The sequence below is a fragment of the uncultured Microbacterium sp. genome (genome assembly GCF_963524805.1).
In the GTDB taxonomy this organism is placed as follows: domain Bacteria; phylum Actinomycetota; class Actinomycetes; order Actinomycetales; family Microbacteriaceae; genus Microbacterium.
In genome coordinates this window covers 170,520-226,202 of record NZ_CAURGG010000003.1, presented here as the reverse complement: position 1 = coordinate 226,202, position 55,683 = coordinate 170,520, and the positions used below count along the sequence as shown (strand labels likewise).

Sequence of the window (55,683 nt, the reverse complement as noted above, 5' to 3'; positions counted from 1 at the left end):
GCCGATGCCCTTGTCGGAGGTGTGCACCTGCACCCAGGGGCATGCGGCATCCCAGGTGATCTCCACGCCGGCGTCGCCGTCCGTCACCCGCACGACGGCGCGGCCGTCCGCACCCCGCGAGAGCGCGGTGTACGCGTGATCGAGTTCGACCGCGCCGATCTGCCGCGCCTCGCGGAAGTCGAAGCGCTCCGGGTCGTCGCCGTCCACCGGAGCCAGCCCGATCGGAATCAGCCGGTCCGGGGTCACCTGGAGCACCTCGGCCGCCGGCAGGTCCAGCGTCCAGTCGTCGACATGCCCGGGCCCGGCCACCAGATACGGGTGCGGGCCGGTGCCCCAGGGCGCGGCATCCGGACTCTCGTTCGTCGCCGTGACGGTCTGCGTGAGCCCGTCGGCACCGAGCGCGAAGGTCGTCTCGACGCGGATGCGCCACGGATACCCGGTCTGCGGCTGGATCGTCGCGGTCAGCGTGACGTGGCTGGACTCCTTGTCGATGGGCTCGTAGTCGAGCCACGCCGCCAGCCCGTGGAGGGCGTGATGACGCGCCGGCTCCGTCAGCGGCACCTGCCGCTCGACGCCCGCGAAGACGTACGTGCCGTCGACGACGCGGTTCGGCCAGGGAGCAAGGGTCGCGCCCCGGTAGGACGGGCGCACCTCGTCGGCATCGAACGGCACGGTGAGATCGCGCCCGCCGTGGGTGAACGAGCGCAGGGAAGCCCCGACGCTCGAGATGACGGCTTCGTAGTCGCCCGCGCGCAGCGCGTGCTGAGTGCCGGAAAGGAGGGTGCGCATAAGAGAGGTGTGCTTTCGAGGGGTCAGAGGCCCTGGGCCAGTCGATAGTATGCCTGGTTCCAGCGCAGCTCGCTCTGGAATCCGCGCACCGTCGTGGCGTCGTCGATCACGACGAGCTCGGTGCGGGCGATCTCGGCGAAGTCGCGGAACACCTCGATGCCGACGGCTGTCGTCATCACCGTGTGGTGTGCCGCGCCGGCGGCCAGCCAGCAGGAGGCGCTCGTGGCGAAGTCGGGCTGGGGCTTCCAGATCGCGCGGCCGACCGGCAGCTTGGGCAGGTCCGGCGCCTCGACGTTCTCGACCACGTTGGCGACCAGGCGGAACCTGTCGCGCATGTCGCTCATCGCCACCACGAGCGCGGGGCCCGGGTCGGCGGTGAAGACCAGCCGCACGGGGTCTTCCTTGCCGCCGATGCCGAGTGGGTGCACTTCCAGGCGCGGCTTGGCGGTCGTGAGCGACGGCGACACCTCGAGCATGTGCGCACCGAGGATCCGTTCGCTTCCGGGCACCAGGTCGTAGGTGTAGTCCTCCATGAGGCTGGCGCCGCCGGGAAGGCCCGAGCCCATGACGTTCGCGACCCGCACGAGGATCGCGGTCTTCCAGTCCCCCTCGGCTCCGAAGCCGTACCCCTCGGCCATCAGGCGCTGGACGGCGAGCCCGGGCAGCTGCTTCAGCGCACCCAGGTCCTCGAAGCTCGTCGTGAAGGCGCCGAAGCCGCCCTCCTCGAGGAAGGAGCGCAGGCCCAGCTCGATCGCCGCGCCATCCCGCAGCGACTGGTGCCGGTCGCCCCCGATGCGCAATTCAGGCTGGACGTCGTACAGATCCTCGTATTCCGCGACGAGCGCGTCGATGTGGGCGCTCTCAGCCTGAGTTACGGCATCCGTGAGCTCGTTGACGCCCCACGTGTTCACCTGCACGCCGAAGCGCAGCTCGGCTTCGGTCTTGTCCCCCTCGGTCACGGCGACGTAGCGCATGTTGTCACCGAAGCGGGCGAGCTTGAGGGTGCGGGATGCCGCCCATCCGGCGGCAGCCCGCTGCCAGTCCTCGACCTGCTGGCGCACCACCGGGTTCGAGACGTGACCGACGACGGTCTTGCGGGCCACGCCGAGGCGGGTCTGGATGTACCCGAACTCGCGGTCGCCGTGCGCGGCCTGGTTGAGGTTCATGAAGTCGAAGTCGATGTCCGCCCAGGGCAGCTCGACGTTGGCCTGCGTGTGCAGGTGCAGCAACGGCTTCTGCAGCGCGTCGAGGCCGGCGATCCACATCTTGGCCGGACTGAAGGTGTGCATCCACGCGATCACGCCGATCACGTCGTCACGGGCGTTCACCTCGAGTGCGAGGCGCCGGATCGAGTCGGAGTCCTTGAGCACGGGCTTCCACACGATCGTGACCGGCAGCCCGTCCAGGCCGGCTGCGACCGCCTGGGACTGGTCGGCGACCTGACGCAGGGTCTCCTCCCCGTAGAGGTTCTGACTGCCGGTGACGAACCAGACCTCGTAGCGGTCGAGCGTGGTGGACAGCGGGGTGCGGGTCATGGAGTCTCCAAAGGTCGGTGACGGGTTTCCATGTCCCGAATCTCGCCGCTGTCAGCAGGGGAAAGCGGTGAATTCCGGGACACGAAGCGGAAAGAGTGGGACACGAGAGTCAGGGATCAGAGGGCTTCGACGGCCGCGCGCTCGACGGCGAGGCCGGCACGGTAGCGGTCGAGGTAGGCGGCGAAGCCGGCGACGTCGCCCGCCTCGGGGTCGACGACGTGGATGCCGGCATCCACGAAGACGCGATCACCGAGGTAGCCGGCCAGATCGGTGTCGGAGGCGTGCGCGAGGTAGGACGCGAGCACGGCGATGCCCCACGCTCCGCCCTCGGACGCGGTGTCACCGACTGCGACGGGGGCGTTCAGCGCGCCGGCGAGGAAGCGCTGTGCGACGCCGGCGGTGCGGAACATCCCTCCGTGGGCGAACATGCGCTCGAGCTGCACACCCTCGTCGTCCAGGACCCGCATGCCGAGCGCCAGCGTCGCGAAGACCCCGTACAGCTGCGCGCGCGCGAAGTTGCCGAGCGTGAGTCGGCTGTCGGGGGTGCGCACGAAGAGGGGCCGCCCCTCGTCCAGACCGGCGATGGGCTCGCCCGCGAGGTGGTTGTAGGCGAGCAGGCCGCCGGCATCCGCCTCGCCCTGCAGCGCCTCGCGGAAGAGCACGTCGAAGGCGGCATCGGCATCGAGCGGACTTCCGGCCGCGGCGGAGAACCGCCCGAAAAGCCCCGCCCACGCCGCCAGCTCGCTCGCGCCGTTGTTGCAGTGCACCATCGCCACCGGGTCTCCGGCAGGAGTCGTGACCAGGTCCAGTTCGTGGTGCACCTGGGCGAGCGGGCGCTCGAGCACGACCATCGCGAAGATGCTGGTGCCGGCGCTCACGTTGCCGGTGCGCGGCGCGACGGCGTTGGTCGCGACCATGCCGGTGCCGGCATCGCCCTCGGGGGGACAGAACGGGATGCCGGGCCGCAGCGCTCCGGTCGGATCCAGCAGTGCGGCGCCCTCGGGGGTCAGCTCCCCTGCCGGCCGGCCCGCGACCAGCACCTCGGGGAGCAGCTCCCGCACACCGCCCGGCACACGGGCGCCGACCAGGCCGTCGTAGCGGGCCACCAGTTCGGCGTCGTAGTCGCTGGTCGCCGGGTCGATCGGGAACATCCCCGAAGCGTCGCCGACGCCCAGCACCGAGCGGCCCGTGAGCTGCCGGTGCACGTAGCCCGCGAGCGTGGTGAGCGACCGGATCTCGGGCACGTGCGGTTCGCCGTCGATCACGGCCTGATGCAGGTGCGCGATCGACCAGCGCAACGGGATGTTGACGCCGAACAGCTCGCTGAGCTCGGCCGACGCCGCCCCCGTCGTCGTGTTGCGCCACGTGCGGAAGGGCGCGAGCAGCTGGTCGTCGGCGTCGAAGGCGAGGTAGCCGTGCATCATCGCCGAGATGCCGATCGCGCCGGTGGTCTCCAGTCCGACCCCGTGTCGCCGCTGGATATCCGCCGCCAGGTCCGCGTACGCCGCGCGGACGCCCAGCCAGACATCGTCGAGCGAATACGTCCACACCCGGTCCTCGAAGCGGTTCTCCCACTCGTGCGCGCCGACCGCGATCACCGTGGCGACATCATCGATCAGGCACGCTTTGATGCGCGTGGAGCCGAGCTCGATCCCGAGCGAGGTGCCCCCGCCGAGGATCGCCTCACGGGCGGCATCAGCGGTCGGACTGTTCACGGTGGTCTCCTCGTCGAGTGACGTGTTCGATGCATGTTACCGGTAACATCCGTGTCGGCCAACCCTCGCTTTCGCGAGCGCGCCAGATCAGCGCAAGGGGAGCCCCCGCCGGGCGCGGGAAGCCGATGCCCCGGCGAGCCTGCAGCGGCTATCGCGCCGGCGCGGACGAGGCCCGCCGAAGGAGCGCCGGGGCGGCGGGCGCGGCGGGCGGGTCCAGCCCGAGCACCGCGGCGATGCATCGGGCGGCCTCGCCGGCGATGTCGAGCCGGACCGTGGTCAGGGCGGGCCGATAGAACGCGGCATCCGGGTTGTCGTCCACTCCCACGACGCTCATCCGTGCAGGCACCGCGATTCCCTGATCGGCGAGTCCGGCGATCAGCCCGAGTGCCATCTGGTCGTTGGCGGCGAAGACCGCCGTGGGGCCGCCCTCACGTGCGGCCCGGGCGACCGCGGCCGCTGCCGCGAAGCCCGATGCCGCGCTCCAGTCTCCGCGCCACACGCCCGCCGGCCGCAGGCCCCGAGCGGCGAGTGCCGCATCGAAACCCTCGGCACGCGCGAGCGCCTCGAACCAGTCGTCGGGCCCCGCGAGGTGGCCGATCCGCTCGTGTCCGAGCTCGGCGAGGTGCGCGACCGCGAGAGACGCCGCGTCCCGCTGCAGGGCGTCATCGTCCGCGCCATGCAGGCCGATGACCGGAAGATTCGGGGCGGCACCGGTTAGCGCCGTCATCGTGCGGGCATGCGGGGCGAGCACTACGACGCCGTCGACTCCCTGAGCCTGCAGGTGCTGCACGGCCTCGACGACCGCCGACTCGTCCGCCGCGTCCGCGTACGCCGCCGTCACCCATCGTCCCGCCGCGCGGGCTGCCGCCTCGAGCGCGATCACGCCGGTGGCCGGGCCGTACATCGCGGCATCGGAGACCAGGATGCCGATGGTGCGCGTCCGGCGGGTGCCGAGGGCGCGGGCGGCGTTGTTGACGCGGTAGTCCAGCGCCTGCATGGCGTCGAGCACGCGCTGTCGCGTGTCATCCCGGATGCCGGGGTGGTCATTGAGGACCCGCGAGACCGTCTGCGTGGAGACCCCGGCGGCGCGGGCGACCTCCCGCACGCCGATGCGGCCGGCGGGGCGCGCGCGCAAGTCGTCGTGCATGACCGTCAGGCTACTGCGCAACCTGCGTTCGAGAACGCACACCAGGGTCCGGACAGCTGAATGTGATCGCTCACTGCGGCCACACCCCGCGGTGCCGAGCGAGAGTGGTCGCGAGCCTACGCCGCCTGCGTTACCGAAATGTTACCGCTCACATCTTGTGGAGATGTGGAATGTGAAGGCTAACATTCAGTCACGACACGGGCATCCGTGAAGAAGACCGGCAGCGGTGCCGGAACCCGAACGAGGAGGTTTGGCGGATATGAACAAGAAGATCCTCGCCGGCGGTGCCCTGCTGGCAGCGTTGGCACTGGTGGCGACCGGCTGTGCCGGAACGAGTGGCGACGGCGACTCCGGCGATGCGGGTGGTGACGGCCCCATCACGGTCGGCTTCGCCCAGACCGGGTCGGAGTCGGGATGGCGCAGCGCCAATACCGAGTCGATGAAGACGGCCTTCTCGACCGAGAACGGATTCGAGCTCACGTTCAACGCGGCCGACAACGACACCGCAGCGCAGATCGCCGCGGTTCGCGACTTCATCAACCAGGGCGTCGACGCGATCGTCATCGCTCCGATCGTCGAAGACGGCTGGGACGACGTGCTGCAGGAAGCGGCGGATGCCGGCATCCCGGTGGTGCTCGAGGACCGCACGGTCTCGGCATCCGACGACCTCTTCGCCAGCTGGGTGGGCCTGGACTTCAAGAAGGAGGGCGTCACGGCGGGCACGTGGGCGGCCGAGACGTTCGGTGACACGGCCACGAAGATGGTGGTGCTCGAGGGCACCACCGGATCCGCGCCGGCGAACGACCGCGCCGCGGGCTTCGACGAGGCGATCGCCGACACGGCCATCGAGAAGATCGACTCCCAGACGGGTGACTTCACCCGCGACGGCGGCAAGACCGTCATGGAGGGCTTCCTCCAGAAGTACGGCGTCGACGGCATCGACCTGGTCTACGCGCACAACGACGACATGGCACTCGGCGCGATCGAGGCCATCGAGGCAGCCGGCGCGGTGCCGGGCGTGGACATCCAGATCGTGTCGATCGACGCGGTCAAGGACGGCATGCAGGCCCTCGTGGACGGCAAGATCAACTACATCGTCGAGTGCAACCCGCTTCTGGGCGAACTCGCCGCCGGGCTGGTCAAGGACGTCCTGGCCGGCAGCGACGTCGAGAAGAAGGTCTACGTCGAGGACCAGTCCTTTACGCAGGAAGAGGCCGCCAAGGTCATCGACTCGCGGCTGTACTGAGCACATCACACCTCACCCCGACCGATCCTGTAACAAGGTAGGTCAGAGCACTCGCCGGGGGGCCGCCCAGGTCCCCCGGCGATGTGCCCACGATGAAGCTCGGGAAGGCAGCTGAATCACCATGTCCGCGGACACCGCAGTCCTGCCGGTCGTCGAAATGACCGGGATCACCATCCGCTTCCCCGGCGTCCTGGCGCTGGATGCCGTCGACTTCTCGCTTCGCCCCGGCGAGGTGCACGCTCTCATGGGCGAGAACGGCGCCGGCAAATCGACCCTCATCAAGGCCCTCACCGGCGTCTACCCGGTGGATGCCGGAACCATCCTGGTGAGCGGGCAGGAGCGCAGCTTCGGCAGCACCGCCGACGCCCAGAGCGCCGGCATCTCGACCGTCTACCAAGAGGTCAACCTCTGCGCGAACCTCTCCGTCGGCGAGAACGTGATGCTGGGGCACGAGCCCCGGCGTGCGGGCCGCATCGACTGGAAGAGCGCGCACGCGCAGGCCGCTCGGCACCTGCAGAGCCTCGGTCTGTCGATCGACACGCGCTCGATGCTCTCGAGCCACTCGATCGCGATCCAGCAGCTCGTGGCCATCGGCCGGGCGATGGTGCTCGACGCCAAGGTGCTCATCCTCGACGAGCCGACCTCGAGCCTGGACCGCGGCGAGGTGGAACAGCTCTTCACCGTCATCCGCGACCTGCGCGACCGCGGCGTCGCGATCCTCTTCGTCAGTCACTTCCTCGATCAGATCTACGAGATCTCCGACCGCATCACGGTGCTGCGCAACGGCCAGCTCGTCGGGGAGTACCTCGTCGGCGACCTGCCCCGCGGCGAGCTGGTGACCAAGATGATCGGGCGCGAGCTCGATGAGCTCGCCGCCCTCGCATCCGTCGCCGACCGGGTGATCGACCGCAGCGGCGCACCCGTCCTGCGCGCCACCGGCATCGGACGACGAGGAGTGCTCGAGCCCGCCGACATCGACGTCTTCGAGGGCGAGGTCGTCGGCATCGCCGGCCTGCTCGGCTCGGGGCGCACCGAACTGGTCAGGCTGCTGTACGGCGCCGACCGGGCCGAGAGCGGACAGATCGAGGTGAACGGCAAGCCCGCCAAGCACGCGTCTCCGCGCCAGGCGATCGAGAACCGCATCGCCTTCTCGTCGGAGGACCGCCGGGCTGAGGGCATCATCGCCGACCTCACCGTCGCCGAGAACATCGTGCTCGGCATCCAGGCACGAAGAGGCGCCCTGCGCAAGATCGGCAAAACCGAAGCGGATGCCGTCGTGAAGGAGTACATGGCCGCTCTCGGAGTGCGGCCCGGCGACCCCGGCATGCTCGCCGGCAACCTGTCGGGCGGCAACCAGCAGAAGGTGCTGCTCGCCCGGTGGCTGGCCACAGCGCCCGAACTCATCGTGCTCGACGAGCCGACCCGCGGGATCGATGTCGGCGCGAAGGCCGACATCCAGCGCAAGGTCGCGGAGCTGAGCGCGAACGGCCTGTCCGTCGTATTCATCTCCTCCGAGCTGGAAGAGGTGCTCCGGCTCGCGCAGCGCGTGATCGTCATGCGCGACCGCCGCAAGATCGGCGAGCTCGACTCGAGCGGTGCGACCATCGAGGGTCTCATCGACTACATCGCCAACGAGGGACAGGAGAGCGCAGCATGAGAACGATCGTCCGCCACCGGCTGTTCTGGCCGGCCGTCGCGCTGCTCACCCTGATCGCGATCAACACGATCGCCCGCCCGCAGTTCATCCTCATCACGATCCGCAACGGCGAGCTCTACGGCGCGCTGATCGACATCCTCCGCAACAGCGCGCCGCTCATGCTCGTCGCGCTCGGCATGACGATCGTGATCGCCACGCGGGGCATCGACCTCTCGGTCGGCGCGATCATGGCCGTCTCGGGCGCGGTCGCCCTGACGATCATCGACGGATCGCCCGAACCCGGGAGCCTCGGCACCGTCCTGGTGGCGCTCGTGGTCGCGCTCGTGGTCGCGCTCGTGCTCGGGGTGTGGAACGGCTTCCTGGTCGCCGTCGTCGGCATCCAGCCCATCATCGCCACTCTGGTGCTGATGCTCGCCGGGCGCGGTGTCGCACTGCTGATCACGGAGGGCTTCATCACGACGGTCAACAGCGGCCCGTACGAGTTCATCGCCACGGGCTACCTCGTGGGACTGCCCTTCGCGCTGCTGATCTCGATCGCCGCGATCGCCGTGATCTCGCTCGTCGAGCGACGCACGGCGCTCGGCGTGCTCACCGAAGCGGTCGGCATCAACCCTGAGGCCAGTCGTCTGGCCGGCGTCCGCGCGCGGGGCATCGTGTTCAGCGCCTACGTCGCGAGCGGCCTGCTGGCCGGCATCGCGGGCATCATCTACAGCTCCAACATCCGGGCGGCGGATGCGAACGCCGCCGGCCTGTTCATAGAGCTCTATGCGATCCTCGCCGTCGTGCTGGGCGGAACCTCGCTCATGGGCGGCAAGTTCACGATCGCCGGCACGGTGATCGGAGTGCTCACGATTCAGACACTGGAGGCCACCATCCTGTTCCTCGGGGTTCCCTCGGCCCAGAGCCCGGTCTTCTTCGCCCTCGTCGTGATCGTCGTGGTGCTCGTGCAGTCCCCGCGCCTGCACGGCTGGGCCCGGTCTGCGATCCGCAGCGCGCGGTCGCGCTCGGCATCCGATACCGGCAACCGAGCGGAGGTCGCGTCATGACCAAGAGCATCGACGTGGCGCCCCGCCGCCCCACGCAGACGCCGTCGCGCTACGCGACCTTCATGAGCCGGCGGGCGTCGCTCATGCCGACCTTCGCCGCCGTGGCGATCCTGATCGTGCTGCTGATCAGCGCGCAGGCGCGGTTCCCGAAGTTCCTCAGCCCCGGCAACATGTCGGCGCTCCTGCTCGACAACGCCTACCTGGTGGTGCTCGCGGTGGGCCTGACGTTCGTGATCCTGACGGGCGGCATCGACCTGTCGGTCGGGTCCGTCATGGCCTTCACCGGCATCCTCGGGGCGAGCCTGCTCGCCCAGGGCACCCCGGCGATCATCGCGGTGCCGGTCATGCTCATCGCGGGCGCACTGATCGGCCTGCTCATCGGGGTGCTGGTGCACTACTTCAACGTGCAGCCGTTCATCGCCTCGCTGGCGGGACTGTTCCTGGCCCGGGGACTCGCGTTCGTCGTGAGCCTGTCCTCGATCCGCGTCGAGGACCCGGCTGTGCTGTGGCTGCAGCGCACTCGGTTCCACCTCGGCGGCTGGTACATCACCCCGACCGGGATCATCGCGCTGCTGGCCGTGGCGATCGCGTTCGCCGTGCTGATGTGGACGCGATTCGGCCGGACGGTGTACGCGATCGGCGGCGGCGAGCAGTCTGCGCGTCTGATGGGCCTGAACGTCGCGCGCACCAAGATCGCGGTCTACGTCATCAGCGGCGTCTGCGGCGGCCTTGCCGGTCTGCTCCTCACCGCGTATTCGGGGGCGGGCTACCCCCGCAACGGCATCGGCACCGAGCTGGATGCGATCGCGGCCGTTGTGATCGGCGGCACCCTGCTGACCGGTGGCACCGGGTACGTCCTCGGGTCGCTGATCGGCGTGCTCGTCTACGGCACGATCAAGAAGGTCATCTCGTTCATGGGCGCCGAGCAGGCGTGGACGCAGATCATCATCGGCGCGCTGCTGCTGCTGTTCATCGTCGTGCAGCGCGTGATCGTCACCCGCTCGCAGGGACGAAGATAGCCGCCCGCGGGCGAAGGCAGGAGAGATCACGCCCGAGCTGAGCGGCCGCGCGCGCTTCCGACAGGATAATGGCCTGATGGAGGAGCCGCGGCCGCTGCTGCAACTGACCGGAGCCACGGTGCGGTTCGGCGCGGAAGCCGCGATCGACGGCGTCGCGTTCCGCATGTTCCCCGGCGAGGTGCACTCGCTGATGGGAGAGAACGGCGCCGGCAAGTCGACGCTGATCAAGGCGATCACCGGCGCGATCCCGCTGGATGCGGGCGTTCTGCGGATCGGCGACGACGTCGTCCGGTTCCGGACTCCCCACGATGCCCAGGCGGCCGGCATCAGCACGGTCTACCAGGAGATCGATCTGCTGCCGAACCTCACCGTGGCGGAGAACATCTGCCTCGGCCGCGAGCCCCGCCGGTTCGGTGCGATCGATTGGGGCGCGATGCGCGAGCGCGCCCGAGCGGTGCTGACCGACCTCGGGCTCGACATCGATCCCGCCTCGGTCCTGGGCACGCACTCGCTCGCCGTGCAGCAGCTCATCGCGATCGCGCGGGCGATCTCGACCGACGTGCGGGTGCTCGTGCTCGACGAGCCGACCTCGAGCCTCGACGTCGACGAGGTGGCCGAGCTGTTCCGCGTCATGCGCGACCTCACCCAGCGCGGCGTCGCCATCCTGTTCGTCTCACACTTCCTCGAGCAGGTCTACGAGATCTGCGATCGCATCACCGTTCTGCGCGGCGGCCGCCTCGTGGGCGAGTACGTGCCCTCCGAGCTGCTGCGCATCGACCTCGTGCAGAAGATGCTCGGACGCAGCGCCGCCGAGCTGGGCACCCGGGCCCGCTCCGAACCGGCGCCGCCCGAGGCGACGCCCGTGATCCAGGGCACGGACATCACCCGAGCCCCCGGCATCCACGGCGCCACGGTGGGACTGGCGGAGGGCGAAGTGCTGGGCCTCGCGGGGCTGCTGGGCTCGGGCCGCACCGAGCTGGCGCGGGCGATGTCGGGGATCGACAGATTGGATGCCGGGATCATCACGATCAGCGGACAGCCGGTCGATCTGACCAGCCCTCGCCGGGCCATCTCGCTCGGGGTCGTCTACTCCTCGGAGAACCGGCGCACCGAGGGCATCATCAGCGAGCTCAGCGTGCAGGAGAACATCACGCTCGCCCTGCAGGCCGAGCGCGGCATCTTCCGGCGGATGCGGCCGCAGCGGCGCAGGGAACTGGCGATGAGCTGGATCGAAGCCCTCGACATCCGCCCGGCCGATCCCGACCGCCGCGCGGGAACGCTGTCGGGCGGCAACCAGCAGAAAGTGCTGCTCGCCCGGCTGCTCGCGCTCTCGCCGCGCATCATCGTGCTCGACGAGCCGACCCGCGGAATCGATGTCGGCGCCAAGGTCGAGATCCAGAATCTGGTGGGCGAGCTGGCGGACAACGGACTGTCGGTCGTGTTCATCTCCGCCGAGCTGGAGGAGGTGCTCCGCGTCGCGAACCGGGTCGCCGTCCTGCGCTCCGGCCGCGTCGTGGAGACGCTCCCCTCCGAGTCCCTCACGGTCGATTCCCTCATGGCCCTGGTCGCCCAGCCGGACGAATACAGCGAAGTCGCTTCGCTCGCGGCATCCGATCCGTCGGACGGACGCACCGAGTGAGTGAGGACAAGTCCGCGCGCGCGGCGAACATCTTCGACGTGGCGCGCCTGGCGGGCGTATCGCACCAGACCGTGTCGCGCGTTCTCAACGATCTTCCGAACGTGCGCCCGGCGACGCGAGAGCGGGTCGAGCACGCGATCGCGCAGCTGCGCTACAGCCCCTCCCCCGCCGCGCGCGCGCTCGTCACCCGCCGCACACGCACGATCGGACTCGTGGCACCGGGGGTCTCGGACTTCGGTCCGACCTCGATCGCGATGCACTTCAACTTCGCCGCCCGATCGGAGCGGTACAACGTCGAGACCGTCAGCGCGCTCGACCCCGACCCGGAGGGCGTGCGCGCCCTGATCGAGGGGCTGCTGCGCCAGCGGGTCGACGCGATCGTGCTGATCGTCGTCGACGTCGGAGTGCTCGAGGTCGTCCGGGGACTGGATCTGAGCATCCCGGTCGTCGCCGCGGCCTCGACGGGCAGGCGGAGCCCGCTGATCGTGTCGATCGACCAGTATCGCGGGGCCCGCGCGGCGGTGCGACACCTCGCGGAGCTCGGGCACACGCGCATCCTGCATCTGGCCGGCTCCTCGCGCGCCCCCGATGCGCTCGAGCGCGTCCGCGGCTGGCGGGACGAACTCGCGGCCCGTCAGCTCGAGACGATCGAGCCGGTCTTCGGGGACTGGTCGGCTGCGAGCGGACACCGCCTCGGGGCCGACCTGGACATCCCGCCGGGCACGGGGATCTTCGCGGCGAACGACCTCATGGCGATCGGCCTGCTCTCGGCGCTTCGCGAGCGGGGGCTGCGCGTGCCCGAAGACGTGAGCGTCGTCGGTTTCGACGACGTGCCCGAGGCTGCGTACATGTTCCCGCCGCTGACGACGATCCGCCAGGACTTCGCGGCGCTCGGCGAACTCATCATGCAGAAGGTGCTGGTCGCGGTCGAAGAGCCCGACAGTGTGACGGAGGACACTCCCCTGCCCACGCACCTGATCGTGCGTCAGTCGACGGGCGCTCCGGGAAGTTACCGGTAACATCGGCGTATGATCCGCCTCCCGTTCAACGACGACTGGACCGTGGGGCCGAAACTGGGCGCCTTCGAAACGCCCGATGCCGGCACGGCTGCGCGAGCGGTGACCCTTCCGCACGACGCGCAGCGCGACCTGCCGCGCACCGCCGACAGCGACCAGGGCGTGCACGCGGGGTACCACCCGGGCGGCGTCTTCGAGTACGCGAAGTCCTTCGACGTGCCCGCCGACTGGCGTGCGAAGACCGTGGTGGTCGAGTTCGAGGGCGTCTATCGCGACGCCGTGGTCTTCGTGAACGGCGAGTTCGCCGCCCACCAGGCCAACGGCTACGCGGCCTTCGCCGTCACCCTCGACCCGTACCTGCGCTTCGGCGAGCTCAACCGCATCACCGTCGAAGCCCGCGTCCACAAGGACAGCCGATGGTACACGGGCGCCGGCATCTACCGCCCCGTGCACCTGATCATCGCCGACCCCACCCACATCGCACTCGACGGCACCGCGATCACCACGCCCGACATCGACCCCGAGCGCGCCGTGATCTCGATCGCGACGGTCGTCGAGAATGCGGCCCGCCACACCTCGCTCACGCGCCTGAGCTGGAGCGTCCTCGGCCCGGACGGCACCGAGGTCGCCTCCGCCTCTGCGCCGGTCACCGTGCTGCCGGGCGCGTCGGCGACAGCCCGGATGCGAGTGAGCGTGCCCGACCCCCGGCCCTGGCACCCCGACTCGCCGGCCCTGTACTCCGTGCACGCGACCCTCGCCCAGCTCGACGGAACGGTGATCGACGAGGAGACGACGACCTTCGGCATCCGTCGCCTGCAGCTGGATCCGCTGCACGGTCTGCGCATCAACGGTGAGACTGTGAAGCTGCGCGGCGCGTGCGTGCACCACGACAACGGCCCGCTGGGTGCGGCGACGATCGGCGCCGCCGAAGACCGCCGGGTGCGGCTGCTGAAGGCCGCCGGCTTCAACGCCCTGCGCAGCGCCCACAATCCGATGAGCCGCGCGATGCTCGACGCCTGCGACCGGCACGGCGTGCTCGTGATGGACGAGCTGACCGACGTCTGGACTCGGTCCAAGACCGCCTTCGACTCCTCGCTCACCTTCGCCGAGCGCTGGCGGGACGACGTCGCCGCGCTGGTCGTGAAGGACCGCAATCACCCGAGCGTCATCATGTACTCGATCGGCAACGAGATCCTCGAGCTCGCGACCCCGATCGGCGCCGGCTGGGGCCGCGCGCTCGCGGAGGAGTTCCGCGCCCGGGATGACACGCGCTATGTGACCAACGGCATCAACGGCATCATCGCAAACCTCGAGCACATGAAGGACGCCATGGACGAGGCGATGGCCTCGGACCCGAACACCATGATGGCGGAGATGGGCGAGCAGATGTCGCTCATGAATGCCTCGAGCCTGGTCACCGAGTCGACCGAGGAATCGGCATCCGTCCTGGACGTCGTCGGATTCAACTACGCCGACTCGCGCTACGCCCTCGACGCCGAGCTGTTCCCGCATCGGGTCATCGTGGGGTCCGAGACCTTCCCCGCGCGCATCGACACCATGTGGGACCTCGTGACGCGGATGCCGCACGTGATCGGCGATTTCACCTGGACCGGCTGGGATTACATCGGAGAGGCCGGCATCGGCCGGGTCGATTACACCGATGTCGAGGGGTACGCGCCGACCGGCACGTCCGGTCCCTACCCCTACGTGCTCGCCGAAACCGGTGACATCGATATCACCGGCTACCGGCGCACGATCTCGTACTACCGCGAGATCGTGTTCGGTCTGCGCTCGGCGCCGTACATCGCGGTGCACAGACCGCAGCACCACGGGCGGCCGACCGCGCTGACCCCCTGGTCGTGGGACGACGCGGTCGCGAGCTGGACCTGGGCGGTCGAGCCGGGGTCGCCGGTGCGGGTGGACGTGTACAGCGATGCGGACGAGGTCGAGCTGCAGCGCGACGGCGCGAGGGTGGCGGTGGCGCCCGTGGGAACCCACAAGCCCTTCATCGCCCGTTTCGAGACGGAGTACCGCCCCGGCGAGCTCGTCGCGATCGCCCGCCGCGACGGCATCGAGACCGGTCGTCACACGCTGCGGACCGCGGGGACCCCGCAGCTGGCGCTGTCGGCAGAACGCACCGCGATCGCGGCCGACCCCGATGACCTCGCCTTCGTCGAGATCGTGCTGGCGGATGCCGCCGGCACGACGGTCGTGGATGCCGACCGTGTCGTGAGCGTCGAGATCGATGGCCCGGCAATCCTGGCCGGCCTGGGCACCGGGCGTGCGCGGACGGAGGAGTCCTTCGGGGCGACCCGGGTCACCACGTACGACGGTCGGGCTCTGGCCGTGGTCCGCCCGACGGGCGCCGGGTCGATCACCGTCACGGTGAGCGGGGACGGCGTCGAGGCAGCACGCCTGACGATCACCGCCGGCTGATCGGGCGACCACGCCGGAGGAGATACGCAGACCGGAGGACCGTTCTCGCCGGTTCGATCCTCCCCTTTGCGCATCTCCTCCGCTCCACGTGCCGCGCGCCCGTGACAGGCTGGAACCATGCGCATCGCACTCACCGGCTCGACCGGCAAACTCGGCTCCGTCGTCCTTCGCGAACTGAGGGATGCCGGACACGAGGTCACGGGCCTGGACATCGTCGGCCGCCGCGAGCCGGGATTCCTGCAGGTCGATCTCGCCGATTACGGCCAAGTGACCGACGCCCTGGGCGGGGTCGATCGCAGCGACGTGTTCGACGCGGTCGTGCACCTGGGCGCGGTGCCGGCACCGGGCATCCGCACCGACGTCGCCACCTTCCACAACAACATGACCAGCACGTTCAATGTGTTCTGGGCGGCCGTCCGCCTCGGCATCCGTCGCATCGTGTACGCGTCGAGCGAGACCGTTCTGGGTCTGCCGTTCGACGTGCCGCCGCCCTACATCCCGGTCGACGAGGAGTACGCGGCGCGTCCCGAGAGCGTCTATTCGATCGTCAAGGTGCTCGAGGAGCAGCTCGCGACCGAACTCGTGCGCTGGCATCCCGACCTGTCGATCACCGCGCTGCGGTTCTCGAACGTCATGGTGCCCGAGGACTACGCCGAATTCCCGTCCTTCGACGCCGACGCGCGGGCGCGCAAGTGGAACCTGTGGGGCTACATCGATGCCCGCGACGGCGCGCAGGCGATCGAGCGCGCGCTCCAGGTGGCGCCGCCCGGGTTCGACCGGTTCATCATCGCCGCGGCCGACACCGTGATGTCACGACCGAATGCGGAACTGGTCGCCGAAGTGTTCCCGGACGTACCGCTCTCGGCCGAGTTCGGCCCGAACGACACGCTGCTCTCGATCGCCAAGGCGCGTCGGCTGCTCGGGTACGAGCCGCAGCACTCCTGGCGCGACCACCTCTAGCGGTCCCGGCTAGCGCGACAGCTGCGCCCCGAGCCACCCCTGCGCGCTGGTGAACAGCTGCTCGGCCATCGGGGTGTCCGTCGCCCAGGCCTCGAAGCCGTGCGGAGCGGCGCGGATGATCTCGAGGGTGACCTCTACGCCGGCCGCCTGGAGGCGCCGTGCGTACTCCACGTCTTCGTCGTGGAACAGCTCGATGTCGGAGGCGTAGATCCAGGTCGAGGGAAGGCCCGTGAGGTCCTCGCGTCGGGAGGCGGCCGCGTAGGGCGGGAGCGTCGCACCGCCCAGTGCGTCGCCGAGGTAGGACCTCCAGCCCACGAGGTTCGACCTGTTGTTCCACACCCAGTGGTCGGTGGCATCGTGCGTGCGATCGGCCGCGGTGCGGTCATCCAGCATGGGACAGAACAGCCACTGCGCCGCCACGTGAGCACCTTCGTCGTGCAACCGTTGTACGAGGCAGGCCGCGAGTCCGCCGCCGGCGCTCTGCCCGCCGACGGCGACGCGCTCGAGATCGATGCCGAGATCCTCCGCATGCGCGACGAGCCACGTCCAGCCGGCGTGCACGTCATCGATCGCCGCCGGGAACCGATGCTTCGGCGCGAGCCGGTAGTCGACTGAGACCACGGTGACGCCGAGGCGTGCCGCGGTTTCACCGCACAGCGCGTCGTCCATCGTGGCAGTGCCCATGACCATGCCCCCGCCGTGAATCCAGAGCAGAGCCGCCCCGGTGGATCGGTCGGGCGTGTGGATGCGCAGGCTCACCCCGTCGTCGCGAACGACCCGGCGGGTGACGCCGTCGGTGCGCCTGCCCGGCAGAAGACGCCACATCGGGCCGTTGAGCAGACGGAGGACGAAGGCGTTCTCCAGGTTCAGTTTCGGGCTGCGCTGCAGAGGACGGCGCAGAGTGGGGTCGACCAGCTCGATGTCCAACGACTCTCCTTCGGATCGCGGCAGACCTCCTGCCGCCGGAGCGGCTACAGGGCGCTGATGCGCTTCTTCAGTTCCGCGGCCTTCTCGGCGGGGAACTGACTCGCGGCCATCGCCAGGACCGTGTTGGCCGGCATCCCCTTCACCATTCCGAGCATCGGGTGACCGGGCAGCTCCGGTACGACCTCCACGATGATCGCCCGTGCCTGCGGATCATCCAGCAGCTGGCCGAGAGTGGTGACGTCGAGATCGAATCTGCCGGGCATGGCGCGCTCCTTCGTGGGACGGGAGGGGTCAGATCAGGATGTCACGTCTCGCGCGAGCGGCGGGCGGCGAGCTCGGCCACATCGCGCCAGCATGCCACGACCGTGTCGGCGATCTGGTCGGGCGTCTGTGCGACGTCGACGGCGAAGCCGGCCTCGTCGGGCTGCAGGCGCTCGAGCGCGACCAGCTGCGAGCCCAGCAGCGTCGCCGGCATGAAGTGGGCCGCACGGGCGCCGATCCGCTCGGCGAGCAGCTCGGGCGATCCGTCCAGCAGCGCGAAGCACACGTCTCCTCCGCGCTCGCGGAGCACGTCGCGGTAGGCGCGCTTGAGGGCCGAGCAGGCGACGACGACGGTCTGACCCGACGCCGTGCGCCGCCCGATCTCGTCGCCCACCGCGGCCAGCCACGGACGGCGGTCCTCGTCGGTGAGCGGAGCCCCGGCGGCCATCTTGGCCACGTTGGATGCCGGGTGGAAGTCATCGGCGTCGAGGAAGAGCGCGCCCGCACGCGCGGCCACCGCCGCCGCGACCGTGGACTTGCCGGAACCTGATACGCCCATCACCACCAGAGCCGACGTCTGCTCTTCTGTCACGGCTGCCCCCTCTTGCGGTGTCCCTCGAGCGTATCCGTCGCTGCGTCGCAGGCTGTCAAGCCCTCCCCCGGCGCGTGCTCGCGAACGTAGCCTCGCAGGACGTTCAAGGGAGGAACCTCATGGTCCGCGCACTCGCGCTCAACTGCACGCTCAAGCCCTCGCCCGCCGCATCCAGCACCGAGCTGCTCGCCGATCAGGTGCTCGCCGAGATGGCCGAGCGCGGCGTCGATGCCGAGCAGATCCGCGTCGTGGACTTCGACGTGAGGCCCGGCGTGGAGGCCGACATGGGCGACGGCGACCAGTGGCCGCAGATCCGCGCGAAGATCCTGGACGCCGACATCCTGGTGCTCGCCACGCCGACGTGGATGGGACACCTCTCCAGCGTCGCGGCCCGCGTGCTCGAGCGCCTGGATGCCGAGCTGTCCGAGACCGACGAGGCAGGGAATCCTGTCGTGCAGGGCAAAGTGGCCGTCGCCGTGGTCGTCGGCAACGAGGACGGGGCTCACAAGATCACCGCCGACCTCTACCAGGCGCTCAACGACGTGGGTTTCAGCATCCCGTCCCAGGGCGGGACGTACTGGAACGGCGAGGCGATGCACACCGTGGACTATCAGGACCTCGATGAGACTCCCGAAGAAGTCGCCGGCGCGACGGCCGGGGCCGCCCGCAACGCGGTGCACCTCGCCACGCTGCTGAAGGCGAACCCGTACCCGGGCGAGTGACCGCTTCGCTCAGGTGCGGGCGGCGGAAGGTGTGCGGTTCTCGGCGCTGACCATCCAGGCGAACTGCTCGAGCTTCTCGATGATCGCGTGCAGGATGTCGGCGCTCGTCGGGTCCTCCTCGTCGACGTCGTCGTGCACGCCGCGGATCGTGGCGACGGTGCCGTCGAGGCGGACCGTGATGAGATCGACGGTCTCGGACGTGTCGATCTCGCCCTGCGGGTATTCCGGCAGAGTCGTGGTCTCGGCCACGATGTCGCTGCGGCCGTCGGGCACGGCGTGGAGCGCGCGCATGCGCTCGGCGACGGTGTCGCTGAACTCGCGAGCGGCCTCGATGATCTCGTCGAGGATGCGGTGGGTGTCGCGGAAGTTGCGGCCCACGACGTTCCAGTGAGCCTGCTTGCCCTGCATCTGGAGCTCGAGCAGGTCGACGAGCACGGACTGCATGTTCTGGCCGAGCTCCTTCGAGGCGACGAACCCCTTCTCGGCGTTCTGGCGGCGGGTGGTCTTCGCGCCGGTGCCGCCCGGGGCGGAGCGCTGGGACGAACGGGTGGCGGGCTTGTCGGTTGTGGCCATGATCCGACGGTAGTTCTGACGCGGCGCCGCCGGCAGGCCCTTGACAAGGGCTTCGGGTGCCGAAAGCCCGGCCGGTGATCGGACACGCCGTGAACCGGCATCCGTCATCGGGGTGTCGACATGACGGACCGGGCTTTCCGCAGACCCGCTCAGGGATGCAGGGCGTCGGCGACCGAATCCCACCACGCGGCCGCCGCCGAGCGGTGAGCGGGCAACCGCGTCCGCGCCTCGCGGGCGACGCGCTCTCGGTCCTGCAGCAGGGCGAGCAGACGTGGGATGCCGGCGGTATCGGCCTCCGAGATGGGAACTGTCGCCTCCTGTCCCCACTGCGCGAGGGCACCGCGCTGCTTCACGGCGGTGTAGTCGTCGGTCACCAGGCCCAGCACCGGCACGCCGGCCGGCGCGGCGAAGACGGCGGGGTGATACCGACCGGTGATCAGCAGGTCGGCGGAACGGGCGAGGGATGCCGCCGCCGCGACGTCTCCGGTCGGCACCACGGCCGTCGCGGTGCGCATCCGCCCCCGCACCTCGTCGTGGAGCACCGCATCACCGCGCGGCGCGGCTCCGGTCATCGGCCCGAAGTGGGCGTGGAAGCGCACCGGGCCGCCGGTGGCGTCGGCCGCGGCATCCACGAGTGCGGCGACGCGCTCCACCGTCTCCGCACGCGGAGCACGTCCGAGCGACAGCGAGAGACTCACGAGCACCCCGCCGGGCTCGCCCGCGGCATCCCGAGGTGCGATCTCACCCGCAGGCAAGCCGACGAACGATGCGTCGTCGACGCCGAGGCGAGCCGCGACGCCCAGTTCGGTCGCCAGCCGGTGGGTGGTCGCCTCCCGGACGCTCACACGTCGGGCCGACTGCAGCAGCCGCGTGACGAGCTCGCGATCGCGCCCCCGCAGATCGGGACCGAGCGTCTGCCCCGACACGGCCAGGGACCGGCCGAGCCGCGCCGCCACACCGGCGAGCGCCGCCCGTTCGTAGACGTGCAGAGGCCAGGTCGAGGCGAGGTTCCCGCCGCCGGCGATCAGCACCCCGTCGGCCTCCGCCACCGCGGCCACAACGGCACGGGCGCTGTCATCGCTCGAGAGGGTGTCGGCGCCGTCGGCGAACGCGAGCACGGCCGCCAGACGCCGCTCCGAAGCCGGGCGGTCCAGTCCGTCGAAGCGGATCCGTGGCACCGCGTCGATGCCGTAGCGGCTCGCGGTCTCGTCGGGAGCGGAGGAGACGGCGACCAGCGATGCTCCCCGCGCGGCGAGTTCGTCGCGCGCGGCCTGGAACATCGCCTCGTCGCCGATGTGCATCATGTCATCGATCACGCCCACATCGCCCAGGGCCACCACGCGCATGGAAAAATCTCCTCAGACTAGGGTCGATGACCCGTTCACGCTAGCCCACCGCGACGGCCGTCTCGGAGGACTACGATCGAGGGCCCGCCGAACCTCGCCGGCGGCGGATGACAGGACCAGACATGGGCGTGCAGACAGCGCTGGATGCGGTGCGCGATGCGCCCGGAATCGTGGAGGCCATCCGCCTCGCCGACGACCTCGCGTTCGAGGCCGGCAGGGATCCGGGAGTGCGCACGCTCCGTGTGCTCGCGACCGCGCTGAACGGCGACGACGACGTCGCGGCGATCGCGGGGGTGCACGCGCTGGCGCAGGTCTTCGACGAGCAGGCGGCGCGGATGCTGACCGCTCTGCTGTCGGACCGTCGGCCGTCCATCCGCGAGCATGCCGCGTGGGCGCTGAGCTCCGTGCTCCCGCGCGCCGATGCGATGGGACGGCTGATCGGGCAGGTCGCCGCCGGCGGCTTCACGGGCATGCTCGCCCAGCGCACACTCGAGACGTGGTCCTCCGCCACCGCCGAGATGCTCGCGGTCAGTGTCGAGAGCGCGCTCCTGGGCACCCGGGATCCGGCAGCACGGGCGCGCCTGACCGAGACCCTCGGGCTCGTGCGCGCCGAGATCGCGACCCGACCGCTTCTGGAGCTCGCCGCCGACGCGCGTGAGCACGAGGAGGTCCGCGTCGCGGCCGTCTCTGCGCTCGGCCAGCGCCGCTCCGCGGCGGGCGCCGCGGAACTGCTCGAAGAGCTCGTATCGGGTGAGGGCCGATTGGCCGAAGTCGCCCGCCTCGCCCTGATCGACCTCGACGCCGTCGACCACCTGCACGTGCCGCGGGCGAACGGGCTGACGATCGCACAGCTGTTCCTGCACGCCGACATCGACCCGTCGCTCGCGTCCGTCGGCGCGGGCGACAACGGAGGAATCGCGACGCTGCTCGTGCGGCTGGGCGATGCGCTGGTGGCCGACCCGACCACCGGCGTCGAGCGCGTCATCACGCTCTCGCGCGGCCCCGTCGCGCAGGCCGCCGAAGATCTGCTCGAGATCGGCGCGGCGACCTCCGGCCACGTGTACGGCCGCGTGCCGCTCCTGGCCGACCCGGTCCCGTCGGCCGCGGCCTGGCCGCTGCGCGTCACCGCGCGTCGCGGCATCCGTCGCATCCTGCGCGCCGCGGGACCCGTCGATCTGCTGCACCTGAGGATGGCCGACGTGGGCAGCGTCGCCGCCGCCGATGTCGCCCGTGAGCTCGGCATCCCGACCGTCTTCACCGTCGCACCCGACCCGCATGCCGTCATCCGTTCGCTCGATCGCTCCGGGGCGCTCACCCGCGAGCGCTTCGGCCAGGTCGACCTCGCGGAGCACTTCTGGTACCGGGCGCGACTGGTCACCCGGCTCGCCTCGAACGCCGCGCACACCGTGCTGTTCCCTCGTCCCGACCTCCAGCGCGACATGTCCCAGCTCGTCGGCATCGACATCACGTCGCATCCCGAGCGCCACACGATCGTCGCGGAGGGCGTCGACCTCGCCGTCGTCGACCGTGCCGTCCACGCGGCGCGCGAGCACGCCGAAGGTGCCGCCGCCTCTCCGGCGATCGCGGACCTGCGCGACCTGATCTCTCAGCTGCCGCCCGAGCGGCGCGGTCTGCCGCTCGTGGTGAGCCTCGGTCGCCTGCACCGCGTCAAGGGCATGGCGACCCTCGTGGAGGCATGGGCCTCCGGCGCGCTGCGCGAGCGGGCGAATCTGCTCATCATCGGCGGAGACCTGGAGCATCCTTCCCTCGACGAGCGCGAGCAGCTCGATCGCATCGATGCGGCGGTGCCCGCCGAGCGGCGCGCGGACGAGGGTCTTCTGCTCGCCGGCCATCGGCCGAACGACGTGGCCGCGTTCTGGCTGGCGGCTGCGCGCTTCGGCCTGCCCGGGCTGACCGCCGCCGGGGGCGTGTACGTGTGCGCGAGCGTCAAGGAGGAGTTCGGCATCGCACTGCTGGAGGCGATGGCCACCGGGCTCATGGTGGTCGCACCCGACGGCGGAGGACCGGCGACCTATGTGGAGGACGGCGTCACCGGGGTGCTCACGCAGACGTGGGATGCCGCGCGGCTGGAATCCGGCGTCGTCGCGGCTCTGGGCGTCGCGGCGACCCCCGACGCTGCTCGCGCCGAGGCGGCGCACGACATGGTGCGCACGAGCTTCACGATCCAGGCGATGGCCACGGCCCTCGGCCCGGTGTATCGGGGCGTCGCCGCCGAAGAGCAGGAGCTCCTGCGCGCGACGAGCACGATGAGCACCGCGGTCGACGGCGCCGCGCGCGCGTGAGAGCGACGCCATGACGCTGCTGGTCATCAGTCCCGACTACGCGTCGCACCTGCTGCCGCTCGCCACGCTGGCCACGGCGTGGCGCGACGCCGGCGAGCGGGTCGTCGTCGCCACAGGACCTGCGACCGATCCGATCGTGCGCGAGTTCGGCCTCGAGCGCTATGACCTGCCCCTGGGGCGCGGCAGCAACGCCCGTGTGATCCGCGCCGAGGAGCAGCCCGAGGACGAGTCCGACTCGCTGCGCGGCTTCTTCGACGCCACGCGGCGGGGCATGGTCGCCACCCTGCGCTATCAGGCGGCCGAGCGTCTCACCGACCTGATGTGGGATCCGGTGGATGCCGGACGCCGCACGCTCGCCGCCGTCGCAGCCGTCCGGCCGGACGCGATCATCGTCGATCACCTGGCCTTCAGCGCGCGGCTGGCACTGCAGGCAGCCGGCATCCGGTATGCCGATGTGGTTCTCGGGCACCCGAGCGCCCTGCCGGTGGTCGGCGAGGTCTACGGCTACCCGCCTTTCTGGCCTGCCGCCTTCGCTCCGGACATCGCCGAGCTCGCAGACCTCCGTGCCCTCTGCGACGAGGTGTCGGCACGCTTCACCGCCGAGTGGAACCGCACCGCCCTCGCGGTGAATCCCGCGGCGGCGCCGACGGAGGACGCATTCGGCGAGCACGGTGACCTGGTGCTCTACAACTACCCCTCCGCCCTCGCCGAGGGCGATGGCCGATCGCTGCCACCGCACGCCTTCCTCGGGTCCACCCGACGCGTCGAACCGGCCGACGAGCAGGTCGAGGCATGGATGGCCGGGGCGGGCGAGTTCGCGTATGTCAGCTTCGGCAGCTTCCTGTCCGTGCGCGCGGACGTGCTGCGTCGCGTCGCCGAGGCCCTCGTGCGGATCGGCCTGCCGGCCGCGATCGCCACCGGCTCGACCGCGCCCGAGGAGCTCGGGCCCATCCCCGAGGAGTGGCTCGTACGTGACTACCTCCCGCAGGTGCGGCTGCTCTCGAGCGCACGCCTGGGCGTGACGCACGGCGGCAACAACTCCGTCACCGAATCGGTCGGGCAGGGCGTGCCCCTGCTGGTCCTGCCGTTCTCGACGGATCAGTTCGCCGGCGCCGCCGCGATCGAGCGGCTCGGCATCGGCCGCGCGCTCGATCCGAACAGCGCGACGGTCGACGAGCTCGCCGCCGCACTGGCCGAGGTGCGCGATCTCGCGGGGTCGCCGACCCTGCGGGCGATCGCACACGAGCAGGCCGAGCGCCCCGGCCCCGCGATCGCCTACGAGCTGCTGAGCACCCGCGACCCGGCGACGAGCTGAGTCATCGCCACGACGTCGCCCTCGGCGTCGCGGTAGCGCTGCATCAGCGCGGCGTTCGCCTCGTAGCGGGCTCCGGCGCGCTCTTCGGCGGCGTGGTGCAGGGCGTACACCCGGCCTTCGTGACGCACGGGCGGCTGCCCGAGCAGCTCGCCGTGGGCGAGGTACCACGCCGCGTCCTCGAAACCCCAACCGCGGAACCGCTCGTCCTGGCCGCCGTGACCGGCCCACGTGCGCGGCGTGGTCACGTAGACCCCGGAGCAGGCGCCCAGCACCAGGTCGTGCGCGCACTCATCGGCCGGCATCCCGCCGCGCAACTGTGCGTCACCCGTGCGGCCGAGCCACCGGTACTCGGTGTACGGCAGGTGCACCAGGCCGCCCGTGCGCGCAGCCTCCACGGCCGCCCGCAGAGGCGCCGGCTCGGGCAGTGTATCGGCATCGCACACCACGACGACCTCGTCCGGATCGGCCATCGCGACGCCGAGGTTGCGGCACGCCGCGAGCACGAAGACATCGTCCTCGGTGTCGACCGTCCGCACCTGGAACTCGGGCAGATATCGGGCGTACCACTCGAGCACGAAATCGAACGCGGGCACCCGCGAGGGGGCCGGGCGCCAGGGCACGATGACGGTCACGGGACCGGGCGAGGGGGGCATGCGTCCAGCGTACGTGTGAAAGGATTTGCGGATGCCGATCACGACTCCCGCCCTCCTCGTCCACACCGCCGGACAAGCGTTCGAACGCGGCACGGTGCAGCGCCGCGACGTCGGAGCGAACGACGTGCTGATCGACATCGCGTACGCCGGCATCTGCCACTCGGACATCCACCAGGCCCGTGAGGAGTGGGGACGCGCGATCTTCCCGATGGTGCCGGGCCACGAGATCGCCGGGATCGTCACTGAGGTCGGCGTGGACGTCACGAAGCATTCCGTCGGAGATCGCGTCGGCATCGGCTGCTTCGTGGACTCATGCCGCGAGTGCGAGAACTGCCTGGCCGGCGAGGAGCAGTTCTGCCTCACGGGCAACGTCGCCACCTACAACGGGCGCCAGTACGACGGCAGCGAGACCTACGGCGGATACTCGACCCGGATCGTCGCGGACGAGAATTACGTCCTGCACATCCCCGACGGCATCCCGCTCGACACTGCGGCTCCCCTGCTGTGCGCCGGCATCACGACCTATTCGCCTCTGCGGCACTGGGGCGCCGGACCCGGCAAGCGCGTCGCCGTGATCGGAATGGGCGGGCTCGGGCACATGGCCGTGCAGATCGCGCACGCCATGGGCGCGCACGTGACGGTGCTCTCGCGCACGCTCGCGAAGAAGGACGAGGGTCTCGCCCTCGGCGCCGACGAGTACTTCGCCACCGAGGATCCCGACGCCCTCAGGTCGCTGCGCGGACGCTTCGACCTGATCATCAACACCGTCTCCGCCGACATCCCGGTCGACCGGTACCTGGCGACGCTGCGCCTGGACGGCGCACTCGTGTTCGTTGGGCTGCCCGAGAACCCCCAGCAGTTCCGGGTGTTCTCGCTGACCGGCGCGCGCCGTTCCCTTGCCGGATCGAACATCGGCGGCATCCGCGAGACGCAGGAGATGCTCGATTTCTGCGCCGAGCACGGCATCGCCTCGGTGATCGAGACGATCGGCGCCGACGAGGTCACCGACGCGTACGACCGCGTGGTGCGCGGCGACGTGCGCTACCGCTTCGTGATCGACACGGCGACGATTCCGCAGGCCTGAGCGTCGGCCGCCGCTAGGCGCGCAGCGCGAGCGTGAACGGCAGCACGGCCGTCGCTCCCGCACGGCGCAGCTCGCGCGCGGCGACCGTCAGCGTCCACCTGCTGTCGGCCAGGTCATCGACCAGCAGCACCGGACCCTCGGGGATCTGGAGGCCGGACGCGTCGAACCGGTCCCAGAGCCCCGCCAGCCGGAAGACGCTGTTGCCGCCGGGCTCCCCGCTCGGGCCGCCGCCTCGTGTGGGCAGCGTGCCGAGGAAGGGGAGCCGCCCGGCGTCGGCCAGCCCGCTCGCGAGCGAACCGATCAGCTGCGGACGACGGCGCGAGGGGATCGCCAGGACGGATGCCGGGCGCTCGGCCCACGGCCAGTCGGCGAGCACCCGGATGGCGGCATCCCGCAATGCGTCCGAGAGGGGCGCGTCCGGGGCGCCGCCCTCGAACAGCGTGCGCAGCGCCCCGCCCCAGCCGAGGTCGGTCAGTCGGGCGAGCGCGCGTCCCTCGTCCGCGCGTTCGCTGAGGGGGATGTTGCCTTTGAGCGGGATGCCGAGCCGGTCGGCTCCGGTCGGCCACTGCGCCCGCGGCTCGATCGGCACGCCGACCCGCGCGAGCGACACGTCGGCGGATTCTGCTGCGCGGTCCGCGACGTCGGTGGGATACCACGCGCCCGCGCAGTTGTCGCAGCGTCCGCAGGGCGCGGCCGTGTCGTCGTCGAGCGTGCGCTGCAGGAACTCCATGCGGCAGCCGCTGGTGCTCTCGTAGTCGAGCATGTGCTGCTGCTCGACCCGGCGTGCGGTCGCGATCCGCTCGTAGCGCTCGGCGTCGTAGGTCCACGGCCGCCCGGTGGAGACCCAGCCGCCGCGGACGCGGTGGACGGCCCCGTCGACGTCGAGCACCTTCAGCAGCAGCTCCAGCGGCGTCCGGCGGATGTCGACCAGGGCCTCGAGAGCGGGCGTCGAGAGCGGCCGGTCGCCAAGCTCGGCGATCACGCGCTCGGCGCGGTCCTGCGTGGGCATGGACGCGGTCGCGAAGTACCGCCAGATGTCGGGGTCCTCGGTCCCCGGCAGCAGCAGGACATCGGCGTTGTCGGTCGCTCGCCCGGCGCGCCCCACCTGCTGGTAGTAGGCCACGGGCGAGGACGGTGCGCCGATGTGCACGACGAACCCGAGGTCGGGCTTGTCGAAGCCCATGCCCAGCGCGCTCGTCGCGACGAGCGCCTTGACGCGGTTGCCCTTGAGCAGGGCTTCGGACTCCTCGCGCTCGGCGGCATCGGTCTGACCGGTGTACGCGCGGACGTCGTGACCCGCGTCGCGAAGCAGCCGCGCGACGTCCTGAGCGCCGCTCACCGTGAGGCTGTAGATGATGCCCGAGCCCGGCAGGTCGCCGAGGTGCGTCAGCAGCCACGCCAGGCGTGCGCGAGCGTCGGGGAGCCGCAGTACGCCGAGGCGCAGCGACGCCCGGGCGAGCGGCCCGCGGATCGTCACGACCTCCACGCCTCCGCCGGCGAGCTGTTCGGCGACGTCGGTGACCACGCGGCTGTTCGCGGTGGCCGTGGTGGCGAGAATGGGCACGCCGGCGGGCATGCCGCCGATCAGCTCGCCCAGGCGACGGTAGTCGGGGCGGAAGTCGTGGCCCCAGTCGCTGATGCAGTGCGCCTCGTCGACCACCAGCATCCCCATCCGCTCGACCAGCGCGGGCAGCTGCTCGTCGCGGAAGGCGGGATTGTTGAGGCGCTCGGGCGAGAGGAGCAGCACGTCGACATCGTCGTCGCGCAGGCGATCGAGCACCTCCGTCCACTCGTGCGCATTCGTGGAGTTGATGGCGACCGCCCGCACTCCGGCCCGTTCGGCGGCCGCGATCTGGTCGCGCATGAGCGCCAGCAGCGGCGAGACCAGCACCGTCGGCCCCGATCCGCGACGACGCAGCAGGAGGGTCGCCACGAAGTACACGGCCGACTTGCCCCACCCGGTGCGCTGCACCACGAGGGCGCGGCTGCGGTCGTCCACGAGCGCCTGGATCGCCTCGAACTGGCCCTCATGGAAATCAACACCGTGGGAATCGGCGTCGCCGCGGCCGACGAGCCTCCGGAGGATCTCGAGGGCTGCCGCGCGGGTGTCGTCGCTCATCCGCTCGAGTCTGTCAGCACCCACCGACGGTGACCACGCAGGGGCGATATCACCCGTTGTGCATGACGACCTTCGGATGCCGCCTGCCTAGCGTGAGGACCGAGCCGCAGACGGCTCATCCACAGAGGAAGGTGTTCCATGGCCGAGAACGAACTGGACGGATACGGGCCCGTCGACTTTCTGGTCGTCGAGTTTCCGGCGGGCGCGTCGAGTTTCACGGGTGAGATCGCCGAGGAGATCGTCCGGCTGGTCGATGCCGGCACGATCCAGGTGATCGACATGATCGTCATCGCGAAGGATGCCGACGGCAACCTCGACGCGGTCGAGATCTCCGACACCGAAGACCTCGGACCTCTCACATCCATCGAGGCGGGGCTCGCAGGTCTTCTCGCCGAGGACGACGTCGCCTACCTCGCCGCCGAGATGTCTCCGGGCAGCGTGGCCGGTGTGCTGGTCTACAAGAACCTCTGGGCGGCGCCGTTCGCCGCGGCTGCCCGCCGGGCCGGCGGTGTGGTCATCGCCGACGGACGCGTCGCACCCGAAGACGTGGTCGCAGCCTTCGCTGCGGCTGCGGAACTCGAGGCAGAGCTCGACGAAGCGATCGACGAAGCCATCGAAGAGGAGATCGATGCGGAGATCGCGGCAGAGGAATCGGCCGAGAACAAGGGCTGATCAAGACCTCGCACTGAGCCGTGCCCGCAGCCCGGGGGGACTGCGCGGCACGGCTCAGTCGTGCGAGCTGCGGCTGAGCGCGACGTACACCGTGTTGGATGATGTTCCCCCGGTGAGCGGGTTCGCGAAATCGACGACGTGCGCGGCCGGGTCGTCGAAGACGCCTCGGAGCGTCTGCAGGAACTCGTCGTCCGGCGGGTCGTCCGACCACAGCGCGAACACCCCGTCGCGGCGCAGATGGCGGTCCAGCGCTCTCAGGCCGTCCGCCGCGTACAGATCGGCGTGCGTCGGATCCAGCTGGTGCCGGGGCGAGTGGTCGACGTCGAGCAGGATCGCGTCGTAGTCGCCGCCACCGGATGCCGGCGGTCGGCGCATCAGCGCGAAGAAGTCATCGTGCACCAGCGTGGTGCGCGCGTCCCCGACGAGCGCTGCCGAGACGGGCAGCAGCTCCCGCTCGTGCCAGTCGATGACCGCCGGCAGCGCATCGACGACCGTGAGCGTCCGCACCCGGCCCTCCCGCAGCGCGGCGACGGCCGTGTAGCCGAGCCCGAGGCCGCCGACGAGGACGTCGAGCTGCTCTCCCGCCGCGGCGGCGAGACCGCGCACGGCCAGCTCCTCCTCGGCGACGGTGAACAGACTCGACATGAGGTACTCCTCGCCGAGCTTCACCTCGTAGATCAGCTCGCCGGTGGCGGGCTCGGTGCGCCGTCGCAGGGTGAGGTCGCCCATCCGGGTCGGCTGCCAGTCGAGTTCTTCGAACCGCGCGATCACGTGGCCGCCTCTCCGTCGGTGCTCACCCTACCCACTGCCGCCGTGCACCAGACTCTCTGGAGGAGTCCGGAGGAGGACAGCATGGCGGAGTCGATCACCACGGACTCGACGTCCACGCAGCGTACGCACCGCTACCTCCGGCTCGCGATCGGCGGCACGGTCGTGGTCATCTTCGTCGCCGTTCTGGCGGCCGTTCCGGCCGTCGGCTGGCTCGCGTCGGTCAGCGACTACTTCTACTCCCCCGCGCGCAACGCCTTCGTCGGAGCCCTGCTCGCGGCATCCGCGGCCCTGCTGGCCCTCTCTGGTCGAGGTGCCGAGCGGACGATCCTCGATGCCGCGGCCCTGTTCGCGCCGCTGATAGCGCTGGTGCCGACGGTCGTCGGCCTGGGTTCGCCCACTCACCCCGGCCTGGCCTGTGCACCGTGCGTCCCGCCGGAGTTCGAGGCCGACGTCGCCAACGGCGTGACGACGTATCTCGTGGTCCTCGCCGGCGTGATCGGCCTGGGGTACGTGCTGTCGCGCGCCGGTCAGGTGCGCCGCGCGCGGTTCTCGCTGGTGCTCGGCGCCGCGGTCTTCGTCCTCGTCCTGGTCCTCGCGCTCGCCCTTCCGGACCTGCTGCTGGATGGGGGACACTTCGTCGCGACCATTCTCTTCTTCGGGCTCATCGCGGCCGACGCTGTCCTCAACGCGTTCTGGCGCACCAGCAGCCAGGCGCCGCCCACCTGGCTGCGGATCGTGTACATCGGGATCGCGGTGGTGCTCGTGCTGGATCTCGCGCTGCTGATCTTCACGACCGTCGTGCTGTGGGATGCCGAGACGAAGGTCTTCCCGTGGATCCTCGTCGGCGAGGCCGTCGCACTCCTCATGTTCCTGGCCTTCTGGTGGCTGCAGACCTGGCAGCGGTGGAACGAGGGCGATCCCGCCTCGCTTCTGCCGATGGGCGGCCGGCTGCCCCCGCTGCGACGTCAGGCGTCGGTCGAACGATAGATCCGCGCTTCCCACGGCTCGAGGACGCCGGTGGATGCCGCGGCTTCGGGAAGATTGGTCAGCACCAGTTCATCGCCGCCGAGGCCGCACGGCGCGGCGTCATCCGACAGGTTCGCCACGACCAGCAGGCGCGTGCCCGTGAGCACGCGCTCGTAGGCGAAGAGGGCAGGGTCCTCGGGCAGCAGCATCCGGAAATCCCCGTGCACGACCACAGGATCCTCGTGGCGCAGTGCGATCACGCGGCGGTAGTACGCGAACACCGAGCCCGGGTCGTGCGTCTGGGTCGCCGCGTTCACGCGGTCGTGATTCGGATTCACGCCGATCCACGGTGTTGCGGACGTGAAGCCCGCACCCGGCTCGGCGCTCCACTGCATGGGCGTGCGCGCATTGTCGCGACCCATCGCCCGCAGGGCATCGAGCACGGCCCCGGGCTCTTGACCCTGCAGCTGCACGGCGGCGGCGTAGTGGTTGATCGACTCGATGTCGCGCAGGGCGCTGATGTCGTCGAAAGGGAGGTTCGTCATTCCGAGCTCTTCGCCCTGGTAGACGTAGGGCGTTCCGCGCTGCAGATGCAGCACGGTCGCCAGGGCTGTGGCCGAGGCGTACCAGTGCTCGCGGTCGTTGCCCCAGCGCGAGACGATGCGCGGCTGATCGTGGTTGTTCCAGTACAGGCTGTTCCAGCCGTTCTCGGCCAGGGCGTCCTGCCAGCGCGCGAACGATCGCTTGAGGTCGCGCAGGTCGAGCTTCCCGACGTTCCACTTGCCGCCGCGGTGGTCGAGTCCGACGTGTTCGAACTGGAAGATCATGCTCAGCTGACCGCTGCGGTCATCGGTCAGGCGGGCAGCGAGCTCGGGGGTCGCGTCGGGCATCTCGCCGACCGTCAGGTAGTCGGCGGGGCGGGGATCGAAGACCTGCATCTTCATCTCGGCGAGGTACTCCTGGAGCCGGGGACCGCTGACGAAGAACGGCATGCCGTCGCCGAAGCCGGTGGTCAGCACCGCCCCGTCGGGAAGGGCGGGGTCCTTCGAGATGAAGTTGATGACGTCCATGCGGAAGCCGTCGACGCCCCGGTCGAGCCAGCGGTTCATCATGTCGAAGACCGCGCGACGCACGATCGGGTTCTCCCAGTTCAGATCGGGCTGCTTCCGCGAGAAGAGGTGCAGGTAGTACTGGCCGCGAGCCGGCTCCCACTCCCACGCCGAGCCGGAGAAGAACGAGCCCCAGTTGTTCGGCTCGGCCCCCGGCTCCCCGCCGACGGTGCCGGGTCGCGGGTCGCGCCAGATGTACCAGTCGGCGTGCTCGGCATCGCGGGCGGTGCGCGAATCGACAAACCACGCGTGCTCGTCCGAGGTGTGGTTGACCACCAGATCCATCACGAGCCGCATCCCGCGCTCGTGCAGCTGCGCGATCAGCTCGTCGACATCGGCGAGCGTGCCGAACGTCGGATCGATGTCCTCGTAGTCGCTGATGTCGTACCCGTTGTCATCCTGCGGTGACCGGTAGACCGGCGAGAGCCACACCACGTCGACCCCGAGGTCGTGCAGATAGTCCAGCCGCGAGATGACGCCCGGGATGTCGCCGATGCCGTCACCGTCGGAATCCTGGAAGCTGCGGGGGTAGACCTGGTACACGACAGCGGAGCGCCACCACTCCTGGCCCGGTCGACTGTGAGACATGGCGACCAGCCTGGCACGCGCGGCAGCCGGGTCGCCAGGCGACCACACGTGCTGACCCGATCATCGATGTGCCGATACGATCGAGAGGACGATTGGATCGAGGTCGCGATGTACGTACTGTTCGTTCTGTACCTGGTGCTGTTCCTCGCGGGGTTCTTCCTGTTCGGCGCGGCCTTCACCGCCACGGCGTTCCAGGGACTGATCTTCACCGCCGGCATCCTGGCCATCTCGCTCGCCGTCGCGCTCCTGTTCCACACGACGCGACGCACCTGATCGGCGCGACACGGGCATGAGCACGCGGGGATGAATACCGCCGCCCGCCCGTGGGTGCTGCACGTCGATCTCGACCAGTTCATCGCGGCGGTCGAGGTTCTGCGTCGGCCCGAGCTCGCCGGCAAGCCGGTGATCGTGGGCGGCCGGGGTGACCCGACCGAACGGGCCGTCGTGTCCACGGCATCGTACGAAGCGCGCGAATTCGGCGTGGGGTCGGGCATGCCCCTGCGGATCGCCGCTCGCAAGGTGCCCGATGCCGTCATCCTGCCCGTGGATCACGAGGCCTACAACGCCGCGTCCGCAGAGGTGATGGCGACGCTGCGTGCGCAGCCGGATGCCGTCGTGCAGGTACTCGGCTGGGATGAGGCCTTCGTCGGGATCGACACCAATGACCCGGAGGCGTACGCCCGGGCGACTCAGCGGGCGGTGCTGGAGCGCACGCGGCTGCACTGCAGCGTCGGCATCGGCGACACCCTCGTGCGCGCGAAGGTCGCGACGGGGTTCGGCAAGCCGCGCGGGGTCTTCCGGCTCACTGCCGAGAACTGGCTCGAGGTGATGGGCGCGCACCCGACGATCGACCTCTGGGGCGTCGGCACCAAGATCTCCCGACGGCTCGCCGGCCTCGGCATCCACACCATCGCCGAGCTCGCAGGCGCGCCGGAGGAGGGCCTGGTCGCCGAGTTCGGGCCGCGGATGGGCCTGTGGTACCGGCAGCTGGGGCGGGGAGAGGGCGCGAGCGTCGTGGATGACACCCCGTGGGTCGCGCGCGGCCACGGGCGGGAGACGACCTTCCAGGAGAACATCGTCGACCCCGCCGCGATCGCACAGGCCGCCCGGGATCTGCTCGATCAGGTGCTCGAGGACGTCGCGGCCGAAGGGAGGCCCGTGGTCGGGCTGGGGCTGAAGGTGCGGTATGCGCCCTTCTTCACCAAGACCTTCACGAAGAAGATCGCTTCGACATCTGATCGGGAGGTCGTGGTCGCCAAGGCGATGGAGCTGGTCGCGAAGATCGAGCCGGACCGGCCGCTGCGGCTGCTCGGGATGCGCGCCGAGATGGCGATGCCCGACGATGCGCGAGAAGGACACTCGCCGACTCGCAGCGGCTGGTGAGCCCGCAACGGCGGGTTGTCAAGCCCTTGTCGTAGCGGCCGTACCGACGTGTGATGGAGGAACGAGTCGCGCAGACCACGAGTGGCGCGACCATGAACGAAGGAGACGATCATGGGTATGGACGACAAGATCAAGAACGCTGCTCAGGACCTCACCGGCAAGGGCAAGGAAGCCGTCGGCAAGGCCACTGACAACGAGCGACTCGAAGCCGAGGGCGACCGCGACCAGGCGGCGGCCGACATGAAGAAGGCCGGCGAGAACGTCAAGGACGCCTTCCGCTGAAGATTCGCCAGCGTCAACGCGCGGAGCGGTCGGAACCTGCGGGTTCCGGCCGCTTCGCCGTGTTGCGGCGCGGATCAGAGCAGGTAGGCGTCGACGAGCAGGGGTCCGCGGATCTCGCGGAGCGCATCGATCAGCCGCTCCATTCCCCGGCGTCCGAACGATGAGAGCTGCAGATCGTGCGGGCCGAGCTTCTCGAGCTTGCCCGTGCGGATGCGCACCACCTCCCATCGCGCGGAGCGCAGCATCCGGTCCTTCCGTCGATCCGCGTCCTCGCGCTTTCCGACGTGCTCCAGCCCGAAGCGCCCGGTGCTGTCGTACTCGATCGCGATCCGCAGCTCCGGCAGCAGGATGTCCGGCCACACCTCGACGTGGTCGAAGAACGGCCGGCTCACCCGCACGGCGTTGTACCCGGGGCTGACCCCGAGCCGGGCGAACACGTCGGCACGCAGCTGGGCTTCGACCGCGGATGCCGGACGAGGCGCGCATTCGCTGACGAACGGCTCGCCCACGGGCAGCGACGGCGTCTTCGGGCACAGGTCTCGAGCGGCCTTCGGGCGCGTGCGGGCCTGGCCGGCGGGCGCGATGCGCGGCGGCTTGGCCATGACGGCGCAGTCCGGGCACCACGCCGAGCGGCGCCTCTCCCGCCCGGGGCGCGCACGCTGCTCGGCCGGCGTCGCGACGAACGTGTGGCCGAGCTCGCACTGCCAAAGCAGCAGCACGTCGGCAGCCGGAGGCACCTGGGTGAGGGTAATGCCGGCATTGAGGTCGGGATGGTACTGCCGGATGAGCATCGGAAACGGCGCCCACGCCTCCCGGTAGGTGCCGACCGGATACGGCACCTCGACTCCCCGCGAGAACTGCCGACGTGCCCACCACGCCTCGACCCGCTCCGCCATGACAGGCACGGTACCGGCGGGCACCCCCACCGGTTCGCGGCGATCTATTACAACGTCGTAAAGATTTTCTTTACAACGTCGTAAATGATCGCTAGGTTGACCTCGTCGAGAGCCGTCCGGCGCTCGCCGCCGTTCAAGGAGGAACAGTGAGAAGAGTTTCGAGATTGGGTGAGCAGCCCAGTGCGCTGGAGGATTCGAAAGGTGCCGCCGTTCATCGACGGTTTCTCAAACCACTGAGCGTGATGGTGCTTGCACTCGCCATGGTGGTCGGCACGTCGGCGGTCGCTGCGCAAGCCGACGAGGTGGATCTCACCCCGGGACCGACGGTGGTCGCGGACCCGAACTCGCCGACGGGCTACACGGGGCACTTCGTGTATTACAACCCGACGGCGACAAGTGTGCGATTCGTCGCCGACATCCTGCTGAGGGACTGGGACAACCCCACCAGCACCACGATCTACCAGCCTTCGCAGTACCGACCCGGTCTCATGCGCGGCGGCGGAGCCTACGACGTCCAGATGACCAACGTCGGCAACGGCTACTGGGTGCACGACGTGCCGCTGGCCGCCGGCGTCAACCAGTACTGGTTCTACGTGAACAACAACACCAATCAGTGGATCGCCGACCCGGCCAACGCACCCATCTACCCCCCGGACGGTCTGACCGGGAATGCCCGGCGCGCCTTCAACGCGGTCTACGTGCCCTACGACGCCGAGAAGCAGAACTACGCTCCTCTGGCCGAGCGGGTGATCGCGAACCCGCGTGAAGACTCCGCGAAAGGCACGTGGAGCTACGTTCCCATCCAGATCGGCGCGGCCACGCGCACGCTGGGTGTCTACCTTCCTCCGGGATACGACCCGAACAGGGCTGAGCCGTACAAGACGATCTACCTTCAGCACGGCAGCGGCCAGGACCAATCCGACTGGCTGAACATCGGCTCCGTGCCCATCATCATGGACAACCTCCTGCAGGACGGCCTCACCGAACCGGCGGTCATCGTCACGACGAACTCCGCCTACCTCGGCCCGGCCAACCAGGGCTACCCGAACATCACCAATGTGATCGTGCCGTTCGTCGAGAGCAACTACAACGTCTCCACGAACCGCCTGGACCGCGCGTGGGCGGGACTGTCGATGGGAGCGTCGATCACCTCCGGCATCATCAACAACAATCCGCTCCGATTCGGCTACTACGGGGTATGGAGCTTCAACGCCGGAATCAACCGGACGACACCGAATCTCAACCAGGCCTACATCCACATCGGGTGCGGTGTGTGGGACAACCTCAACCTGTGCGCGACACCGACCGCCCTGAGCAATCTGGACGGCTACGCCAACTACAAGAACACCCGCATCGCGGGCGGGCATGACTTCAATGCCTGGCCGCAGCTGTTCGCGATCTTCGCGAAGGACTACGTGTGGCAGCGCGGAGCGTTCGTCAACAGTGCTCCGGTGTGGAACGCGGGCGGCGAGACGCAGTCGGTTGATGAGAATCGCCCGCTGGCATTCAGCGTCGCAGCAACCGACCCGGAGGGTGACGCGGTGACCTACAGCGTCGGCGCGCTTCCGGTCGGAGCGAGCTTCGATGCCGCCACCGCGACGCTCTCGTGGACTCCGGGCTACCGGCAGTCCGGTCAGTACACGATCACCTTCACTGCCAGTGACGGCGATCGCTCGTACAGCTTGTCGTCCACAAAGGATGTCGTCATCACCGTGCGTGATGTGACTGTCACTGAGCAGCTCACCGCGCTCAAGTCAGCGATCACCGGCCTGAGTGTCCCCGGAGGCGTCAAGAACGCGTTGACCGTGAAGCTGGACCAGTCGGCCAAGCTGCTGGCGAAGGCGCAGACGGCCCAAGCCGTCGGCATCCTTTCGACGGACTTCGTCGGTCAGGTCAATAGCTTGGTGGCCGAGGGGAAGCTGAGTGCGGCCGACGCGGCGGCCCTGATCCTGGCAGCCCAGGAGACGATCGCGAACATCACCGCGCAGTAGTCCCCACCGCGAGCGGGGCTGTCGACAGGCGTCATCTGCCGACAGCCCCGCTCTGACGTGCCGGCGCCGGAATCATATCCTCGCGGGCGGCTCGGCCTTACGCGCGGCCGGCTCCCAGCGCAGCAGGTCGCCCGGCTGGCACTCGAGCGCCGCGCACAGCGCGTCGAGCGTGCTGAACCGCACGGCCTTCGCGCGGCCGTTCTTGAGCACGGCGAGATTGGCCGGCGAGATGCCGATGAGATCCGCCAGTGTTCCCACTGCCATCTTCCGCCTGGCGAGCATCACATCGATGTCGACGACGATCGCCATCAGATGACCTCGCGCAACTCGGATCGCAGCCGCTCCGCTTCGCGCTCGCGGGCGACAGCCTGCGAGAGGAGCAGCCGCAGGACGAGGACGATCAGCGCCACACCGCCGATGATCAGCGCGGCACCGCAGATCAGTCCGACGATTCCCGGAGCGACATCGCCGGGTGCCAGCAGCACCGCGAGCGCGAACGTCAGAACGGCAGCGCTCGCGATCGCGACGATGATCACGTCGACGTAGCGGAACGCGGCATCGGAGAAGACGGACCCGCGCCGCACCATCGCCAGCAGCGGCCAGACGCAGACCGCGCTGACCTGCAGTGTGAGCACGCCGAGCACGAGGATGACGACGAAGATCGTGCGCAGCACCGGAGGCGCACCATCGAGGTCTCGCCAGATCACCGGCATCATCCAGAGCTGGACGAACAGCGTTCCCGCCAGCGTCAGCACGATCACGACGCGCAGGGCGTTGATCAGCAGGGCATTCATCACGACTCCTTGTTGTCAATCGTGAGAAATCTATCGAATATCGATAGTTATGACAAGTGCGCGCACGAAAGTGGCCCGGAGTGTCGCTTCACGCGCGCTCAGGCGCCCGGTGCTGCCACCTTCGTCTCGAGCCTCAGCGCTTCGGCCGGCGGGGCTGGTCCAAGCCGAGGCGGATGCGGGTGTGTTTGCGTTCGATCACGATGAACAGGGCGCCCACGACCCAGAGTGGCACCTGGGTGAGGAAGGCGATCCGGAACGCATCGAGGGTGAACGTCGCCGGCGTTCCGGCGCCCTGGACGTCGAGGGCGAGACCGATCAGGAAGATCGCGATCAGCCCGGCCAGGAACCCGCCTGAGTTGGTGATGCCGGTTGCGGTGCTCAGACGGTGGCTCGGATTGTGCGTGCGCGCGTGGTCGAACGCGATCATGGATGCCGGTCCCCCGGTCGCGAGCGCTATCACGAGCGCGAACAGCAGCCACAGGGGGGCAGGTGCCGGCCACGCGATCACGACGAGCCAGGCGATCATCTGCACCGCGACGGTGGGCAGCACCAGCGCGTGCGAGCGGCGGTGCGGCATCCGGCTCGACAGCATCCCCATGACCGGGCCGATGGCGATGCTCGAGAGCACCAGCACCGTGGTGATCGCCGCAGCCTCGGCCTGGGTGCGACCCTCGCCCGAGGTGAGGAACGGGATCCCCCAGAGCATGATGAACGCGGTGCCGGCGAACGGCGTGGTGAAGTGCGACCAGAAGGCCAGCCGCGTGCCCGGATGCGACCACGCCGCGCGGATGCCCACCCGCGTGTCGACGGCGGAGGTCACGACGCGGATCGCCCCCGTATCGGTATCGACAGAGACGTCCGACTCGCGGTCGGGCGGGTGGTTTCGCACCACGGCGAACACCAGGACCGCAAACAGCACTCCGAGCCCCGCGACGCTGCCGAATGCGATCGACCACGATGTGGCGTGCAGCAGCGCGGCCAGGGGGATGATGGCCACGAGCTGGCCCAGCTGGCCCAGGATGCCGGTGGTCTGGACCATCACCGGTGCGCGCTGCGCCGGAAACCAGGTCGCGATGAGCCGGAGCACGCTGGGGAACACGGCGGCATCCCCGGCGCCGAGCAGCATGCGCGCGGCGATCGCGATGCCCACGTTGGGCGAGATCGCCATGACCAGCTGAGCGACAGCCATCAGGATCATGCCGATCGTGATGATGGGGCGTGCCCCATAGCGGTCGAGCCACACTCCCACCGGGATCTGCATGAACCCGTAGACCCCCAGCTGCAGCACCGCGAACATCGACAGCGTCGACGCGTCGGCGCTGAACCGGTCGGCGGCCTCCACTCCGACCGCCGCGAGCGAGGTGCGATTGGTGATCGCCAGCACGTAGCCGGCGGCCGCGACGCCCCAGATCAGCCACGCGCGCCACGACGGGGCTTGCCTCGTCACGTCGCGCACGCTTCCAGGCTACGTGGGCGGCGGGAATACTGATGTCGTGATCGAACTCACGGCAGTGCACGGCGACATCACTGGACAGCACGTCGATGCGATCGTCAACGCCGCGAACAACCGCATGCGCGGCGGCGGCGGTGTCGACGGAGCGATCCACCGCGCCGCCGGCCCGCGCCTGCTGCAGGAATGCATCGAGCGGTTTCCCGAGGGCTTGGCCACCGGTGACGCCGGCTGGACGACCGGCGCCGACCTTCCCGCGCGGTGGGTGATCCACACGGTCGGCCCCAACTACAACGCGGGCGAACGCGACCGGAACCTGCTGGTGTCGTGCTATCGCCGCGCGCTCGAGGTCGCCGACGAGCTGGGGGTGCGCCGGATGGGCTTCCCCCTCATCAGCGCAGGCATCTACGGCTGGCCGCTGCCGGACGCGATCGAGGTGGCGGTGGACACGATCGCCCGCACACCGACGCGGGTCGACGAGGTCCGCATCGTCGCGCTCGGCGAGGCGATGTATGAGCGGGTGTGCGACATCATCGACGCGCGCTTCCCTTCCGCATAGATCAGGGCAGCCTCAGCCCGTCCATCCCGCCGTCGACCGCGAGCAGCGTTCCCGTCGTGGACGCGGAAAGCGGGGATGCGAGGTAGACGATCGCGTGCGCGACCTCTGCCGCGCTGACGAGGCGCCCCATCGGCTGGCGAGCGCGCAGAGCGGATGCCGCGGCATCCGGATCGTCGGCGGCATCCAGCAGCCGTCCCACCCAGGGGGTGTCGGCCGTGCCCGGCGTGACGGCGTTGACCCGGATCCCCTCACGGACGTGATCGGCGGCCATGGCGAGCGTGAGGGCAGAGACCGCTCCCTTGCTCGCGGCGTAGATCGCGCGGTTCGGAACGCCGACCGCGGCGACGACGGACGACGTGTTGACGACAGCGGCCCGGCGGGACCGCCGCAGGTGCGGCAGGGCGGCGCGGGTCACGCGGGCGATGCCGACGACGTTCACGTCCAGCACCCGGTGCCACTCGTCGTCATCCCCGGCGGACACGTCGCCGACCGCGCCGATGCCCGCGTTGTTGATCACGATGTCGATGCCGCCGAAGTGCGTCGCGACGGCCGCCACGGCGGCGTCCACTTGAATCGGATCGGTGACGTCGCAGACGACCGCGAACATCTCGTCCGGCAGGTTTGTGACGTCGCGATCGAGCACGGCGACCCTCGCGCCACGGCCGGCGAGCAGCGCCGCCGTCGCCGCGCCGATGCCGCTCGCCCCGCCCGTCACGATTGCGACAGCACCGGTGAATTCCGTGCCATCGAACTCAGCGCCGTCGAATCCGCTCATGCCAGCCTCCTCAGTGCGACTCGCGCGTCACCGCGTCGCCGCTCGATCCGACCAGGAAGTCCAGGTCCGCGCCGGTGTCGGCCTGCATCACATGGTCGACGTACAACTTCGTCCAGCCGCGCACCGGGGCGGCGTAGGCAGCCTCGGTCGCGGCGTCGGGGCGCCGAGCCCGCAGCTCGTCATCGGTGAGTGCGACGCTCAGGCGACGGTTCTCGACGTCCACCGTGATCACATCGCCAGTCCTCACCAGGCCGAGCGGCCCGCCCGCCGCAGCCTCGGGCGCGACGTGCAGGATGACTGTGCCGTACGCGGTGCCGCTCATGCGCGCGTCGCTGATGCGCACCATGTCGCGGACCCCCTGCTCGAGCAGTTTCCGCGGCAGCGGCATGTTGCCCACTTCCGGCATGCCGGGATAGCCCTTCGGCCCGCAGCCGCGCAGGACGAGCACCGAGTCGGCCGTGACCTCGAGATCCGGATCGTCGATGCGCGCGCGCATGTCCTCGACCGAGTCGAACACGACAGCCGTCCCGACGTGCTGGAGCAGGGCCGGCGTCGCCGCGGCGGGCTTGATGATCGCCCCGCCCGGGGCGAGGTTGCCGCGCAGCACCGCGATGCCGGCATCCGCCATCAGCGGAGTCTCGCGCGGGAAGATCACCGTCTGGTCGTACACCGGCCGGTCGACGAGGTAGTCCACGAGCGGCGCGCCCGTGACGGTGATCGGGTCGGGGTGCAGCAGGTCCTTCACCTGGCTCAGCAGCGCGAGCGCGCCGCCCGCCCGGTAGAGGTCGTCCATCAGGTACAGACCGCTCGGCTGCAGATTGGCCATCACGGGAACGCCGGCTCCCGCCGCGTCGAAGTCGTCCAGCGTGAGCCCGAGCCCCAGCCGGCCGGCGATCGCGAGGAGGTGCACGACGGAGTTCGTCGATCCGCCGACGGCGGCGACCGCGACGATCGCGTTGAGGAAGGCGTCCTTGGTCATGATGTCGCTGGGCTTGCGGTCGGCGGCGACCATCTCGACGATGAGCCGCCCCGTCTCGTGCGACAGCGACAGCAGGCGCGCATCCGCGGCGGGTGTGCCCGCGAAGCCCGGAATCGTCATGCCGAGCGCTTCGGCCGCGACCGCCATCGTCGAGGCGGTGCCCATCGTGTTGCAGTGGCCCCTGCCGCGGATCATCGACTGCTCGGACTCCAGGAACTGGGCGCCGGTGATCGTGCCGGCGCGGGCCTCCTCACTCAAGCGCCAGACGTCGGTGCCGCAGCCGAGCGCCTGTCCGCGGAAGTGGCCGGTCATCATCGGACCGCCCGGCACGACGACGGCGGGGATGTCGACGGATGCCGCTGCCATCAGCAGCGCCGGAATCGTCTTGTCGCAGCCGCCCAGCAGCACCAGGCCGTCGATGGGGTTCGCGCGGAACATCTCCTCCATCGCCATCGCCGCCATGTTGCGCCAGAGCATCGCCGTCGGTCTGACCTGCGTCTCGCCGAGGGAGACGACGGGCAGGTTGTACGGCACGCCCCCGGCCGCCCAGACGCCCTGCTTCACACTCTCGGCGACCTCATTGAGATGCATGTTGCAGGGGGTGAGATCCGACGCGGTGTTGGCGATCGCGATCTGCGGCTTGGCGCCGTCCACAGCGTCTTCGGGCAGCCCGCGGCGCATCCACGCGCGATGGATGTACGCGTTGCGATCGGCGCCGACGTACCAGTCGGCGCTGCGGAGACGATTCACCGGCGAACCTTGCTTTCCTGTTGACGCGCTTTCCATCAGTTCGAATGCCGCGCTAACATTCTGAATCATGCCACAGGGAATCATCTCGACCCAAGGACTCGCGTCGTGACCGTCTTCCCGGCCCGTCCGGCCACGGGCCCCGAGTACGAATTGGGCGAGGGCATCCTGTGGGACGACCGCGCCGAGCGGGTGAGATGGGTGGACATCTGGAAGGGCCGGGTTCTCTCCGGCGCACTGCACGACGGTCGTCTCACCGACATCACCTCGGTCGAACTCGGCGAGACCGGGGGCGCGGTGGGGTTGGCCGAGGACGGCGGACTGCTCATCGCGGCCGCACGCAGATTGGCGACGATCTCCGTCGACGGCGCGGTCTCGTTCGGCCCCGACCTGCTCGGCGACCGGGCAGACGTGCGCCTCAACGACGGCGCCGTCGACCCTCAGGGCAGGTTCCTCGTGGGCACGCTCGCTCTGGGCGACGAGACCGGCGAGGAAGTGCTCCTGCGTGTCGGGGCGGATGGCGCGGTCGAAAGCCTGCGCAGCGGCCTCCGGCTGTCCAACGGCATCGCCTTCTCCCCCGACGGCGGCACGATCTACCACGTCGACACCCTGGCCAACACGGTGTCGCGTCACTCCTACCGTCCCGGACCGTTCGACCACGACGAGCCCTGGGTGCCGATCCTCCATGACCTGCCCTCCTCACCGGACGGCCTGACGGTCGACAGCGAGGGGATGCTGTGGGTCGCGCAGTGGGGCGGGTCGAGCGTCCGCCGTCACGCGCCGACCGGCGAACTGCTCGACATCGTCACCGTGGACGCGACCCAGGTCTCCTGCCCGGCATTCGTCGGGCCGGATCTCGGCACACTCGCCATCACGACCGCGCAGGAGGGTCTCGAGAACTGGACGGACCAGTCGGGTGCGATCTTCTTCGCCGACACCGGAGTCACAGGCATGCCGGAGCCGCGGTGGCGCGGGAGCACCGCCTCGCCGGTCTGGCAAGAGAGAGCAGCGCACGCATGAGACTCATCCGGCTGGGACCTGCCGGCGCCGAGACCCCGGGCGCGCTCGTGGACGACGACTCCTTCGTCGACCTCTCGGATGTCGTCGGAGATTTCGACGAGCGGTTCTTCACCTCGGGCGCCCTCGCGGGCCTCGCCGATGTCGTGGCCGACCGAGTCGCTGCCGGCCGCACCGAACCGGTCGGTGATCGCCGTTTCGGAGCACCGATCGCCCGCCCCCACCAGATCCTCTGCATCGGGCTGAACTATCGCGACCACGCCGCCGAGACCGGTCAGGCAGTACCCGTCGAGCCCATCCTGTTCACCAAGTCGCCGAACACGCTCATCGGCCCGAACGACGACGTGCAGATCCCCCGCGGCTCCGTCAAGACCGACTGGGAGGTGGAACTGGGCATCGTGATCGGCCGCCGGTCGTCGTACCTGGCCGATGAGACCGAAGCGGCGGCATCCATCGCCGGCTACGTCCTGGTCAACGACATCAGTGAGCGCGAATGGCAGATCGAGCGCGGGGGGCAGTGGTCCAAGGGCAAGTCGGCGCCGACCTTCAACCCGGCGGGCCCCTACCTCGTGACACCCGACGAGGTCGGCGACGTCTTCGATCTCGACATGCGCCTGGAGATCGACGGTGCGGTGCGGCAGGACGGCTCGACGTCGACCATGATCTTCGGCCCGGCGTTCATCGTGCACTACCTCAGTCAGTTCCTGACGCTCGAACCCGGCGACCTCATCAACACCGGCACGCCCCCGGGCGTCGGCCTGGGCATGACTCCCCCGCAGTATCTGCAGGGGGGCGAGACGATGACCCTCAGCATCACGCGCCTGGGCACCCAGACGCAGCGCGTCCTGCCGGACCCGGCCGCAGCCCGCTGATGCGTGCACTGGTCGTCACCGCGTCTCGCCGGGCGTCGGTGCTCGACGTGCCCGATCCGGTGCCGGCGGCGGGCGAGCTGCTCGTGGATGTGGAGCGGGTCGGCATCTGCGGCACGGACGTCGAGCTCTACACGGGCGAGATGGCTTACATCGATCAGGGCCACAGCCACTTTCCGCTGCGGCTCGGCCACGAATGGACCGGCCGGGTGGCGGCGGTGGGCCATGCCGCGGACGACGGGTGGCTCGGCAGGCGCATCACCGGCGACACGATGCTCGGATGCGGGCACTGCGCGTTCTGCCGGGCGGGAGCGCATCACGTGTGCCCCGAGCGCTTCGAGGTCGGAATCCGCGACGGCTGGCCCGGCGCCCTGGCCGAGAAGGTGCTGATTCCGGCCCGGTTCGCGTACGAGATCCCCGAGCACGTCAGCGTGACCGCTGCGGCCCTCGTGGAACCGGGCGGCAACGCGCTGCGCGCGGCCCGGGCGGCGAACAGCAGCCCGCGCGCGGAGGTGCTTGTGCTCGGTTCGGGCACGATCGGTCTGCTGGCTGCGCAGTTCGCCCTGGCCGCCGGCGCCGACGTGCACATCGGTGGGGTTCGCGAGGGATCACTCGCTCTCGCACGCTCACTCGGGGTGGCGCACACCTGGCAGCTTGACGAGCTCGCGGAATCGGCGTCCGACCGGTTCGACGCCGTCATCGAGGCCACGAGCAATCCCGCGATGCCGGCGCTGTCGGTGCGGCTGACCAAACCCGCAGGCCGTGTGGTCTACATCGGACTCTCGTCCACCTCGAGCTTGGTCGACTCGCGGGACATCGCGCTGAAGGACATCACCGCGGTCGGCATCCTCTCCGCATCCCCCGGCCTGGCCGGCGCGATCGCGCACTTCGCCGACGGGACGGTGGTGCCCGATGCGATCGTCAGCGAGGTGATCGCCCTCGAGGAGGTGCCCTCCCGGCTGGAGGGCCGACGCGGAGCGGATGCCGGGCCCGGACCGAAGGTGCACGTCGACCCCCGGCAGGCGGAGCGGAGCGGGTCGTGACCGATCGGCCGGGGGACGTCGGGGCGGCCTCCCCGGAGAGGCGCGTCGGCGCGGACCGGGTCATCGCCGTCCTCACCGAACTGGCGGACCACCCCCTCGGGGTCACTCTCGACGAACTGGCCGGCACGCTGCACAGCTCCAAGCCCACCGTGCACCGGGCGCTGGCGACGCTGCGCCGGGCGGGCCTGGCCGATATGACCGGCCGTGGCGTCTATGTCCTCGGCGACGAGTACCTCCGCCTCGCCTTCCGCAACCTCGACGGCAGACCCGAGACGGCCCGCATCCAGCCCCTGCTCGAGCAGCTCGCCGGGGAGTACGGCGAGACCGCGCACTACGCCGTGCTCTCGGGTCGCGACATCGTGTATCGCGCGAAGATGGATCCGCCGCAGGGCGCTGTCCGCCTCACCTCGGTGATCGGAGGACGCAACCCCGCCTACCGCACAGCCGTGGGAAAGGTGCTGCTGAGCACGAAGCTGCTCGACGCTCACCAGGTCGCGAACTGGCTGGGAGACGTGCCGCTCGAGCAGAAGACGGCGCACACCATCACCACCCCCGAGAAGCTGATCGCCGAACTGCGGGCCACGCGCCTGCGAGGCTTCGGCGTCGACGACCAGGAGAACGAGATGGGGATCAACTGCCTCGCGATCCCCGTTCATCTGGACGGCGCGGTGAACCCCTCGGGCGCCGTCAGCATCAGCGCGGTGCGCTTCCGGTGCCCGCTGGATCGTCTCGTGGATGCCGTGCCGGCGATCCGGCAGACGATCAGGGAGCGGCTGGGGTCGGGCGCGCTGGGCTGACGACCGCGGGCGGCGCGGCTCAGTCGGGGAACGCGATCGATCGCAGCAGCTCGGTGAGCCTCCGCCGATCGCCCGCGCCCAGAGAGCGGTGCAGCTCCTCCTCGGCGTGGCGCGCAGAGGCCTGAGCCTGCGCGAAGACGGCGCGACCCTTCGCTGTGGCCGTCACGACGTTCGCGCGCCGATCCGCCGGATCGACCTCTCTGATCAGGAGGCCCTTGACCTGCAGGTCGTCCACGAGGGCGACGACCTGGCTCGGATCGAGGCGGAGGAACTCCGCCAGTTCCCGCTGGGAAGGGCGCGAGTCGCCCGCGGCGAGGGCGAGAACGGAGTACGACCGCACCTTGAGGTCATGCTCCGCGAGTGCCGCGTTGCCGGCCGCGAGCGACAGGGCGTTCGCGCGGGCCAGCAGAAAGCTCAGATCGTCGGCCAGCGCCGGACGCGGCGCCGCCCGGCGGCCCGTGTCGGCAACGTCGACTTCGCTCTGCATGAGGCAGAGCATAGCAAGAAGGTGAAGTGACCAATGATTGACTTTCTCAATGAATCCGGATACAACTGCAGGAGACACGAAGGAGTTCTGCATGTCCTCGAATGACTCGCCCCTGAGCGGCAAGGTCGCCATCGTCACCGGCTCCGGTCGCGGGTTGGGCCTCGCGTACGCCGCGGAACTGGCCCGGCAGGGCGCCGCCGTCGTGATCAACGACGTGGATGCGGCCACCGCCGCCGACGCTGTGGCGAGCATCGAAGCGGCGGGCGGCCGCGCGGTCGCGGTGGTGGCGCCGGTGGGTCCGACCGAGACTGCTCGGCAGCTCGTCGCCGCCGCGGCCGAGAACTTCGGGCGCCTGGACATCCTGGTGACCAATGCCGGCGTCCTGCGCGACACCGTGCTGTGGAAGATGAGCGACGACGACTTCGACACGGTCATCAACGTGCACCTGCGCGGGACGTTCACGTGCGTCCGCGAAGCCGCGACCTACATGCGCGAGAACGAGATCGCCGGACGCATCATCTGCATCGGCTCCCCCACCGGCCAGCGCGGCAACTTCGGCCAGACCAATTACGCCGCCGCCAAGGCCGGCATCGTCGGCATGGTGCGCACGTGGGCGCTCGAGCTCAAGCGCGCGGGCATCACCGCGAACGCCGTCATCCCCGTGGCGGCCACCGCGATGACCGCGACCGTGCCGTACTTCGCCGCCGCCGTCGAGGCCGACGAGAAGGGCGAGCCGATGCCGGCGTTCTTCCGCCACGATCTCGGCTTCGGAACGTCGGAGGACGTCGCCGGACTCATCGCCTACCTGGCCTCGGATGCCGCCGCCGGCATCACCGGGCAGGCCCTCGGAGTGGGCGGAGACCGGCTGCAGGTGTGGTCGCATCCCGATGCGGTGGCCACCGGGTACCGCAAGGGCGGCTGGACCTTCGACGCGCTGGAGTCCGGCTTCATCGAGGAGTTCGCCGAATCCCTGCAGGGCGTCGGTGAGAAGTTCCCGCCGCTTCCCGAGGGCCTGCAGCGCCCCGCCGCGGGCGCCTGAGCCGCGGCATCCGGAACCGCACCATGAGCCGCTACGAGCCCGCGATCGATGTCGATGCGATCGACGCGGTGGACATGCACGTCCACATCGAGCTCGACGATCACGGCCACTCGTCACTGCCACCCCAGCTCGTCGAGGCGGCCAGCAGGTACTTCAGCGCCGACGGGCCCCGGCCCCACCTCGACAGCGTCGCCGTCTACTATCGCGAGCGTCGCATGGCGGCTGTCGTGTTCACCGTGGACGCGACGACGCGCCTCGGTCATCCCGCCATCTCGAGTCGCGAGATCGCGGAGGGCGCCGCGCGCAACAGCGACGTGCTGATCCCGTTCGGCTCGGTCGACCCGCTCAGCGAAACGGCGGTGGATGCCGCCCGCCGACTGGCCGAGGAGGCCGGGGTGCGCGGATTCAAGTTCCACCCCACGGTGCAGGGCTTCGACCCGAGCCACGAGCAGCACTATCCGCTGTACGAAGCGATTCAGGATCTGGGCGTTCCCGCCCTCTTCCACACCGGCCAGACCGGCATCGGAGCCGGGTTGCCCGGAGGGTACGGCCTGCGGCTGGGACTGTCGAACCCCATCCTGCTCGACCCGGTGGCGGCCGACTTCCCCGACCTGCAGATCATCATGGCGCACCCGTCCGTGCCGTGGCAGGACGAGGCGCTGTCGGTCGCGACGCACAAGCACAACACCTGGATCGACCTGTCGGGGTGGAGCCCGAAGTACTTCCCCGAGTCGCTCGTGCGTGCGGCCAACTCGTACCTGAAGGACCGCGTGCTGTTCGGCTCGGACTTCCCGCTGCTCACGCCCGACCGGTGGCTGCGCGACGTGGAGCAGACCGCCCTGAAACCCGGCGTCCTCCCTGCGATCCTGAAAGCCAACGCCCTCCGACTGCTCGGCCTCGGCCCGACCAGCGACCGTCCCCTCGAAGGAGCATCATGACCACGACCATCCCCTATACCGAGGTGGCCGGCCTGGCCGGCACCGATCTGGGCTTCACCGACTGGCGCGAAATCACCCAGGAGCAGGTGAACACGTTCGCCGATGCGACCGGCGATCACCAGTGGATCCACGTCGATCCCGAACGCGCCAAGAGCGGCCCCTTCGGCGGTCCGATCGCTCACGGCTTCCTGACCCTGTCGCTCGCGGTCACCTTCTGGACGGAGCTGCTCGAGGTCGACGACGTCGCGACCAAGGTCAACTACGGGCTGGACAAGGTGCGCTTCGTCTCCCCCGTGCCCGTCGGTGCGCGCGTGCGGATGAATGCGGTGGTGGCGGAGGTGACCGAGGTGGTGGGCGGCTATCAGCTCGCCGTCGACCAGACGATCGAGATCGAGGGCGGCACGAAGCCCGCCGTCGTCGCACGCGGGCTCTACCGCTTCTACGCCTGAGTCGATACTCGTTCACACCTCGACGGAGAGGCGAAGATGGACCACCCCGGTGTGGGAACGTGGCTGCGCAAGCGCCGCGCGAAGACCCCAGACAAGGCCGCGCTGATCTACGGCGAGGGTGCCGTCATGACGTACCGGCAGCTGGCGGACCTCTCCGACGCCGTCTCTGGGATGCTGCTCTCTCACGGTGTCGGCGAGGGCGACACTGTCGCCTACCTCGGCGAGAACAGCCCGGAGTTCCTCGCGACCCTGTTCGGCTGCGCTCAGATCGGCGTCGTCTTCGTCCCCGTCAACACGCGTCTGGCACCGCCGGAGATCCTGCACGTGCTCGCCGACAGCAGGGCGCGGGCGCTCATCCACGACCGGGATTTCGGAGACCGTCTCGCTCCGCTGATCTCGGCGGTCGGCATCCGCACCGTCGTGGAGACCGATGACCTCGCAGTGCTGCCCCCTCTTGACCCGGCCACTGCTCCGCTCGATGTCCCACCTGACCACCCGGCGGCGGTGATATACACCTCCGGCACGACGGGGCGTGCGAAGGGAGCGGTGCTCACCCACCGCAACCTCACCTGGGTGGCGCTGAACTGCATCATCGACTACGACGTCGTCTCCACGGACGTGGCGCTGATGATCTCGCCGCTCTTCCATGTCGCCTCGCTCGGCATGGGCGCGCTGCCGGTGCTCCTCAAGGGCGGCACGATCGTCCTCGAGAAGGGCTTCGAGCCCGGACGCGCGCTGAGCCTGATCGCCGAGCACGGGGTGACGATGCTCAGCGGCGTCCCCACGACCTATCAGCTGCTGGCCGATCATCCCGACTGGCACTCCACCGATCTGTCCACGCTCGCGACGCTCACCTGCGGCGGCTCGGCCGTGCCGACTCGCATCCTCAACGCCTACGAGGAGCGCGGACTGCACTTCTCCCAGGGGTACGGGATGACCGAGACCTCGCCCGGCGCGACCTCCCTCGCCGCGGCGATGACGCGATCGAAGCAGGGCAGCGTGGGCCTGCCGCACTTCTTCACCGACGTGCGCATCGCCACGGATGACGGCTCCCCCGCGGCGTCGGGCACCGTCGGCGAGATCCAGATCATCGGGCCGAACGTCTTCCCCGGCTACCTCAACCTGCCGGAGTCGACCGCAGAGGCGTTCACCGACGACGGATGGTTCCGCTCCGGCGACCTCGGCTACCTCGATGAGGACGGCTACCTCTTCATCTCGGATCGGCTCAAGGACATGATCATCTCGGGCGGCGAGAACATCTATCCCGCCGAGGTCGAGAACCTGATCAGCGACCTCGATGGCGTGACCGGGGTCGCCGTCATCGGCGTGCCCGACGAGCAGTGGGGCGAAGTGCCGTGGGCGGTGATCACCGTGCGGGATGCCGCTCCCCTGGATCTCGGGACGGTGCGCGCCCACCTCGACGGACGCCTCGCCCGGTACAAGCTGCCCAAGAACCTGGTCATCGTGGACGAGCTGCCCCGCACCGCTTCGGGCAAGGTCCGAAAGACGGAGCTGCGCTCGCGGTTCGCGCGGGACTCCTCATGACCGAGCCTCCGGCGCCGCAGCTGCGGTTCCTCGCGACGATCGAGGTCGATGTCGGGGCCGTGCACACGATCGGGGCCACCGACGGCGGCGTCCGCCGGGTCGTGCCGATCCTCGGCGGATCGGTGAGCGGGCCTGAGCTCAACGGCTCGGTCCTGCCGATGGGCGAGGACTTCCAGGTGCTGCGGTCCGAGACCGTCAGCGAGCTGCACGCCCGCTACGTGATCCGCACCGACCGCGACGAGCTGATCACCGTGGACAACCACGCGCTCCGGGCCGCCGATCCCGACGTCCTGGCACGCCTGAATCGGGGTGAGCAGGTCGACCCCGCCGACGTCTACTTCCGGTGCGTTCCCCGCATGCAGGGGTCAGGACGTTGGTCGTGGCTGTCGGAGCGGGTGCTCATCGGAACGGGAGAACGCCGGCCGCAGACGGTGATCATCCGCGTCTACGTCGTCGACTGAGGTGGCTCGTCATCGGGCGACCGCCTCCGCGTCCACGACGATGCGGCCGGCGACGACCGTCAGCAGGACGACGGCTTCGCCAAGGCTTTCGGGTGTCACGGTGCGGGGATCGCGGTCGAGCACCGTGATGTCCGCCGCGGCCCCGATGTGCAGGACGCCCCCGGTCTGTCCGATCGTGCGGTAGGGCTCGACGGTCAGACCGCGCAGCGCCTCCATCGCATCGAGTGCCTGATCGGGGTTGATCGGCGCCGCGTCCGCGTCACCGTGCGGCCGGCGCAGCTGCGCGTCCGCGAGGATGCCGACCGCATCGCTCGGGGCGACCGGCCAGTCCGATCCCAGAGCGAGGGGTATCCCCGCCCGGACGAGATCCTGCGTGCGGAAGCCGCGCTGCGCGCGCTCCGCGCCGAGTCTCTTCGACCAGTTGTCGCTCCCGTCCGCACGAGTGAAGAGCGTGCAGTGCGTGGGCTGCATGCTCGCGGTCGCCCGGGACGACACGAACACCGCGAGCGCGGCATCCGTCATCGTTTCGATGTGCTCGATCCGGTGGGTCGCCGTCGGCTCAGCCAGAGCATCGATCGCCCGCACGACGAAGTCGATGCCCGCGTCTCCGATCGCGTGCGTCGTCGTCGGGATGCCGCGCCGGTCCAGTTCGCCGAGCGCGTGGCGGTACTGGTCGGGGTCCAACCACAGCGATGCCGTCGACTCGCCGAGGCAGTCGGGTTCGTGCAACCAGGCGGTTCCATTGTCGATCGTGCCGTCGATCATCATCTTCACGCCCTCGACGACCCAGCGGCGTCCGCGCACCCCCTGCAGCGCGGCCAGCCGGGAGACCTCTTCGAAGGGCGCGCCCGGAACGAACCAGGGCGACATCCGCAGGCGGATCGGAAGGTCGCGCGTGGACTCGATCGTCTGCAGCAGCTCGATCGCGTCCGGGGCGAGATCCTGCACCTGCCCGGAGGTGAAGCCCGCGCGCGCCATGTGCAGGAGCACGTCGTAGAGCGCCTCGGCGCGGCTGTCGAAGCTCAGCGGAGGCAGGACGGCTTCGACGAGATGGATGGCCTGAATCTCGAGGAGGTAGCCGGTGGGGCGGCCCGCCTCGTCGGTGACCACCCGCGACCCGTCGGTGAACTCCTCGCCGCCCTCGACGCCCGCCAGCGCGAGCGCCGCGGAGGAGGCCAGCGCCGCGTGGGCATCGAAGAAGCGGACGAATGCCGGGCGGGGGCCCGCGACATCATCGAGGACGGCGTTGGAGACCGGGTCGTCGCCGAAGACGTTGGGGTCGAGTCCCCAGCCGAGGAGCCACTCCCCCTTCGCCGAGCCGCTCGCCTCCGCCCGCAGCGACTCCTCGACCTCGGCGAGCGTGCGGCATCGGGAGAGATCTGCCCCTCGGGTCAGGTCGATGCCGAACACGGGGTGGATGTGGCTGTCGACGAAGCCCGGGAGGATGACCGCACCCGGCAGCTCGATCACTCGGGTGGCTTCGCCGATGTACGGCTCGAGGGCGCTGCGGGTGCCCAGCGCCACCACTTCGCCGTCGGCGATCGCGACGCCCTCCGGATCTGCCGCCGCGGCATCCGACGCCATCGTCACCACCGCGCCCAGCAGGACGATGTCGGCGGCGCGTTCGGGGGTCACCGGACCTCCACCGGCTCGTTGACGATCGACTCCGGGTCGGCGCCGCCGATCCGCGCGAACACCTCGGGCTTGCGCGCGCGGAGGTAGAGCGCGTACGCCGCACCGGCGATCAGCACGACGGGGACCACCGCGAGGATGACCGCGTTGATCGCGGGGCCGGCAGCCGTCAGGTAGTCGATGGTGATGACCAGGATGGTCAGCAGGACGGCCATTGCCACGACCGAGACGATCGCGGCCGGAAGGACGTACCAGCGGCGCGCGAGCTGGGGGTTGCGGAGGATGAAGATGACCACCGAGATCGAGGCCAGCAGCTGCAGGGCGATGATGCCGTAGACACCCGGCGAGTTGACCAGGATGACCAGCTGGGTGAGCGGGTCCATGCCTGCGACTCCGAAGGCGATGACGACGGCCACCGCCACGATGCTCTGGATCAGGCCGGCGACCCACGGGGCGCCCATCCGGTTGGTCCGGTGGAAGAAGGCGGGGAGGATCCCGTCACGCGACAGCGCGAAGCTGTAGCGGTTGATCGCATTGTGGAACGCGAGCTGGCCGGCGAAGATGCTCGTCACGATCAGCACGAACATCACCGACACGCCCCACTCCCCGACGTAGGCGCCCATCGCGGTGAAGAAGAACGCGGCCGGGTCTTCGGCGATCACACCCTGCACGGCGCTGTCCCCGAACGCCTGGATCACCAGCCACAGCGTGCCCGTATAGAAGATCGCCAGAAACGCGACGGCGATGTACGTGGCGCGCGGGATCGACCGCTCGGGGTCGCGGGTCTCGCTGCGGTACAGCACCGTGGACTCGAAGCCCATGAAGGCGGCGAAGCCGAAGCCGAGGATGGCGAACATGCTCGGCGTGAAGATGTTCTCGGGAGCGAAGGTGCCGAATTCGAGCTGGCCGGAACGCTGCGTCAGGATCGCTGCAGCGAGCACCACGAGCAAGGCGGTCTCCAGGACCAGCAGCACACCGAGCACCTTGGCCCCGACATCCACGCCGACGGCGGCCAGGCCGAACACGAGGACCGCGCCGATCACCGCGAGGATCCACCACTGCACATCGATGCCGAAGACCACGGCGAACATGCCCTGCGCCATCACGCCGAACAGGCCCCACAGTCCGATCTGCAGCAGGTTGTACGAGATCCACGCCAGAAAGCCCGCCGCAAGGCCGACGACCCTGCCGAGCCCGACGGAGATATACGTGTAGAAGCCGCCCATCGGCTTGAGGTTTCGTGCCATGAACAGGAAGCCGATGGCGAAGATGGCCAGCACCACACCGGCGACGGCGTACACGATCGGCGCGGACACGCCGCCGATGAGCACCGCGAGAGGGCCGATGCCGGCGAGCACGCTCAGTGGTGCAGCGGCCGAGACCACGAGGAAGACGACCCCCCAGGTGCCGAGAGCGGCTTTCTTGAGCGTTCCGGTGGGCTCCTCCTTGAGGAGCGACGAGTCGAGGGTCATGGCACATCCTTCAGTCGGGTGGGTTGACCAACGGGACACGCCTGCGGGTCGTTGGTGGACAGTGTGCCCCAGATCGTGCGGTTGCGCAATCGATTGTGCAGAATCCGTTCTCCAGCACCCTAGGATCGGAGAGGAGGTACGCATGCCATCGACGCCGATCGCGACGCTTCAGGACGTCGCCGATCTCTCCGGCGTCTCCCGGGGGACCGCGTCTCGTGCGCTCACCGGAAAGGGCCGGGTCTCCACCGAGACGAGATCCCGTGTTCTCGAGGCCGCACGAAGCCTTCGGTACTCCACCAACAGCGGCGCCCGCAATCTCCGCCGCGCCCGGGCGGGCTCGATCGGGCTCTGGCTCCCCGGCGGGATGAACTTCATGGAGTACTACATGAACTTCGCTGTCGGGGTCGTGGAGAGCACGCAGGACAGGGAGCTGACGGTCTCGCTCATTCCCGCTGACTTTCCGGCCGCCAAGGCGAGGAGCCTTCACGTCGACGGGTTCGTGATGACGGACGTGATCAACGGCGACGACCTCGCCCGCGCGATCCTCGAAAGCGGTCGGCCCGTCGTGGTCTCCGAACTCGTGCCCCCCGGTATGCCCGAGCCCACCGCGATCGTGGCGGCCGATCACCGCACGGCGATGAGCCGGCTTCTGGATCGGCTGCGCGAGGGCGGCGCGACCTCGATTGCGGTGGTCCGGCCGAACGTGGACCAGATGTGGGTGCAGATCGCCGCCCAGGCCGCCCTCGAGTGGAGCGCCGGCCAGGACGTCCCCGTGACCTTCCTCGACCTCGACGGCGTGCCGTCGGCAGAAGAGCTGCACCGGATGATCCAGGGGCTGCGGGCGACACATCCGGACGTCGACGCGATCGTCTGCCTGCCCGAGGGCCTGGGTGTCGGCATCCTCTCGACATTGCGCGAGCTCGGGCACGCCGTTCCCGACGACATACAGCTGGTCTCGTACACCGACAGCGCGACCCTGCCCATCGTCCAGCCGCCCATCTCCGCGCTGGACCTTCGCGCGAAGGACGCCGGGATGCGGGCGGGCCAGGTTCTGATCTCGCTTCTGGAGGGCGACCGCGGCGAGGAGCAGACCGTCGAGTGGTTCGACCTGATCTATCGCGAGCGGTCATCGACCCGTTCGTGATTCGCAGGCTATTCCGCCGGGATCGGTCTGAGCCGACGTGAGAGCGGGGCACCGCGGTCGGTGCCCCGCTGCGTTCGTCAAGCCCGGGCGGCCTTGCGCGGCTTCATGAAGGTGCTCGGCTCGCGCTTCTCGCGCTTCGCCGCGCGCTTTTCCTTGATGGACATCTTCGCGGTCTTCTTCATGTCGCGTTCATGCCCCGTCTTACCGGACATCGGTTCTCGCTTCCCCTTGTTGGCTGGCGGTGAATGTCCGACCATAGCCATCTTCTTGAGGAAGTCAATTCGGGACGCCTGACCTGGGATTTTCCACGCCGACTTGCCTTTTCTGCGGCCTCGGCTATGGTGTTGGCCATGACCCGGATCCTCTGTCTCGCCCCCTCGGAGCGTCGTCTCGACGCCTCCGTGGTGACGTGCGCAGCGGACATCGCCGGCGCCCGGCACGAGGTTCTTCCGCCCCGGCGTTCCGCGGCAGGTGGCCGGCTGATCCGTGCCACCTCGCGCGCTGCACCCCCGTAGACCCTTCCTCCCGAAGGGGTATTCCGGTCAACCAGCGCGTCGCATCTGCGGCGCGTTTCTCTTTTTCCAGGAGCCGTCATGACGCACACCTCCCACACCGTCCAGGACCCGAACGTCGACACCACCCGCCAGCTGCTCGAGCAGCAACTCGAGGAGCGCCTCGACATACTCGCCGAACTCGCCCCTCGAGCACTGCCGAGCGTCGACCCGGTC

At 69.7% G+C, this 55,683-nt stretch carries 52 protein-coding genes (2 of these 52 running past the window's edge); 30 read left to right on the top strand and 22 right to left on the bottom strand.

Translation table 11 applies throughout. The annotated features are described in order from the left end of the window. The 4 genes from RWQ91_RS08595 to RWQ91_RS08580 all read right to left on the bottom strand — a co-directional run. Positions 1-789, bottom strand: the 5' portion of a protein-coding gene (locus tag RWQ91_RS08595; RefSeq protein WP_314504843.1) for an aldose 1-epimerase family protein. It extends 153 nt beyond the left edge of the window; only the first 789 of its 942 coding nucleotides appear in the window; it begins with the start codon at positions 787-789; the stop codon falls past the left edge of the window. 23 nt (positions 790-812) lie between these two features. Then, positions 813-2,324, bottom strand: a complete 1,512-nt coding sequence (gene araA, locus RWQ91_RS08590) for an L-arabinose isomerase (protein ID WP_314504840.1) — start codon at positions 2,322-2,324, stop codon at positions 813-815. Positions 2,325-2,440: 116 nt separating this feature from the next. Beyond that, the gene (locus RWQ91_RS08585; protein WP_314504837.1) at positions 2,441-4,039 is read right to left on the bottom strand and encodes an FGGY-family carbohydrate kinase; all 1,599 of its coding nucleotides are present in this window, start codon (positions 4,037-4,039) and stop codon (positions 2,441-2,443) included. Between the two features lie 148 nt (positions 4,040-4,187). Further along, positions 4,188-5,186 (bottom strand): LacI family DNA-binding transcriptional regulator, encoded by a 999-nt coding sequence (locus tag RWQ91_RS08580; protein WP_314504833.1) that lies wholly within the window; start codon positions 5,184-5,186, stop codon positions 4,188-4,190. Between the two features lie 259 nt (positions 5,187-5,445). Here RWQ91_RS08580 and RWQ91_RS08575 point away from each other — a divergent pair, with 259 nt between their 5' ends. The 8 genes from RWQ91_RS08575 (at position 5,446) to RWQ91_RS08540 (ending at position 16,205) form a co-directional block, all read left to right on the top strand. Continuing rightward, a complete protein-coding gene (locus RWQ91_RS08575) occupies positions 5,446-6,432 on the top strand; it encodes an ABC transporter substrate-binding protein (protein WP_314504830.1) in 987 nt (328 codons plus the stop codon). 121 nt (positions 6,433-6,553) lie between these two features. Beyond that, positions 6,554-8,089: a sugar ABC transporter ATP-binding protein gene (locus tag RWQ91_RS08570; protein WP_314504827.1), complete on the top strand. Its 1,536-nt coding sequence runs from the start codon at positions 6,554-6,556 to the stop codon at positions 8,087-8,089. Continuing rightward, positions 8,086-9,135 carry an ABC transporter permease gene (locus RWQ91_RS08565; protein ID WP_314504825.1) on the top strand — a complete coding sequence of 350 codons (1,050 nt, stop codon included), beginning with the start codon at positions 8,086-8,088 and terminating at the stop codon, positions 9,133-9,135. Before RWQ91_RS08570 ends, RWQ91_RS08565 begins: the two co-directional genes overlap by 4 nt. Further along, positions 9,132-10,154, top strand: coding sequence for an ABC transporter permease subunit (locus RWQ91_RS08560; protein WP_314504824.1), 1,023 nt, complete (start codon positions 9,132-9,134; stop codon positions 10,152-10,154). The genes RWQ91_RS08565 and RWQ91_RS08560 overlap by 4 nt, the downstream gene beginning before the upstream one ends. Positions 10,155-10,230: 76 nt before the next feature. Then, on the top strand, positions 10,231-11,793 hold the full coding sequence (locus RWQ91_RS08555; protein WP_314504823.1) for a sugar ABC transporter ATP-binding protein: 1,563 nt from the start codon (positions 10,231-10,233) through the stop codon (positions 11,791-11,793). After that, entirely contained in the window at positions 11,790-12,812 is a 1,023-nt protein-coding gene (locus RWQ91_RS08550; RefSeq protein WP_314504820.1) for a LacI family DNA-binding transcriptional regulator, read from the top strand. The genes RWQ91_RS08555 and RWQ91_RS08550 overlap by 4 nt, the downstream gene beginning before the upstream one ends. Positions 12,813-12,821: 9 nt before the next feature. Then, on the top strand, positions 12,822-15,245 hold the full coding sequence (locus tag RWQ91_RS08545; protein WP_314504817.1) for a glycoside hydrolase family 2 TIM barrel-domain containing protein: 2,424 nt from the start codon (positions 12,822-12,824) through the stop codon (positions 15,243-15,245). 117 nt (positions 15,246-15,362) lie between these two features. Then, positions 15,363-16,205 (top strand): NAD(P)-dependent oxidoreductase, encoded by an 843-nt coding sequence (locus RWQ91_RS08540; RefSeq protein WP_314504814.1) that lies wholly within the window; start codon positions 15,363-15,365, stop codon positions 16,203-16,205. Between the two features lie 9 nt (positions 16,206-16,214). Here RWQ91_RS08540 and RWQ91_RS08535 read toward each other — a convergent pair whose 3' ends face one another. Genes RWQ91_RS08535 through RWQ91_RS08525 form a run of 3 tightly spaced genes read right to left on the bottom strand, consistent with a single transcriptional unit; the run spans position 16,215 to position 17,985 of the window. Then, positions 16,215-17,132, bottom strand: coding sequence for an alpha/beta hydrolase (locus RWQ91_RS08535; RefSeq protein WP_314504811.1), 918 nt, complete (start codon positions 17,130-17,132; stop codon positions 16,215-16,217). 44 nt (positions 17,133-17,176) lie between these two features. Continuing rightward, a complete protein-coding gene (locus tag RWQ91_RS08530; protein WP_314504808.1) occupies positions 17,177-17,395 on the bottom strand; it encodes a hypothetical protein in 219 nt (72 codons plus the stop codon). A 41-nt stretch (positions 17,396-17,436) separates the two neighbouring features. Then, entirely contained in the window at positions 17,437-17,985 is a 549-nt protein-coding gene (locus tag RWQ91_RS08525; protein WP_314504806.1) for a gluconokinase, read from the bottom strand. Between the two features lie 119 nt (positions 17,986-18,104). Between RWQ91_RS08525 and RWQ91_RS08520 the strand changes: the two genes are divergently transcribed. After that, positions 18,105-18,707, top strand: a complete 603-nt coding sequence (locus RWQ91_RS08520) for an NAD(P)H-dependent oxidoreductase (protein ID WP_314504803.1) — start codon at positions 18,105-18,107, stop codon at positions 18,705-18,707. A gap of 9 nt (positions 18,708-18,716) precedes the next feature. Here the strand turns inward: RWQ91_RS08520 and RWQ91_RS08515 are convergent, their stop codons facing one another. Further along, positions 18,717-19,280 carry a DNA starvation/stationary phase protection protein gene (locus tag RWQ91_RS08515; protein ID WP_314504800.1) on the bottom strand — a complete coding sequence of 188 codons (564 nt, stop codon included), beginning with the start codon at positions 19,278-19,280 and terminating at the stop codon, positions 18,717-18,719. A gap of 149 nt (positions 19,281-19,429) precedes the next feature. After that, positions 19,430-20,626, bottom strand: a complete 1,197-nt coding sequence (locus RWQ91_RS08510) for a polysaccharide pyruvyl transferase family protein (protein WP_314504798.1) — start codon at positions 20,624-20,626, stop codon at positions 19,430-19,432. A 122-nt stretch (positions 20,627-20,748) separates the two neighbouring features. Between RWQ91_RS08510 and RWQ91_RS08505 the strand changes: the two genes are divergently transcribed. Continuing rightward, on the top strand, positions 20,749-22,929 hold the full coding sequence (locus tag RWQ91_RS08505; protein WP_314504795.1) for a glycosyltransferase: 2,181 nt from the start codon (positions 20,749-20,751) through the stop codon (positions 22,927-22,929). A gap of 10 nt (positions 22,930-22,939) precedes the next feature. Then, on the top strand, positions 22,940-24,244 hold the full coding sequence (locus tag RWQ91_RS08500) for a glycosyltransferase (protein ID WP_314504792.1): 1,305 nt from the start codon (positions 22,940-22,942) through the stop codon (positions 24,242-24,244). Here RWQ91_RS08500 and RWQ91_RS08495 read toward each other — a convergent pair. Continuing rightward, positions 24,205-24,897 carry a hypothetical protein gene (locus RWQ91_RS08495; RefSeq protein WP_314504789.1) on the bottom strand — a complete coding sequence of 231 codons (693 nt, stop codon included), beginning with the start codon at positions 24,895-24,897 and terminating at the stop codon, positions 24,205-24,207. The two genes, RWQ91_RS08500 and RWQ91_RS08495, sit on opposite strands and share 40 nt — an antisense overlap. 31 nt (positions 24,898-24,928) lie before the next feature. On the opposite strand from RWQ91_RS08495, the gene RWQ91_RS08490 reads away from it, so the two are divergent. Next, entirely contained in the window at positions 24,929-25,981 is a 1,053-nt protein-coding gene (locus RWQ91_RS08490) for an NAD(P)-dependent alcohol dehydrogenase (RefSeq protein WP_314504786.1), read from the top strand. Positions 25,982-25,994: 13 nt separating this feature from the next. On the opposite strand, the gene RWQ91_RS08485 is transcribed toward RWQ91_RS08490, so the two are convergent. Next, the gene (locus tag RWQ91_RS08485; protein WP_314504784.1) at positions 25,995-28,100 is read right to left on the bottom strand and encodes a DEAD/DEAH box helicase; all 2,106 of its coding nucleotides are present in this window, start codon (positions 28,098-28,100) and stop codon (positions 25,995-25,997) included. Between the two features lie 138 nt (positions 28,101-28,238). Between RWQ91_RS08485 and RWQ91_RS08480 the strand changes: the two genes are divergently transcribed. Then, entirely contained in the window at positions 28,239-28,772 is a 534-nt protein-coding gene (locus tag RWQ91_RS08480) for a DUF6325 family protein (protein WP_314504781.1), read from the top strand. Between the two features lie 54 nt (positions 28,773-28,826). Here the strand turns inward: RWQ91_RS08480 and RWQ91_RS08475 are convergent, their stop codons facing one another. Then, a complete protein-coding gene (locus RWQ91_RS08475) occupies positions 28,827-29,543 on the bottom strand; it encodes a spermidine synthase (protein ID WP_314504778.1) in 717 nt (238 codons plus the stop codon). Positions 29,544-29,624: 81 nt separating this feature from the next. On the opposite strand from RWQ91_RS08475, the gene RWQ91_RS08470 reads away from it, so the two are divergent. Beyond that, positions 29,625-30,530: a hypothetical protein gene (locus RWQ91_RS08470; protein ID WP_314504776.1), complete on the top strand. Its 906-nt coding sequence runs from the start codon at positions 29,625-29,627 to the stop codon at positions 30,528-30,530. Here RWQ91_RS08470 and RWQ91_RS08465 read toward each other — a convergent pair. Next, complete coding sequence (locus tag RWQ91_RS08465; RefSeq protein ID WP_314504774.1) at positions 30,509-32,206, bottom strand: alpha-glucosidase; 1,698 nt, start codon at positions 32,204-32,206, stop codon at positions 30,509-30,511. The genes RWQ91_RS08470 and RWQ91_RS08465 overlap by 22 nt on opposite strands. A gap of 108 nt (positions 32,207-32,314) precedes the next feature. Here RWQ91_RS08465 and RWQ91_RS08460 point away from each other — a divergent pair, with 108 nt between their 5' ends. The 3 genes from RWQ91_RS08460 (at position 32,315) to RWQ91_RS08450 (ending at position 33,871) form a co-directional block, all read left to right on the top strand. Further along, the gene (locus tag RWQ91_RS08460; RefSeq protein ID WP_314504770.1) at positions 32,315-32,479 is read left to right on the top strand and encodes a hypothetical protein; all 165 of its coding nucleotides are present in this window, start codon (positions 32,315-32,317) and stop codon (positions 32,477-32,479) included. A 30-nt stretch (positions 32,480-32,509) separates the two neighbouring features. Then, entirely contained in the window at positions 32,510-33,589 is a 1,080-nt protein-coding gene (locus RWQ91_RS08455) for a DNA polymerase IV (protein ID WP_314504768.1), read from the top strand. Positions 33,590-33,700: 111 nt separating this feature from the next. Continuing rightward, positions 33,701-33,871: a CsbD family protein gene (locus tag RWQ91_RS08450; protein WP_314504765.1), complete on the top strand. Its 171-nt coding sequence runs from the start codon at positions 33,701-33,703 to the stop codon at positions 33,869-33,871. A gap of 74 nt (positions 33,872-33,945) precedes the next feature. Here RWQ91_RS08450 and RWQ91_RS08445 read toward each other — a convergent pair whose 3' ends face one another. Then, a complete protein-coding gene (locus RWQ91_RS08445; protein ID WP_314504763.1) occupies positions 33,946-34,767 on the bottom strand; it encodes a zinc-ribbon domain-containing protein in 822 nt (273 codons plus the stop codon). A gap of 242 nt (positions 34,768-35,009) precedes the next feature. On the opposite strand from RWQ91_RS08445, the gene RWQ91_RS08440 reads away from it, so the two are divergent. After that, on the top strand, positions 35,010-36,758 hold the full coding sequence (locus tag RWQ91_RS08440; RefSeq protein WP_314505471.1) for a putative Ig domain-containing protein: 1,749 nt from the start codon (positions 35,010-35,012) through the stop codon (positions 36,756-36,758). A gap of 72 nt (positions 36,759-36,830) precedes the next feature. Here RWQ91_RS08440 and RWQ91_RS08435 read toward each other — a convergent pair whose 3' ends face one another. The 3 genes from RWQ91_RS08435 to RWQ91_RS08425 all read right to left on the bottom strand — a co-directional run bounded on the left by RWQ91_RS08435 (position 36,831) and on the right by RWQ91_RS08425 (position 39,008). Next, positions 36,831-37,067: a helix-turn-helix transcriptional regulator gene (locus RWQ91_RS08435; RefSeq protein ID WP_314504759.1), complete on the bottom strand. Its 237-nt coding sequence runs from the start codon at positions 37,065-37,067 to the stop codon at positions 36,831-36,833. Next, positions 37,067-37,552, bottom strand: a complete 486-nt coding sequence (locus RWQ91_RS08430; RefSeq protein ID WP_314504757.1) for a DUF2975 domain-containing protein — start codon at positions 37,550-37,552, stop codon at positions 37,067-37,069. Before RWQ91_RS08430 ends, RWQ91_RS08435 begins: the two co-directional genes overlap by 1 nt. Before the next feature lie 133 nt (positions 37,553-37,685). Further along, positions 37,686-39,008, bottom strand: coding sequence for an MFS transporter (locus RWQ91_RS08425; protein WP_314504756.1), 1,323 nt, complete (start codon positions 39,006-39,008; stop codon positions 37,686-37,688). Positions 39,009-39,045: 37 nt separating this feature from the next. Here RWQ91_RS08425 and RWQ91_RS08420 point away from each other — a divergent pair, with 37 nt between their 5' ends. Beyond that, positions 39,046-39,561, top strand: coding sequence for an O-acetyl-ADP-ribose deacetylase (locus tag RWQ91_RS08420; protein WP_314504755.1), 516 nt, complete (start codon positions 39,046-39,048; stop codon positions 39,559-39,561). A 1-nt stretch (position 39,562) separates the two neighbouring features. Here RWQ91_RS08420 and RWQ91_RS08415 read toward each other — a convergent pair whose 3' ends face one another. Both RWQ91_RS08415 and RWQ91_RS08410 read right to left on the bottom strand, forming a co-directional pair. Next, a complete protein-coding gene (locus RWQ91_RS08415; protein ID WP_314504752.1) occupies positions 39,563-40,336 on the bottom strand; it encodes an SDR family oxidoreductase in 774 nt (257 codons plus the stop codon). A 10-nt stretch (positions 40,337-40,346) separates the two neighbouring features. After that, a complete protein-coding gene (locus RWQ91_RS08410; RefSeq protein WP_314504750.1) occupies positions 40,347-42,065 on the bottom strand; it encodes an IlvD/Edd family dehydratase in 1,719 nt (572 codons plus the stop codon). Between the two features lie 105 nt (positions 42,066-42,170). Between RWQ91_RS08410 and RWQ91_RS08405 the strand changes: the two genes are divergently transcribed. The 4 genes from RWQ91_RS08405 to RWQ91_RS08390 are packed head-to-tail and all read left to right on the top strand — an operon-like array spanning position 42,171 to position 45,788. Further along, on the top strand, positions 42,171-43,082 hold the full coding sequence (locus RWQ91_RS08405; RefSeq protein ID WP_314504749.1) for an SMP-30/gluconolactonase/LRE family protein: 912 nt from the start codon (positions 42,171-42,173) through the stop codon (positions 43,080-43,082). Then, complete coding sequence (locus tag RWQ91_RS08400; protein WP_314504746.1) at positions 43,079-43,951, top strand: fumarylacetoacetate hydrolase family protein; 873 nt, start codon at positions 43,079-43,081, stop codon at positions 43,949-43,951. Before RWQ91_RS08405 ends, RWQ91_RS08400 begins: the two co-directional genes overlap by 4 nt. After that, positions 43,951-44,991: an alcohol dehydrogenase catalytic domain-containing protein gene (locus tag RWQ91_RS08395; protein ID WP_314504745.1), complete on the top strand. Its 1,041-nt coding sequence runs from the start codon at positions 43,951-43,953 to the stop codon at positions 44,989-44,991. Before RWQ91_RS08400 ends, RWQ91_RS08395 begins: the two co-directional genes overlap by 1 nt. Further along, a complete protein-coding gene (locus RWQ91_RS08390) occupies positions 44,988-45,788 on the top strand; it encodes an IclR family transcriptional regulator (RefSeq protein ID WP_314504743.1) in 801 nt (266 codons plus the stop codon). The genes RWQ91_RS08395 and RWQ91_RS08390 overlap by 4 nt, the downstream gene beginning before the upstream one ends. Positions 45,789-45,807: 19 nt before the next feature. Here the strand turns inward: RWQ91_RS08390 and RWQ91_RS08385 are convergent, their stop codons facing one another. Then, a complete protein-coding gene (locus tag RWQ91_RS08385; RefSeq protein WP_314504742.1) occupies positions 45,808-46,275 on the bottom strand; it encodes a MarR family winged helix-turn-helix transcriptional regulator in 468 nt (155 codons plus the stop codon). Positions 46,276-46,366: 91 nt separating this feature from the next. On the opposite strand from RWQ91_RS08385, the gene RWQ91_RS08380 reads away from it, so the two are divergent. Genes RWQ91_RS08380 through RWQ91_RS08360 form a run of 5 tightly spaced genes read left to right on the top strand, consistent with a single transcriptional unit; the run spans position 46,367 to position 50,707 of the window. Further along, complete coding sequence (locus RWQ91_RS08380; RefSeq protein WP_314504741.1) at positions 46,367-47,314, top strand: SDR family NAD(P)-dependent oxidoreductase; 948 nt, start codon at positions 46,367-46,369, stop codon at positions 47,312-47,314. 23 nt (positions 47,315-47,337) lie between these two features. Continuing rightward, positions 47,338-48,252: an amidohydrolase family protein gene (locus RWQ91_RS08375; RefSeq protein WP_314504737.1), complete on the top strand. Its 915-nt coding sequence runs from the start codon at positions 47,338-47,340 to the stop codon at positions 48,250-48,252. Next, on the top strand, positions 48,249-48,701 hold the full coding sequence (locus RWQ91_RS08370; RefSeq protein ID WP_314504735.1) for a MaoC family dehydratase: 453 nt from the start codon (positions 48,249-48,251) through the stop codon (positions 48,699-48,701). The genes RWQ91_RS08375 and RWQ91_RS08370 overlap by 4 nt, the downstream gene beginning before the upstream one ends. 36 nt (positions 48,702-48,737) lie before the next feature. Continuing rightward, positions 48,738-50,246, top strand: a complete 1,509-nt coding sequence (locus tag RWQ91_RS08365) for a long-chain fatty acid--CoA ligase (RefSeq protein WP_314504732.1) — start codon at positions 48,738-48,740, stop codon at positions 50,244-50,246. Then, positions 50,243-50,707 carry a DUF3237 domain-containing protein gene (locus RWQ91_RS08360; RefSeq protein WP_314504729.1) on the top strand — a complete coding sequence of 155 codons (465 nt, stop codon included), beginning with the start codon at positions 50,243-50,245 and terminating at the stop codon, positions 50,705-50,707. The genes RWQ91_RS08365 and RWQ91_RS08360 overlap by 4 nt, the downstream gene beginning before the upstream one ends. A gap of 9 nt (positions 50,708-50,716) precedes the next feature. Here RWQ91_RS08360 and RWQ91_RS08355 read toward each other — a convergent pair whose 3' ends face one another. Both RWQ91_RS08355 and RWQ91_RS08350 read right to left on the bottom strand, forming a co-directional pair. Next, positions 50,717-52,342, bottom strand: a complete 1,626-nt coding sequence (locus RWQ91_RS08355; RefSeq protein ID WP_314504725.1) for an amidohydrolase family protein — start codon at positions 52,340-52,342, stop codon at positions 50,717-50,719. Continuing rightward, complete coding sequence (locus RWQ91_RS08350; protein WP_314504721.1) at positions 52,339-53,811, bottom strand: APC family permease; 1,473 nt, start codon at positions 53,809-53,811, stop codon at positions 52,339-52,341. Before RWQ91_RS08350 ends, RWQ91_RS08355 begins: the two co-directional genes overlap by 4 nt. Before the next feature lie 142 nt (positions 53,812-53,953). Here RWQ91_RS08350 and RWQ91_RS08345 point away from each other — a divergent pair, with 142 nt between their 5' ends. Together RWQ91_RS08345 and RWQ91_RS08340 are read left to right on the top strand one after the other, a co-directional pair. Continuing rightward, on the top strand, positions 53,954-54,955 hold the full coding sequence (locus RWQ91_RS08345) for a LacI family DNA-binding transcriptional regulator (protein WP_314504718.1): 1,002 nt from the start codon (positions 53,954-53,956) through the stop codon (positions 54,953-54,955). 593 nt (positions 54,956-55,548) lie between these two features. After that, positions 55,549-55,683, top strand: partial view of a TraR/DksA family transcriptional regulator gene (locus RWQ91_RS08340; protein WP_314504716.1) — the 5' portion only. It continues 186 nt past the right edge of the window; only the first 135 of its 321 coding nucleotides appear in the window; its start codon is at positions 55,549-55,551; the stop codon falls past the right edge of the window.

Excerpts from the sequence above, each read along its gene's own strand:
- RWQ91_RS08445 (WP_314504763.1), bottom strand. The coding sequence starts at position 34,767 with ATGGCGGAGCGGGTCGAGGCGTGGTGGGCACGTCGGCAGTTCTCGCGG.
- RWQ91_RS08460 (WP_314504770.1), top strand. The coding sequence starts at position 32,315 with ATGTACGTACTGTTCGTTCTGTACCTGGTGCTGTTCCTCGCGGGGTTC.
- RWQ91_RS08345 (WP_314504718.1), top strand. The coding sequence starts at position 53,954 with ATGCCATCGACGCCGATCGCGACGCTTCAGGACGTCGCCGATCTCTCC.
- RWQ91_RS08360 (WP_314504729.1), top strand. The coding sequence starts at position 50,243 with ATGACCGAGCCTCCGGCGCCGCAGCTGCGGTTCCTCGCGACGATCGAG.
- RWQ91_RS08510 (WP_314504798.1), bottom strand. The coding sequence starts at position 20,626 with ATGCGCGTGGTGGCCCTGGGCGATGTGGGCGTGATCGATGACATGATG.
- RWQ91_RS08385 (WP_314504742.1), bottom strand. The coding sequence starts at position 46,275 with ATGCAGAGCGAAGTCGACGTTGCCGACACGGGCCGCCGGGCGGCGCCG.
- RWQ91_RS08380 (WP_314504741.1), top strand. The coding sequence starts at position 46,367 with ATGTCCTCGAATGACTCGCCCCTGAGCGGCAAGGTCGCCATCGTCACC.
- RWQ91_RS08395 (WP_314504745.1), top strand. The coding sequence starts at position 43,951 with ATGCGTGCACTGGTCGTCACCGCGTCTCGCCGGGCGTCGGTGCTCGAC.
- RWQ91_RS08415 (WP_314504752.1), bottom strand. The coding sequence starts at position 40,336 with ATGAGCGGATTCGACGGCGCTGAGTTCGATGGCACGGAATTCACCGGT.
- RWQ91_RS08570 (WP_314504827.1), top strand. The coding sequence starts at position 6,554 with ATGTCCGCGGACACCGCAGTCCTGCCGGTCGTCGAAATGACCGGGATC.
- RWQ91_RS08580 (WP_314504833.1), bottom strand. The coding sequence starts at position 5,186 with ATGCACGACGACTTGCGCGCGCGCCCCGCCGGCCGCATCGGCGTGCGG.
- RWQ91_RS08540 (WP_314504814.1), top strand. The coding sequence starts at position 15,363 with ATGCGCATCGCACTCACCGGCTCGACCGGCAAACTCGGCTCCGTCGTC.
- RWQ91_RS08500 (WP_314504792.1), top strand. The coding sequence starts at position 22,940 with ATGACGCTGCTGGTCATCAGTCCCGACTACGCGTCGCACCTGCTGCCG.
- araA (WP_314504840.1), bottom strand. The coding sequence starts at position 2,324 with ATGACCCGCACCCCGCTGTCCACCACGCTCGACCGCTACGAGGTCTGG.
- RWQ91_RS08485 (WP_314504784.1), bottom strand. The coding sequence starts at position 28,100 with ATGAGCGACGACACCCGCGCGGCAGCCCTCGAGATCCTCCGGAGGCTC.
- RWQ91_RS08455 (WP_314504768.1), top strand. The coding sequence starts at position 32,510 with ATGAATACCGCCGCCCGCCCGTGGGTGCTGCACGTCGATCTCGACCAG.
- RWQ91_RS08440 (WP_314505471.1), top strand. The coding sequence starts at position 35,010 with ATGGTGCTTGCACTCGCCATGGTGGTCGGCACGTCGGCGGTCGCTGCG.
- RWQ91_RS08465 (WP_314504774.1), bottom strand. The coding sequence starts at position 32,206 with ATGTCTCACAGTCGACCGGGCCAGGAGTGGTGGCGCTCCGCTGTCGTG.
- RWQ91_RS08480 (WP_314504781.1), top strand. The coding sequence starts at position 28,239 with ATGGCCGAGAACGAACTGGACGGATACGGGCCCGTCGACTTTCTGGTC.
- RWQ91_RS08555 (WP_314504823.1), top strand. The coding sequence starts at position 10,231 with ATGGAGGAGCCGCGGCCGCTGCTGCAACTGACCGGAGCCACGGTGCGG.
- RWQ91_RS08365 (WP_314504732.1), top strand. The coding sequence starts at position 48,738 with ATGGACCACCCCGGTGTGGGAACGTGGCTGCGCAAGCGCCGCGCGAAG.
- RWQ91_RS08505 (WP_314504795.1), top strand. The coding sequence starts at position 20,749 with ATGGGCGTGCAGACAGCGCTGGATGCGGTGCGCGATGCGCCCGGAATC.
- RWQ91_RS08470 (WP_314504776.1), top strand. The coding sequence starts at position 29,625 with ATGGCGGAGTCGATCACCACGGACTCGACGTCCACGCAGCGTACGCAC.
- RWQ91_RS08530 (WP_314504808.1), bottom strand. The coding sequence starts at position 17,395 with ATGCCCGGCAGATTCGATCTCGACGTCACCACTCTCGGCCAGCTGCTG.
- RWQ91_RS08495 (WP_314504789.1), bottom strand. The coding sequence starts at position 24,897 with ATGCCCCCCTCGCCCGGTCCCGTGACCGTCATCGTGCCCTGGCGCCCG.
- RWQ91_RS08375 (WP_314504737.1), top strand. The coding sequence starts at position 47,338 with ATGAGCCGCTACGAGCCCGCGATCGATGTCGATGCGATCGACGCGGTG.
- RWQ91_RS08400 (WP_314504746.1), top strand. The coding sequence starts at position 43,079 with ATGAGACTCATCCGGCTGGGACCTGCCGGCGCCGAGACCCCGGGCGCG.
- RWQ91_RS08520 (WP_314504803.1), top strand. The coding sequence starts at position 18,105 with ATGGTCCGCGCACTCGCGCTCAACTGCACGCTCAAGCCCTCGCCCGCC.
- RWQ91_RS08450 (WP_314504765.1), top strand. The coding sequence starts at position 33,701 with ATGGGTATGGACGACAAGATCAAGAACGCTGCTCAGGACCTCACCGGC.
- RWQ91_RS08435 (WP_314504759.1), bottom strand. The coding sequence starts at position 37,067 with ATGGCGATCGTCGTCGACATCGATGTGATGCTCGCCAGGCGGAAGATG.
- RWQ91_RS08490 (WP_314504786.1), top strand. The coding sequence starts at position 24,929 with ATGCCGATCACGACTCCCGCCCTCCTCGTCCACACCGCCGGACAAGCG.
- RWQ91_RS08430 (WP_314504757.1), bottom strand. The coding sequence starts at position 37,552 with ATGAATGCCCTGCTGATCAACGCCCTGCGCGTCGTGATCGTGCTGACG.
- RWQ91_RS08560 (WP_314504824.1), top strand. The coding sequence starts at position 9,132 with ATGACCAAGAGCATCGACGTGGCGCCCCGCCGCCCCACGCAGACGCCG.
- RWQ91_RS08545 (WP_314504817.1), top strand. The coding sequence starts at position 12,822 with ATGATCCGCCTCCCGTTCAACGACGACTGGACCGTGGGGCCGAAACTG.
- RWQ91_RS08350 (WP_314504721.1), bottom strand. The coding sequence starts at position 53,811 with ATGACCCTCGACTCGTCGCTCCTCAAGGAGGAGCCCACCGGAACGCTC.
- RWQ91_RS08575 (WP_314504830.1), top strand. The coding sequence starts at position 5,446 with ATGAACAAGAAGATCCTCGCCGGCGGTGCCCTGCTGGCAGCGTTGGCA.
- RWQ91_RS08370 (WP_314504735.1), top strand. The coding sequence starts at position 48,249 with ATGACCACGACCATCCCCTATACCGAGGTGGCCGGCCTGGCCGGCACC.
- RWQ91_RS08515 (WP_314504800.1), bottom strand. The coding sequence starts at position 19,280 with ATGGCCACAACCGACAAGCCCGCCACCCGTTCGTCCCAGCGCTCCGCC.
- RWQ91_RS08565 (WP_314504825.1), top strand. The coding sequence starts at position 8,086 with ATGAGAACGATCGTCCGCCACCGGCTGTTCTGGCCGGCCGTCGCGCTG.